54 protein-coding genes (2 of these 54 running past the window's edge) are annotated in these 57,671 nt (G+C 34.1%); 21 read left to right on the top strand and 33 right to left on the bottom strand.

Annotated elements, in window-relative coordinates:
* Positions 1-2,194, bottom strand: partial view of an excinuclease ABC subunit UvrA gene (gene uvrA / locus KAOT1_RS07395; protein ID WP_007094138.1) — the 5' portion only. Its footprint begins 587 nt before the window's first position; 2,194 of the gene's 2,781 nt are visible here — the first part of the coding sequence; it begins with the start codon at positions 2,192-2,194; the stop codon falls past the left edge of the window.
* 305 nt (positions 2,195-2,499) lie between these two features.
* On the opposite strand from uvrA, the gene KAOT1_RS07390 reads away from it, so the two are divergent.
* Positions 2,500-3,081 carry an RNA polymerase sigma factor gene (locus KAOT1_RS07390; protein ID WP_007094137.1) on the top strand — a complete coding sequence of 194 codons (582 nt, stop codon included), beginning with the start codon at positions 2,500-2,502 and terminating at the stop codon, positions 3,079-3,081.
* Positions 3,082-3,413: 332 nt separating this feature from the next.
* On the opposite strand, the gene KAOT1_RS07385 is transcribed toward KAOT1_RS07390, so the two are convergent.
* The gene (locus tag KAOT1_RS07385; protein ID WP_007094135.1) at positions 3,414-4,082 is read right to left on the bottom strand and encodes an endonuclease III domain-containing protein; all 669 of its coding nucleotides are present in this window, start codon (positions 4,080-4,082) and stop codon (positions 3,414-3,416) included.
* A gap of 46 nt (positions 4,083-4,128) precedes the next feature.
* On the opposite strand from KAOT1_RS07385, the gene bcp reads away from it, so the two are divergent.
* Entirely contained in the window at positions 4,129-4,590 is a 462-nt protein-coding gene (bcp, locus tag KAOT1_RS07380; RefSeq protein ID WP_007094134.1) for a thioredoxin-dependent thiol peroxidase, read from the top strand.
* Between the two features lie 200 nt (positions 4,591-4,790).
* On the opposite strand, the gene KAOT1_RS07375 is transcribed toward bcp, so the two are convergent.
* Positions 4,791-5,273 carry a CIA30 family protein gene (locus KAOT1_RS07375; RefSeq protein WP_007094133.1) on the bottom strand — a complete coding sequence of 161 codons (483 nt, stop codon included), beginning with the start codon at positions 5,271-5,273 and terminating at the stop codon, positions 4,791-4,793.
* A gap of 210 nt (positions 5,274-5,483) precedes the next feature.
* Between KAOT1_RS07375 and KAOT1_RS07370 the strand changes: the two genes are divergently transcribed.
* On the top strand, positions 5,484-6,992 hold the full coding sequence (locus KAOT1_RS07370) for a T9SS type A sorting domain-containing protein (RefSeq protein ID WP_040559411.1): 1,509 nt from the start codon (positions 5,484-5,486) through the stop codon (positions 6,990-6,992).
* A gap of 69 nt (positions 6,993-7,061) precedes the next feature.
* Here the strand turns inward: KAOT1_RS07370 and KAOT1_RS07365 are convergent, their stop codons facing one another.
* Entirely contained in the window at positions 7,062-8,519 is a 1,458-nt protein-coding gene (locus KAOT1_RS07365; RefSeq protein ID WP_040559941.1) for a nicotinate-nucleotide adenylyltransferase, read from the bottom strand.
* Positions 8,520-8,686: 167 nt separating this feature from the next.
* On the opposite strand from KAOT1_RS07365, the gene KAOT1_RS07360 reads away from it, so the two are divergent.
* From KAOT1_RS07360 to KAOT1_RS07350, 3 genes are all read left to right on the top strand, one after another.
* Positions 8,687-9,451 (top strand): MBL fold metallo-hydrolase, encoded by a 765-nt coding sequence (locus KAOT1_RS07360; RefSeq protein WP_007094130.1) that lies wholly within the window; start codon positions 8,687-8,689, stop codon positions 9,449-9,451.
* A 15-nt stretch (positions 9,452-9,466) separates the two neighbouring features.
* Complete coding sequence (locus KAOT1_RS07355; protein WP_007094129.1) at positions 9,467-9,988, top strand: hypothetical protein; 522 nt, start codon at positions 9,467-9,469, stop codon at positions 9,986-9,988.
* 89 nt (positions 9,989-10,077) lie between these two features.
* Entirely contained in the window at positions 10,078-10,695 is a 618-nt protein-coding gene (locus KAOT1_RS07350; protein WP_007094128.1) for a hypothetical protein, read from the top strand.
* On the opposite strand, the gene KAOT1_RS07345 is transcribed toward KAOT1_RS07350, so the two are convergent.
* The 6 genes from KAOT1_RS07345 to KAOT1_RS07320 all read right to left on the bottom strand — a co-directional run bounded on the left by KAOT1_RS07345 (position 10,696) and on the right by KAOT1_RS07320 (position 16,276).
* Complete coding sequence (locus KAOT1_RS07345) at positions 10,696-11,178, bottom strand: hypothetical protein (protein WP_007094127.1); 483 nt, start codon at positions 11,176-11,178, stop codon at positions 10,696-10,698.
* Between the two features lie 91 nt (positions 11,179-11,269).
* Positions 11,270-11,923: an alpha/beta hydrolase gene (locus KAOT1_RS07340; RefSeq protein ID WP_007094126.1), complete on the bottom strand. Its 654-nt coding sequence runs from the start codon at positions 11,921-11,923 to the stop codon at positions 11,270-11,272.
* A gap of 12 nt (positions 11,924-11,935) precedes the next feature.
* Positions 11,936-12,262, bottom strand: coding sequence for a hypothetical protein (locus KAOT1_RS07335; RefSeq protein ID WP_007094125.1), 327 nt, complete (start codon positions 12,260-12,262; stop codon positions 11,936-11,938).
* A 2-nt stretch (positions 12,263-12,264) separates the two neighbouring features.
* Positions 12,265-13,515, bottom strand: coding sequence for a dihydroorotase (locus tag KAOT1_RS07330; RefSeq protein WP_007094124.1), 1,251 nt, complete (start codon positions 13,513-13,515; stop codon positions 12,265-12,267).
* Positions 13,512-15,437, bottom strand: coding sequence for a BatA domain-containing protein (locus KAOT1_RS07325; RefSeq protein ID WP_007094123.1), 1,926 nt, complete (start codon positions 15,435-15,437; stop codon positions 13,512-13,514). Before KAOT1_RS07325 ends, KAOT1_RS07330 begins: the two co-directional genes overlap by 4 nt.
* Positions 15,438-15,637: 200 nt before the next feature.
* Positions 15,638-16,276 carry a ribonuclease H1 domain-containing protein gene (locus KAOT1_RS07320; protein ID WP_007094122.1) on the bottom strand — a complete coding sequence of 213 codons (639 nt, stop codon included), beginning with the start codon at positions 16,274-16,276 and terminating at the stop codon, positions 15,638-15,640.
* A gap of 362 nt (positions 16,277-16,638) precedes the next feature.
* On the opposite strand from KAOT1_RS07320, the gene KAOT1_RS07315 reads away from it, so the two are divergent.
* On the top strand, positions 16,639-18,753 hold the full coding sequence (locus KAOT1_RS07315; protein ID WP_007094121.1) for a LodA/GoxA family CTQ-dependent oxidase: 2,115 nt from the start codon (positions 16,639-16,641) through the stop codon (positions 18,751-18,753).
* A gap of 280 nt (positions 18,754-19,033) precedes the next feature.
* Positions 19,034-20,110 carry an NAD(P)/FAD-dependent oxidoreductase gene (locus KAOT1_RS07310; RefSeq protein ID WP_007094120.1) on the top strand — a complete coding sequence of 359 codons (1,077 nt, stop codon included), beginning with the start codon at positions 19,034-19,036 and terminating at the stop codon, positions 20,108-20,110.
* Between the two features lie 87 nt (positions 20,111-20,197).
* Here KAOT1_RS07310 and KAOT1_RS07305 read toward each other — a convergent pair whose 3' ends face one another.
* The 4 genes from KAOT1_RS07305 to KAOT1_RS07290 form a co-directional block, all read right to left on the bottom strand.
* The gene (locus KAOT1_RS07305) at positions 20,198-21,115 is read right to left on the bottom strand and encodes a GTP-binding protein (protein ID WP_007094119.1); all 918 of its coding nucleotides are present in this window, start codon (positions 21,113-21,115) and stop codon (positions 20,198-20,200) included.
* Between the two features lie 131 nt (positions 21,116-21,246).
* Entirely contained in the window at positions 21,247-21,651 is a 405-nt protein-coding gene (locus KAOT1_RS07300; RefSeq protein WP_007094118.1) for a hypothetical protein, read from the bottom strand.
* Between the two features lie 152 nt (positions 21,652-21,803).
* Positions 21,804-22,130, bottom strand: a complete 327-nt coding sequence (locus KAOT1_RS07295) for a hypothetical protein (protein WP_007094117.1) — start codon at positions 22,128-22,130, stop codon at positions 21,804-21,806.
* A gap of 15 nt (positions 22,131-22,145) precedes the next feature.
* Positions 22,146-22,418, bottom strand: coding sequence for a hypothetical protein (locus KAOT1_RS07290; RefSeq protein WP_007094116.1), 273 nt, complete (start codon positions 22,416-22,418; stop codon positions 22,146-22,148).
* A gap of 236 nt (positions 22,419-22,654) precedes the next feature.
* Between KAOT1_RS07290 and KAOT1_RS07285 the strand changes: the two genes are divergently transcribed.
* Positions 22,655-24,211: an NAD(P)/FAD-dependent oxidoreductase gene (locus tag KAOT1_RS07285; protein WP_007094115.1), complete on the top strand. Its 1,557-nt coding sequence runs from the start codon at positions 22,655-22,657 to the stop codon at positions 24,209-24,211.
* Positions 24,212-24,316: 105 nt separating this feature from the next.
* Positions 24,317-24,742: a hypothetical protein gene (locus KAOT1_RS07280; RefSeq protein ID WP_007094114.1), complete on the top strand. Its 426-nt coding sequence runs from the start codon at positions 24,317-24,319 to the stop codon at positions 24,740-24,742.
* Between the two features lie 105 nt (positions 24,743-24,847).
* Here the strand turns inward: KAOT1_RS07280 and KAOT1_RS07275 are convergent, their stop codons facing one another.
* On the bottom strand, positions 24,848-25,609 hold the full coding sequence (locus KAOT1_RS07275; protein ID WP_007094113.1) for a TIGR02757 family protein: 762 nt from the start codon (positions 25,607-25,609) through the stop codon (positions 24,848-24,850).
* A gap of 64 nt (positions 25,610-25,673) precedes the next feature.
* On the opposite strand from KAOT1_RS07275, the gene KAOT1_RS07270 reads away from it, so the two are divergent.
* Entirely contained in the window at positions 25,674-26,684 is a 1,011-nt protein-coding gene (locus KAOT1_RS07270) for a carboxypeptidase-like regulatory domain-containing protein (RefSeq protein ID WP_007094112.1), read from the top strand.
* Here the strand turns inward: KAOT1_RS07270 and KAOT1_RS07265 are convergent.
* The 4 genes from KAOT1_RS07265 to KAOT1_RS07250 form a co-directional block, all read right to left on the bottom strand.
* On the bottom strand, positions 26,679-28,430 hold the full coding sequence (locus KAOT1_RS07265) for a cytochrome-c peroxidase (protein WP_007094111.1): 1,752 nt from the start codon (positions 28,428-28,430) through the stop codon (positions 26,679-26,681). The two genes, KAOT1_RS07270 and KAOT1_RS07265, sit on opposite strands and share 6 nt — an antisense overlap.
* A gap of 93 nt (positions 28,431-28,523) precedes the next feature.
* A complete protein-coding gene (locus KAOT1_RS07260; RefSeq protein ID WP_007094110.1) occupies positions 28,524-29,990 on the bottom strand; it encodes a PhoX family protein in 1,467 nt (488 codons plus the stop codon).
* 363 nt (positions 29,991-30,353) lie between these two features.
* Positions 30,354-31,019 carry an ABC transporter ATP-binding protein gene (locus tag KAOT1_RS07255; protein ID WP_007094109.1) on the bottom strand — a complete coding sequence of 222 codons (666 nt, stop codon included), beginning with the start codon at positions 31,017-31,019 and terminating at the stop codon, positions 30,354-30,356.
* A 50-nt stretch (positions 31,020-31,069) separates the two neighbouring features.
* The gene (locus KAOT1_RS07250) at positions 31,070-33,550 is read right to left on the bottom strand and encodes a DUF5916 domain-containing protein (protein WP_007094108.1); all 2,481 of its coding nucleotides are present in this window, start codon (positions 33,548-33,550) and stop codon (positions 31,070-31,072) included.
* Between the two features lie 217 nt (positions 33,551-33,767).
* Between KAOT1_RS07250 and folE the strand changes: the two genes are divergently transcribed.
* The 4 genes from folE (at position 33,768) to KAOT1_RS07230 (ending at position 38,844) form a co-directional block, all read left to right on the top strand.
* Entirely contained in the window at positions 33,768-34,364 is a 597-nt protein-coding gene (gene folE, locus KAOT1_RS07245; RefSeq protein WP_007094107.1) for a GTP cyclohydrolase I FolE, read from the top strand.
* A gap of 10 nt (positions 34,365-34,374) precedes the next feature.
* Positions 34,375-35,691: a DUF885 family protein gene (locus tag KAOT1_RS07240; protein ID WP_007094106.1), complete on the top strand. Its 1,317-nt coding sequence runs from the start codon at positions 34,375-34,377 to the stop codon at positions 35,689-35,691.
* 725 nt (positions 35,692-36,416) lie between these two features.
* Positions 36,417-38,423, top strand: coding sequence for a BNR-4 repeat-containing protein (locus KAOT1_RS07235; protein ID WP_162014339.1), 2,007 nt, complete (start codon positions 36,417-36,419; stop codon positions 38,421-38,423).
* Positions 38,424-38,517: 94 nt separating this feature from the next.
* The gene (locus tag KAOT1_RS07230; protein WP_007094104.1) at positions 38,518-38,844 is read left to right on the top strand and encodes a hypothetical protein; all 327 of its coding nucleotides are present in this window, start codon (positions 38,518-38,520) and stop codon (positions 38,842-38,844) included.
* 78 nt (positions 38,845-38,922) lie between these two features.
* Here the strand turns inward: KAOT1_RS07230 and KAOT1_RS07225 are convergent, their stop codons facing one another.
* From KAOT1_RS07225 to KAOT1_RS07205, 5 genes are all read right to left on the bottom strand, one after another.
* Positions 38,923-39,483 (bottom strand): hypothetical protein, encoded by a 561-nt coding sequence (locus KAOT1_RS07225; RefSeq protein WP_007094103.1) that lies wholly within the window; start codon positions 39,481-39,483, stop codon positions 38,923-38,925.
* Positions 39,484-39,493: 10 nt separating this feature from the next.
* Complete coding sequence (locus KAOT1_RS07220; RefSeq protein WP_050765225.1) at positions 39,494-41,896, bottom strand: TonB-dependent receptor; 2,403 nt, start codon at positions 41,894-41,896, stop codon at positions 39,494-39,496.
* 40 nt (positions 41,897-41,936) lie between these two features.
* A complete protein-coding gene (locus KAOT1_RS07215) occupies positions 41,937-42,269 on the bottom strand; it encodes a hypothetical protein (RefSeq protein WP_007094101.1) in 333 nt (110 codons plus the stop codon).
* A gap of 150 nt (positions 42,270-42,419) precedes the next feature.
* Positions 42,420-42,947: a DUF6787 family protein gene (locus KAOT1_RS07210; RefSeq protein WP_007094100.1), complete on the bottom strand. Its 528-nt coding sequence runs from the start codon at positions 42,945-42,947 to the stop codon at positions 42,420-42,422.
* A 39-nt stretch (positions 42,948-42,986) separates the two neighbouring features.
* Positions 42,987-43,421, bottom strand: coding sequence for a DUF6146 family protein (locus tag KAOT1_RS07205; protein ID WP_040559403.1), 435 nt, complete (start codon positions 43,419-43,421; stop codon positions 42,987-42,989).
* A gap of 218 nt (positions 43,422-43,639) precedes the next feature.
* Here KAOT1_RS07205 and KAOT1_RS07200 point away from each other — a divergent pair, with 218 nt between their 5' ends.
* Positions 43,640-44,533 (top strand): IS982 family transposase, encoded by an 894-nt coding sequence (locus tag KAOT1_RS07200; protein ID WP_007093529.1) that lies wholly within the window; start codon positions 43,640-43,642, stop codon positions 44,531-44,533.
* 90 nt (positions 44,534-44,623) lie between these two features.
* On the opposite strand, the gene KAOT1_RS07195 is transcribed toward KAOT1_RS07200, so the two are convergent.
* The 4 genes from KAOT1_RS07195 to KAOT1_RS07180 form a co-directional block, all read right to left on the bottom strand.
* Positions 44,624-45,289, bottom strand: coding sequence for a DUF937 domain-containing protein (locus KAOT1_RS07195; RefSeq protein ID WP_007094098.1), 666 nt, complete (start codon positions 45,287-45,289; stop codon positions 44,624-44,626).
* 196 nt (positions 45,290-45,485) lie between these two features.
* Positions 45,486-46,439 carry a D-2-hydroxyacid dehydrogenase gene (locus tag KAOT1_RS07190; RefSeq protein WP_007094097.1) on the bottom strand — a complete coding sequence of 318 codons (954 nt, stop codon included), beginning with the start codon at positions 46,437-46,439 and terminating at the stop codon, positions 45,486-45,488.
* A gap of 57 nt (positions 46,440-46,496) precedes the next feature.
* Entirely contained in the window at positions 46,497-47,561 is a 1,065-nt protein-coding gene (gene serC / locus KAOT1_RS07185) for a 3-phosphoserine/phosphohydroxythreonine transaminase (protein ID WP_007094096.1), read from the bottom strand.
* 85 nt (positions 47,562-47,646) lie between these two features.
* Positions 47,647-48,708, bottom strand: a complete 1,062-nt coding sequence (locus KAOT1_RS07180) for an acyl-CoA reductase (RefSeq protein WP_007094095.1) — start codon at positions 48,706-48,708, stop codon at positions 47,647-47,649.
* A gap of 146 nt (positions 48,709-48,854) precedes the next feature.
* Between KAOT1_RS07180 and KAOT1_RS07175 the strand changes: the two genes are divergently transcribed.
* Complete coding sequence (locus KAOT1_RS07175; RefSeq protein ID WP_040559937.1) at positions 48,855-49,208, top strand: 4Fe-4S dicluster domain-containing protein; 354 nt, start codon at positions 48,855-48,857, stop codon at positions 49,206-49,208.
* Between the two features lie 132 nt (positions 49,209-49,340).
* Here KAOT1_RS07175 and KAOT1_RS07170 read toward each other — a convergent pair whose 3' ends face one another.
* Together KAOT1_RS07170 and KAOT1_RS07165 are read right to left on the bottom strand one after the other, a co-directional pair.
* Entirely contained in the window at positions 49,341-49,715 is a 375-nt protein-coding gene (locus tag KAOT1_RS07170; RefSeq protein ID WP_007094093.1) for a PUR family DNA/RNA-binding protein, read from the bottom strand.
* Positions 49,716-49,795: 80 nt separating this feature from the next.
* Positions 49,796-51,550 carry an ABC transporter ATP-binding protein gene (locus KAOT1_RS07165; protein ID WP_007094092.1) on the bottom strand — a complete coding sequence of 585 codons (1,755 nt, stop codon included), beginning with the start codon at positions 51,548-51,550 and terminating at the stop codon, positions 49,796-49,798.
* Between the two features lie 141 nt (positions 51,551-51,691).
* Here KAOT1_RS07165 and KAOT1_RS07160 point away from each other — a divergent pair, with 141 nt between their 5' ends.
* From KAOT1_RS07160 to yajC, 4 genes are all read left to right on the top strand, one after another.
* Positions 51,692-52,795, top strand: coding sequence for a Glu/Leu/Phe/Val family dehydrogenase (locus tag KAOT1_RS07160; protein WP_007094091.1), 1,104 nt, complete (start codon positions 51,692-51,694; stop codon positions 52,793-52,795).
* 338 nt (positions 52,796-53,133) lie between these two features.
* Entirely contained in the window at positions 53,134-53,973 is an 840-nt protein-coding gene (gene nusB / locus KAOT1_RS07155; protein ID WP_316927978.1) for a transcription antitermination factor NusB, read from the top strand.
* A gap of 43 nt (positions 53,974-54,016) precedes the next feature.
* A complete protein-coding gene (locus tag KAOT1_RS07150) occupies positions 54,017-54,586 on the top strand; it encodes a DUF1573 domain-containing protein (protein WP_007094089.1) in 570 nt (189 codons plus the stop codon).
* Positions 54,587-54,604: 18 nt separating this feature from the next.
* Positions 54,605-54,886, top strand: a complete 282-nt coding sequence (gene yajC, locus KAOT1_RS07145; RefSeq protein WP_040559399.1) for a preprotein translocase subunit YajC — start codon at positions 54,605-54,607, stop codon at positions 54,884-54,886.
* Between the two features lie 115 nt (positions 54,887-55,001).
* Here the strand turns inward: yajC and KAOT1_RS07140 are convergent, their stop codons facing one another.
* The 3 genes from KAOT1_RS07140 to pepT form a co-directional block, all read right to left on the bottom strand.
* Positions 55,002-55,595 (bottom strand): YdeI/OmpD-associated family protein, encoded by a 594-nt coding sequence (locus tag KAOT1_RS07140; RefSeq protein ID WP_007094087.1) that lies wholly within the window; start codon positions 55,593-55,595, stop codon positions 55,002-55,004.
* 77 nt (positions 55,596-55,672) lie between these two features.
* Positions 55,673-56,503 (bottom strand): mechanosensitive ion channel family protein, encoded by an 831-nt coding sequence (locus KAOT1_RS07135; RefSeq protein WP_007094086.1) that lies wholly within the window; start codon positions 56,501-56,503, stop codon positions 55,673-55,675.
* Between the two features lie 127 nt (positions 56,504-56,630).
* A protein-coding gene (gene pepT / locus KAOT1_RS07130) for a peptidase T (protein ID WP_007094085.1) crosses the window boundary here: on the bottom strand, positions 56,631-57,671 show its 3' portion. Its footprint extends 195 nt past the window's final position; 1,041 of the gene's 1,236 nt are visible here — the last part of the coding sequence; its start codon lies beyond the right edge, outside the window — the gene reads right to left on this strand; the stop codon is at positions 56,631-56,633.

Genomic DNA, 57,671 nt, shown 5'->3' with positions numbered 1-57,671 from the left:
CTTGTCCTTCACCTTTACAGGTTTCGCAACGTCCGCCATCAACATTAAAAGAAAAATGCTTGGTTTTGTAGTTTCTTATTTTAGATAACTTCTGACTTGCATATAAGGCTCTGATATCATCATATGCTTTGATATATGTTACAGGATTGGAGCGCGAAGAACGTCCAATAGGATTCTGATCTACAAATTCAATATGTTTGACATTGCTGTATTTTCCTTCTAGTTTGGTAAACTGACCTGGTTTTTCGCCATAACCGCCTGTTTCTTTCAGCATAGAAGGATATACTATTTTTTTGACTAATGAACTTTTTCCACTTCCAGAAACGCCCGTAACAACGGTAAGCATGTTCAGCGGAAACGTCACGTCAATATTTTTAAGATTGTTCTCGCGTGCACCCACAACTTTGATAAATTGATTGGAAGTTCTCCGTTTTTTCGGAACTTCAATTTCCATCGTTTTGTTGAGGTATTTTGCGGTAAGCGAATCAGCTTTTAAAATATTTTCATAATTACCAAAAGCGACAACATTTCCACCATGTGTTCCTGCTTCCGGACCAATATCGATGATTTCATCGGCAGCATGCATAATATCTTCATCGTGTTCTACGACAATTACCGTATTTCCTAAATCGCGCAAGGATAGTAATACTTTTATCAGGCGTTCGCTGTCTTTTGGATGCAGTCCAATACTTGGTTCATCTAAAATATACATAGAACCGACCAAGCTACTTCCCAACGAAGTTGCTAGATTGATACGTTGCGATTCTCCACCAGATAACGAATTGGATTTACGATTTAAGGTTAAATAATCCAGACCGACATTGGTTAAGAATAACAAACGATTTTTAATTTCTTTTAACAAACGTTTTGCGATTTGCGCGTCGTGCTCGCTAAGTTGTAATTCATCAAAAAATACAATCAGTTCGTTTAAAGGCATGACGACTAAATCTGTAATGGTTTTTCCACCAATTTTTACATAATTAGCTTCTGGACGCAATCGTTTCCCTTCACAAACGGAACATTTGGTTTTTCCGCGGTAACGCGAAAGCATCACACGATTCTGAATTTTATAGCTTTTTTCTTCAAGAAACGCAAAAAACTGATGCAATCCTTCAAAATATTTATTTCCATCCCAAACGAGTTTCTTTTGCGCTTCAGTAAGTTCAAACCATGGTTTGTGAATTGGAAAATCGAATTTATATGCATTGTTTACCAATTCATTTCTGTAATAACTCATGCTTTCGCCACGCCAAGGAAAAATTGCGTTTTCATAAACAGAAAGTCCTGTGTTTGGAATCACTAAATCGGCGTCAATTCCAATAACATCGCCATAACCTTCACATTTTGGACAAGCGCCATAAGGATTGTTGAAACTGAATAAGTGAATATTTGGTTCGAGGAATTTCATGCCGTCCAACTCAAATTTATTGCTAAAATGCTGTATGTTTTGATCGTTGATCGTTTCAATATAACATTCGCCTTTTCCTTCAAAAAACGCTGTTTGTACAGCATCAGCTAAACGATTGTAGAAATCTTCATCATGTGAAACCACAATACGATCAATGACCAAAGAAAAATCTTCTGTAAAATCTTCGTTTATTTCATCAATACGTAATACTTCGTTGTTCTTCTTGATTCGCGCATAGCCTTGTTGTGCCAATACTTTGATGGTATGAAACGCACTGCGATCTTCAGGAATGGTAATTGGAGCTAATAACAATAATTTACTTCGCTCGTCAAATGCTTTTACATAATTAATGACATCAGAAACGGTATGTTTTTTTACTTCTTTACCAGAAATTGGCGAAATTGTTTTTCCAATGCGTGCATACAACAATTTTAAATAATCGTAAATCTCAGTAGTAGTTCCAACCGAAGAACGCGGGTTGGTAGAGTTTACCTTTTGTTCAATGGCAATCGCAGGTGCAATTCCTTTAATATAATCTACTTTAGGTTTGTGCAAACGTCCTAAAAACTGTCGCGCATACGAAGACAAACTCTCTACATAGCGTCGTTGTCCTTCTGCATACAAGGTGTCAAAAGCCAAACTTGATTTTCCAGAACCCGAAAGTCCTGTAATCACAACCAATTTATTTCGCGGAATTACCACGTCAATATTTTTTAGGTTGTGCAATTTTGCACCTTTAATAATGATGTTTTCTTTTGGATTTACAGTTGCGAGATCTTGTGTCATTGGAAAAAAAATAATTGCAAAGATACTGCTTTTCAGTGTCGAAATAAAATGTATTTATAGTAAAGAATGATGAGAGAATTATAAGATTTATCTTATATTGACAATTCTAAAATAGCGTTTGAACGCAGTAAATTCAACGAAAATGTTAAAATATTGAATTTTATTTGCATTTTTTTAACGAATGTCACTATATTTGGTTTCTCACAAAAACTACAAAAACATCTGCGTATAGCATAAAAATACTTTTTTTAAAAACATCGGAAATATTATCAGCCTCGATAATAATCAAGTAAAAAAGTAATGCTATGAAACAGATTCTGCAAGATTCAGTGTTGGTATCTAATTACATTAAAGGTGACGAGTGCGCTTTAGGCGTATTGATTGAACGTCATAAGCAGCGAATATACAGCTTTATATACTCTAAAGTGTTAGATAGAGATATCACAGAAGACATTTTTCAAGATACTTTTATTAAGGTTATTCGAACTTTAAAAAAAGGAAATTATAATGAGGAAGGAAAATTTTTACCTTGGGTAATGCGTATTTCTCATAACTTGGTCATTGACCATTTTAGAAAGAATAATAGAATGCCAAAGTATGATAATAATGGTGATTTTAATATTTTTTCAGTATTGAGTGATACGGATTTAAATGTCGAAAAGAAAATCATTAAAAATCAAGTAGAACGTGATGTTCGTCGCTTAGTTGACGAATTGCCAGCCGATCAAAAAGAAGTACTATTGATGCGTATGTACCAAGATTTGAGCTTTAAAGAAATCTCAGAAAAAACAGGTGTTAGTATCAATACTGCTTTGGGAAGAATGCGCTATGCATTAATCAATTTGAGAAAGGTAATTGACAAACATAATATAGTTTTAACGAACTAATGCAATAAAACAGAATTCCATGCGTTGTTATTTTAAATAAAAAACGACCGTATGGCAAAAAATTACACTAAGAGTTCATCTGAAATGAAAAAAATGTTACCTAAAAAGGAAACGATAAGTTTCTTATTGAACTATTCGAAAGCTTTAAGTGTTATTAATTACAAAAGGATGAAGTTTGAAACGCTTCTCAACTAAACTTTGGAAAAAAGACTCGTTAGCTGCGGGTCTTTTTCGTTTTTTGCTTTCGCTTCGCTCAATTTATAGATTTAAGAATTAAAATATTAAATGATTGCTTGATTTTATGATTTTTAATTGAATAGTCACACAACAAATTACTTCATTTTCTTCGCCTGAAGCTTCATATAATCATTAATCACAGATTTTCGTCCAATCGTTTTGGTGATGATATCGTTGTCTAAATCCCAACCTCTTGCAGGACAATATTCTCTACCATACCATATAATTTGTAAGTGTAAATCATTCCATTTTTCTTTTGGAAACAAGCGTTTGGCATCTTTTTCTGTCTGAACCACATTTTTCCCGTTTGATAAATTCCAACGATACATGAGTCTGTGAATATGCGTATCTACGGGAAATGCAGGAATTCCAAAGGCTTGACTAATCACAACACTTGCTGTTTTATGTCCAACCGCAGGCAATTCTTCCAATTCTTCTAGCGTTCTTGGAACTTCTCCGTTGTGTTTGTCAATCAAAATATGTGACAATCCGTGAATTCCTTTCGATTTCATAGGAGACAAGCCTACAGGACGAATGATATCTCTTATTTCTTCTACTGAAAGCTTAATCATATCATACGGATTATCTGCGCGTTCAAACAATAAAGGCGTAATCTGATTCACGCGTACATCGGTACTTTGTGCAGACATTAACACCGCAATTAATAACGTATACGGATCTTTATGGTCAAGCGGAATAGGTATTTCAGGGTAAATTTTCTCAAGTGTATCAATTACAAACTGAACCTTTTCTTGTTTAGTCATTTTTCAGTATTTTTGAACAAAAATAAACAATATTAAACGATACGCTATGAATACATTAAAAATAGGAGACAAAGTGCCAGATTTTACCGTAAACGATCAAGATGGAAATGCAGTTTCCTTATCAGATTACGCAGGAAAAAAACTGATTGTTTTCTTTTATCCTAAAGCAAGTACGCCAGGTTGTACGGCGGAAGCTTGTAATTTAAGAGACAATTATGCGGAATTACAAAACAAAGGTTTTGAGTTGTTAGGTGTGAGTGCCGATTCAGAAAGAAGACAAACAAATTTTAAGAATAAATACGAATTTCCTTTTCCACTATTAGCAGACGAAAACAAAGAAGTGATTGAAGCTTTTGGAGTTTGGGGCGAAAAGAAATTCATGGGAAAAATCTATGATGGAATTCACCGTAAAACCTTCTTAGTCAATGAAAATGGTGTGGTAGATCATGTAATTGATAAAGTGAAAACGAAAGATCATGCAGCGCAGATTTTGGCGTTGGTTGAATAATTTGAAGATTTGAAAACCTCAATCGTCTGTTCGAGTGACGAATCTGTGATTCGTTGTATCGAGAACTTCTTTGAAACGACGAGTTTTAGAAATACTTTTAAAAATATACTTACAGACTTTGCATTTTAGTGGAGTCTGTTTTTTATTTTAAAAGTTCTAGATTCTAAAAGTGAAGCAATCTTACTTCTTGACTTTAATCGCTACTTCAACCTAATATAATCCAATTCCAATAGAAAACGTTCTTTCGTCTTATTCCCAATCAAAAAACCAAGCATCTCCATGTAATTTGCAGAAAAATTTCCTATATCTAACTTTTTACCGCGAAAAGTAGGATATAAAGTATTTAACGGAATTTCAATCGTTTCCCAATCACCTGAAGTTTGAAAAATAGAAATGTATGAATGTCGATCATCTTTGTTTTGCTTCAAGCGAAATTGATATTTTTTTCCATCACCTTTCAGGCGAATACAAACCGTTTCTTTTCCTGAAATATCGGTGTTGCCAATTTCATAACGAATAGAGGAGAAGCCACCATTATTTTCTAGCGAAACGTTTCCTTCAAAAACACCATTTCCAGCTTCATTTAGGCTAAATTTTCCTTCTGATAATCCGCCCATAACGCTATCATTCACAACATACCAATTGGAAATATCTTTGGTTTTAGTAAAATCGAATAGTGTCATCTCTTATTTTTTACAAAAATAAACATAAAAAAACAGAACAAGTTTTCCTGCAAAGCATTACTTCGAGTAATTACAAGAATATCTTTTTAGATTTTTTTGAAGAGCAGAAATTATTGATTACTTTTCAGAAATATAAAACCTATTTTCAATTCCCTCATAAAACTTTATAAATCAATCACAGCATTGTTTGTTGTGATAGGAATAATTGATATGAAAAAAAAGATATTTCTCTTACCGTTGCTTCTAGTAACTACCTTTTTTACAGGCTACTCTCAAGACTTCGACTTTCAACAAATAGGTGATGATATTGATGGTGAAGCCGCCGATGATAAATCGGGTTGGTCTATGGCGTTAAGTGCTGATGGAAATACTGTTGTAATTGGAGCTACACGAAATGATGGAAACGGAAATGAATCTGGACATGTACGTGTATATGGAAAAAATGCAAATGTTTGGACGCAGATTGGAAGTGATATTGATGGTGATGCTACAGAGAATTTTATGGGAAAAGCTGTTGCCATAAGTGATGACGGAAGTGTCATTGCTGTTGGTGCTAGTGGAAATGACGCTAATTTTTTTAATGCAGGACAAGTAAAAATCTTTGAAAACATAAACGGTACTTGGTCACAAATAGGAAATGATATTCTAGGAGAAGCTTTTGGAAATCAATTTGGAGAAGCGATTGATTTAAGTAGTGATGGAAATATTGTGGCTATCGGAGCGAGCTATCACGATAACAATGGAAATGATTCTGCAGGTCATGTACGCGTATTTGAAAATGTAAATGGAACTTGGACGCAACTTGGAAATAGCATTTATGGTGATGCAGAATTTGATTATTTTGGAAGAAGATTGAGTATAAGTTCTGATGGAAGTATCATCGCCATTGCGGCACCATTTAATGATGCAAATGGTTCCAATACAGGTCAAGTAAAAATATATCGATATGATAATAATGCTTGGACACAAGTGGGAAGTGATATTCTAGGAAGATCCGATCTAGATAATTTTGGTTGGTCTGTAAGTTTAAATGATGATGGAACTACGGTAGCCATTGGAGCACCATTTAACGACGATAATGGAAGCAATTCCGGATATATAAGCATTTATAGATATATAAATAACACTTGGACACAACTAGGAAGTGATATTTACGGAGAAGCTGCAGGCGATCTCTTTGGTTATTCTTCAAGTTTAAATGATAATGGTACTGTGCTAGCTGTTTCTGGAATAAATAACGATGGAAGTGGAAACAATGCCGGATATGTAGAAGTATATAAATACGAGAATACTATTTGGGAACAAATAGGAACTGATATTGAAGGAGAAGCCGAAGGTGACAAATCAGGTTACAGAGTGAGTTTGAGCAATGATGGAACATTTCTAGCTGTTTCTGCAATAAATAATGATGCAAATGGCTCAAATTCAGGTCATGTGCGTACGTATGAATTCAAGCCTGTACTTAGTGTAGAAGATACTTTATTGCATAAAAATGCGGTTGTTTTCTATCCAAATCCTTCAGGCGGAACCATTATTTTTAATGAAAATGTACGATTAGACGAAATCAGTCTTTTTAATTTAGAAGGGAAAAAAATATTCACGAAAGACATGGAAAATAAAGCAACTTTAGATATTTCTAATTTACCTAGTGGCGTTTACATTCTAAAAATTAAAACAGTTGAAGAAACTCTTGTTACCAGAAGATTGGTACGACAATAAGCAAGATTAAAAAATTTAGTTTTAAAGACAAGACATAAAAAAAGCTCCTGAAAAGGAGCTTTTTTTATACTATTTATTTTCAATCAATTCGTTTTGTTGTAAATACCCAAACAAGTTTTTCTCTTTAATGATTTTTGCGACTCCATCAGGTAACATTTCTTCCCAACCTTCTTCGTTATCTGCAATCATTTTTAGTACTTTTCTAGAGAAAATATCTAAAATGCTATTATCAAAGTCAAAAATATCAACCACTTTTCCGTTGTATTTAAAGAATTTATACAATTCTTTCATTCGTGGATGTACTTTTAAGTTATTGCTATTTACCAATTCGCCCGTTTCCTTACGACGCATTGGATATAAGTATACTTTTAAATCTTTATAGAATAGTTTTCCAAACGCTTCCAAAATTCCACCACTTACGTGACGATAATATTTCTCATCAAAAATGTCAACCAAATTATTAACGCCCATAGTCAACGCCATACGTTCTTTTGTATAGTTGGAGAAATATTCTACCAAACGATAATATTCTTTAAAATTGGAAATCATCACAGTTTGTCCAAGCGAACCGAGCAATTGTGCTCTGTCCATAAAATCTTGTTCGTCAATTTCTCCTTCTGCACGAAGGTTAGACAGTGTAATTTCAAACAATACTACCGTTTTATCGACATCAACCTTATTCTCACGAATAAAAATATCATACGATTTTTGAAACATGTCCATATTAACCTTCGTTACAGGACGAAAACTTCCGCGAAGTGCCAATACATTCTTTTTGTAAAGCAAACGCGCAGGAAGGATATTATTTCCATCAGGTCCAAAAATTACGGCTTCTGTCATGCCGTTTTTCAAGAGTTGCAAACTCATTAAGCGGTTATCGACTTCTTCAAATTGTGGTCCAGAAAAATTTATCGTATCAATCTCAATCTTATCTTTATCAATATGATCGTACAAATATTTTAGTAAATGTTTCGGATTGTTGTATTTATAAAAAGCACCATGAATCAGGTTTACACCCATAATTCCTAGTGTTTCTTGCTGTAGTTTTGCATCATTTTCATGGAAACGAACATGCAGAATAATTTCGTTATATTCTTGCGATGGATCAATTTGATATTTAATTCCCATCCAACCATGACCTTTGTATTTTTTAGCGAAATCAATCGTTGCCACCGTATTGGCAAAGCAAAAGAACATTTTATCAGGATGTTTTTCACGATGAATTCGATCTTCCAATAATTTCATTTCATGCGAAAGCATCTTTTTCAAACGTGCTTCCGTCACATAACGACGATCACTTTCAACGCCATAAATGGCATCACTAAAGTCTTTATCATACGCACTCATTGCCTTTGCAATGGTACCTGAAGCGCCACCAGACCTAAAAAAATGACGAACCGTTTCTTGCCCAGCACCAATTTCTGCAAATGTTCCGTAGATTTGACTGTTTAAATTAATTCGTAATGCTTTCGCTTTGATAGAAGGTACATTTTCTATATTCGTGTCACCTTTGTAGACAATAGCCATGCGTAGTTTGAATTTGTTTACTACAAAAATAAACATTCAGATTTTTTTTTGAACTAAATATTTGAGGTTTTTTGTTAAATAATCAGTTAAATTTGAAGAATAGTCGGTAAAATGCATGCAAAATAATGCAAAACGGTCTAATTCTTAACAAACTATCAAGCAAAACGATGCAAGTAACTTTTTTAGGAACCGGAACTTCTCAAGGAATTCCAATTATTGGAAGTAATCATCCTGTGTGTTTGAGTGATGATTTTCGCGATAAACGTTTGCGCGTATCTATCTTAATTTCTTGGGATGACGCAGTATATGTAATAGATTGCGGACCCGATTTTCGTCAGCAAATGTTACGTGCAAATTGTAATAAAATTGATGGAATTCTTTTTACGCACGAACACGCCGATCATACTGCTGGTTTAGACGACATCAGACCGTTTTATTTTCGTCAAGGCGATATTCCGATGTATGCACACAAACGTGTATTTGGAGAATTTAAAAAGCGGTTTGATTATATTTTTCGCACAGAAAACAAATATCCTGGCGCGCCTGGCGTTATACAATATGAAGTAAAGAACAACGAACCGTTTCAATTGCAAGGAGTCACGGTAATGCCAATCAATGCTTGGCATTACAAATTGCAGGTTTTTGGCTATCGATTTGACAATTTTGCGTATTTAACCGATGTCAAAACAATGGAAGCGGAAGAACGTGACAAACTAAAAGGTTTAAAAGTGCTTGTTGTGAATGCGTTGCGAATAGAAGAACATATTTCACATTTTTCACTTGAAGAAGCTTTGGAGTTTATTGCAGAAATTCAACCAGAAAAAGCATATTTGACGCACATAAGTCATTTGCTAGGTTTTCATGCAGAAGTTTCCGAAAAACTGCCAGAAAACGTATTTTTGGCGTACGATACATTAACGATTACGATTTAAAAAAAATAGCACAGAATGAGAAAGAGAATTCTATTGTTTACGATTATATTTCTTGCCTTATTGGCAATATATCAATATGTGAGTATGAATAAAATGTACAAGCAGCAAAATGAAAAAATAGAAAAGTTGCGCGAGAAAACTGAAAGCCTAAAAAATGACGTGACTGCTTATAAAGACACGATGGAAATCTTAATCAATGAAAACTTAGATTTAAGCTATTTTTCTCTAAAAAATAATGGGGAAGCGTTGGCGTATTTTGATGAATATAATTTTGAAACGGACAAGCTTTCACAAGAAATTACAGATGCTATATACGATTTAAATTCAGCTTCAGCCAACAATCCTTTAGTGCCTTTTGATGGAACAGGCGGAAAGTTTATGGCAGTTGATAAAGTAAAAGTCATCAACCACAAATGGGTTTTATGTAGTTTTTCTGATGGAACTTATTGGGGAGAAATGCTACTTGAATACGAAATCGATAAAGATAAAAAACTGAAGTTTGAATTGGTACGTGAAGTATTGTATCAACGCTATTAAGGGAAGTTTTAATGTGCTAATGTATCAATGTATCAATGTATTAATGTGTGAGTTTGATGATTTTTTGATGTATGAATAGAAGTTTTAGCATGTCTGAAAAAACAAAAGCAGGACTTTTTATTGCCGTAATTATTTTGTTGATTTTTTATTTTTATAAGAATCGACAAGAAGAAAACGATCAATTGGATAAAAACGGAATTATTACGGTTGGAAAAGTCTCTAGAATCGTAACAAGACGCAATAGCGATCATAAAACAATTCATTATACATATTATCACAAAGGAAATTGGATAAAAGCTACTGGTCCTTCTGAAAGTTCTCCGGGAAATAGTGAAGTCCGAAATGGAAAACCAATTATTGGTGCGTATTATGCCGTAAAATATGATCCGAATAACTTAGAATCCTCTAAAATTCTCATCACAAGTCGTCCCATAACTCGTAATGTTGCTTTTAAAAGTTACACTAAAATGTTTGGCGAAATTGAAAGCATCAATCCCACATATCCAAACTATATTCGCATTCATGCAAATTATACTTTTAAAGGAGAAAATTACAAAGTTGAAACTATTTTACACAAAGATAGTTTGCCTTGCGGAACACTCGAAGAATGCAAAAAAAGCAAACGTATCAAATTATTTGTTTCAGACAATTTCCCATACTTCACAGACTTGTTTTATAAAAGTAGCAATCGGCAACATTTGCAGTAGTCACTTTTTATATTTTACATCAAAATTGACGCGTGATTTTATAACAAGTGGTTGACTATCAATTTTGAATACGGTTTCAAGTTCTAATAAATCTTCTTGTATTGTATTTGGGTGAAAATCAATTTCATAATAAAAACCTGTCTGATCTTTTAAAATCAAATCTTTCTTGACTTCTTTGCCATTTTTAGTGACTTGATATACATCATATGGAGGTAATTTCCAATTTTCATAAAATTGGACTATTATGGTATTAGATTTGCCTACAAAAACATCTTTTTCAACGGGAAAACAAGACACCAAAGTATTCTTTAGTTTTTCGTAGGTTCTATAATTTAGAGAATCTTTTAGTATTTTATTTTGCTGTTTTAAGCTTGCAATATCCTTTTTATAAACTTCAATTTGATCTTCCATTTCACGAATTTTTTCATTGTTACAAGAAGCTAAAACTAGAAGTAGCAGCAATGTTTTTACAATTTGTCTCATAAACGAAGTTACGTTTATTGATAACTGTTTTACAAAAGGAATAAAAATCATTCTCAAATCTTCAAATTAATGCATCAACTAATAAAGATTTTTAAAGCAACTTCTCCAACCAAGATTTAAAAGAATAGAAGTTTTGTGGCGCAACGCCATGTCCTACAGGATATTCTTCGTACACATGCTTCAAATTATGCGATTCCATAAACGGCGTAATCAAACGTGCTGCATCTACGGGAATGACTTGATCGACACTTCCGTGCGAACAGTAAAAATTTAAATGACTGTAATCTTTGCTATCGCTGACCTCAAAGATGTTATGATTCAAATATCCGCTAAGCGCAATTACATTTTTTACTTTTTCAGGATAGGTAAACGCAACTGCGTAACTCAAAATTGTTCCTTGACTAAATCCTAAAAGCGTTACATTAGAAGCATCTACAGGATAATTTTGCACAACTTCATCAATAAAAGTCGCAACAATATCTCTCGATTCAATCGCTTGTTCGTCGTTGCTTATTTTTTCAGTTGCTGTGTAATGAATGTCATACCAAGAATATCCGTACGGTTGCAAATCTCTTGGTGCACGCGCAGAAACCACAAAAATATCTTCTGGTAATTCGGCAGCAAACGAAAATAAATCTTCCTCATTACTTCCATAACCGTGAAATAAAATAATGACAGGTGATTGCTCCGTTGCTGTTTTTGGAACTCTAATAATATGATGAAGTGATAATTTTTTAGTTTGCATGAAAATAAGGTTTTAAACAGATTTGAACCAATCTTGAAAATAATCGCCCAAAAGCGGAATTGGCTTGTATTCGCGTTGAATTGCGTTGGTAAGTCCGAAAACCCAAAGTACGATAAAAAACACGTAAAATGATCCGGAAATCATCAGACTATTGAAATAGCCGATAAAAAATGAAATGATGTAAAATAAAATATTTAATCCTAAAGATTGGCGAATATGCATGCGTGCAAATTCGTTTTTAGTTTCTACATTCATCGAAATAGCAATGACCAATCCGATAATAGTAATGTATGAAATAATAGCAGTTTGTCTGCCTTCGTCGATTGTTTTTTGCTCCATAATTACACTATTTTTTGATGCTTATGAATGATTCCGTACACAGTTCCTTTTAACTTTTTTCCTAAAAACGCTGAATTTTGAGACGTACTGTGAATGTGATCTTGGGTAAATGTGTAGTTTCCTTCTGGATTGAAAAGTGTCAAATTTGCCAATTGTCCTTCTGTAATTTGGGAAGTTTCTACACCAAAACGTTCTTTTCCAGCAGTTAACAATTCAACGGTTTTGTCGGTATCAAAAATAGTTTGCAACGCGCCAAAAGCACTTTCCAAACCAATGGTTCCGTACATTGCGTTGTCAAATTCTACTTTTTTATGTTCTACATCAATTGGATTGTGATCGGAAGTAATCATGTCAATTGTTCCGTCTTGCAAACCTTCAATCAACGCTTTACGGTCACTTTCGGTACGCAACGGTGGCAATACTTTGTAATTAGTTTCAAATTCTTCCAATTCATCATCTGTCATGACCAAATTATGAATGGCAACCGAACAACTTACGTTCAATCCTTTTTGTTTTGCTTCGCGAATTAGTGCTACTGATTTTGCGGTTGAAATCGTCGGAATGTGTAGTTTTCCGTTGGTATATTCCAACAAAAATAAATCACGCGCTACGTGTAATTCTTCAGCCAAAGCGGGAATTCCTTTTAAACCAAGACGTGTGCTATTGTGTCCTTCATTGACAATTCCTTTACCAACAATTTTATCTTCTTGTGGAAACGACATGACCAAACCATCAAAATTTGCGGCATATAATAAGGCGATTTTTAGCAAATTCGGATTCGAAATCGCTTTTTGATAATCGCCAAAAGCAATCGCTCCAGCATTTTTCATATCAAACAATTCGGCAAGATCAACACTTTCGCTGTTCGTTGTCAGCGCGCCAATCGGGTAGAGGCTGACTGCATTTCCATGCGCATTACTTTTTAAAAAAGCAATATCAGCTTTTGTGTCTGCAATCGGATTTGCATTCGGATTCACCGCAATTGCCGTAAAACCACTTTTTGCAGCTGTTTTTAAACCGTTTTCGATTGTTTCACGTTCTTCAAATCCTGGTTCGCCCAAACTTACACTGCTGTCAAACCAACCTTGTGAAACATGGAGGTTTTCAAGCGAAATGGTTTCATAATCGTTTGAGTTTTCTATGGAATTGGCAATTTGTGTAATAACTCCGTTTTCTATCAAAATATCTTTTGTAGCACGATGATGTTCGCTCGCTGAATCAATGATAGTGGCGGATTTTATGAGGAGGTTCATTTGACGAATTTTAAAATCAAAATTTCAATACATAAAAATAGTAGTGCAAAAATAACAAACCATTTCCAAAGCGACGCAACCGACTGTTCATTTTTTAAATCTTCAAAGAATTGCGCTACGGTTGTGTGCGTTTGATTTGGATAACTTTGCGCCATATTATGATATTGTAATGTACTTTCTTTTCGGTCAAAATTGTAACTAATTTGTTGCAATTCAGTATCTTGATTTTTAATGCTGTAAATTCCAGCTTCTGAAGGAAATTCGTCCGTTGTCAAGCGAACTTTGTTATTATTTGTCTGTTGCAACGGAATAAATTCTTCATCTGCTTTCGCGATAGACAACACAGCATCTTGCCCGAGCGACGTTTGCACATCAAACGTATTTTCTTTTCCTAATGTGTAATATAAATTCGTTAATTGCAAGCTGTTTTTCCCAATATTATATAGAATCGGAACGATTAATGGCGAATTTTTAAAGTTTGAATTTTCATTATTGATTGGCGCCGTAAACACATAGGTTTCGTTGTTTGCGAGTAAAAACGGTAAATTATTTTCAAGGCGTAAAACTGCGGCAGTTGAACCAATACTATAATAATCGTTGACTTTCGGATATTGAAAATTCGTTACTTGTTTTTCAAATACATTGGTAAACAACGGATGCGAAAAGTTAATTTTGGTAATTTTCTTTTCGGTTGCGTTTGGTACTTGTTGAAAAGAACTGAAATTATTTGTTTTTAAAAGATCATTATAACTTTGCAGATTGCTTTCCTTTGCGGGAATAATCACGAGTGAGCCGCCGTTTTGTTTGAAACTTTTCAGGGCTGTTAACAACGGATTCGGAATGGTTTTTAGTTCGTTGAGAACGATCAATTGTTGTGTCGCGATTTCGTTGTAATTCAGTTGATTCAATGGTGAAGAAATCAGCTTAAATTCGTCATCAGTATATAATTTCTTTAAAAATGCATCATCAGCTTCGTTAATCGCTAACACATTTATTTTTTGTGGCGCATTGATGTTGAAAAACAGTTTATTGTCGAATTGCAATGAATTGTCATCGATCCGAATTTCACCTTGAATCACTTTATTAGAAGGAATTGAAAAGCTAACTTCTGACGTATTTTGTGTATCTAAATCTACTGATGATTTTGCAATCAAACTTCCGCCATCGTATAACGAAACAGGAACATCTTGCACGGGAATGCCCGAATTTTTTAAAATTACTGCAATTTTTACTGCATTAGCGTCTTGTTCGGCAATGTACAGACTGTCTAGCGCAATATTATTGGCGTTTGCAGGTTTTAGCTGAATATAATTTGTAGTGAATGTACTATCGTTTCGAACAGAGAGTTGTTCGTTTTGTTGAAAATCTGAAATGAGAATCAGGTTTTTTACAGAATTCTTTTGTTTAGAAAATAATTTTCTTCCTTTTAAAATTACGCTTGGAATTGCTTCTTGTTGGTGCGAATACTCGAGTTGTAACAATTCATTTCGAATACTTTTGATTGTGGTATTTTTGAAGGTTTCCGTATTCGTAAAAATAGAGATTTCTTCATTTTCAGGAACTGTATTGAGTAATTCTTGCACGGCACGTTTGAGCAAAGCGCCTTTTTCGCCTTTCGTTTCCATACTAAACGAATTATCGAGATAAATGACCGTTTCTTTCTCTGTTTTTACAATATCACGATTGGCAAAATACGGTTGTGCAAAGGCAAAAACTAAGGCGGCAAGCGCGAGCAATCGCGTACAAAGAATCAGCCATTTCTTTAATTGTGAACTCTTTCGAGTTTGCAGAATCACATTTTGAAGAAACTTTACGTTTGTAAACGCTGTTTTTTCAAATCGGCGTAATTGAAATAAGTGAACGAGAATAGGAATAAGGAGTAAAAATAGCGCGTAAAGTACTTCTGGGTATTTGAATTGCATTCCTAAATAAACATTTGTTCAAATATAAACGTTTAATTTTATTTTATGGTGATTTTGGGTTGCGAATGATTTGTTAATTTTAGTTTAATAGTCTATAAAGTTCATGTATTTTGTATTCGTTATTTTAAATTTTCACATTCTCAGTTAATCAAAATATAATGCAGAATTTATTTATTTTGAGAATCAACTATTTTTATAATTTATTTTCGACCAAAGTCTGCAGGAATCTCTCCCCAAGCTTTGGTTTCCCATTTTAAAATTTTGTTTTCAATTTTATTTGTTTTCAGCCATTTAATAGCTCTTTCTATAAGCTCAAATGATTTCCTGTTTTTGTCGTTCTTTTCAAGATCAGTTCTACATGTTTTATTTTTTACCCAATTCATAGCTATTCTACTATCTGTATATATTGGTCTTTTGTCATTAACTTTTTTCATGTGTGCAAGAGTGTGAACTAATCCTAAGAATTCACCAATATTATTAGTTGATTCATACAACGGACCAAAATAAAAAATTTCATCTTTTGTCTTAGTTTCAACACATTTATATTCTACTATACCAGGATTACCGCTACAAGCAGCATCAACGGAAACGGATTCTAAATTTGGTTCTCCAATTAATTTAATTTGTCCCTCTGTTAGCGTGCTTTCGAATATCGTTTTGCCCTTATACTCGTTATAATTTCCAGAATATGCTTTTTTGGCAAGTTCAATAGTCTTGAATGATTTGTATTCTGCACCTTTAAAACCATGAATTGATTTTTTGCATTCTTCCCAAGATTCTAAAATTCCTGTTTTGGCACCTTTCCAAACAACATAATATTTCTTTTTTTTCTTGCTCATGTTATTAGTAAAATTTAATAAAGAAGTGTATAATATAAACCTATATATCAACTTTTTTTTATTCTAACAAAAATAAAACAAGATCAAAATAGAACTATGTGGTTTTCCGTAATTCTCCTAAATAAAAAAAGATTCTACATTTCGGCAAGCTTTGTTCAGACAACAAACAAACTCATAAACAACGAAAAACAAAAGAGAACCTTTTTTTGCGGTTCTCCTTCCAAAATTAGGACATGAAAAAAATGGTCAATTAGGAAAATAGGAGACAGGTGATTACTTCAATAGCTAAAAAACAGGTAAAAATACGCTAGTATAAAAGTGTCACTAAATTTATCTTTAGGCAACTTAAAAACCACCATATTATGGCAAATACAACTCCAAAATTTAGAATTTATCCTTCTATCGGAATTGCACGACTCGGAAACGGTCCTGCAACGAAAGAAGAAGTTATTTTTAGTCCCGAAATTCCTTGGGCAAATTTATACGAAACCGATCAAAATTATTTGACGCGTGATGGACGTTTAAAGAAACAAGCACAACGTTTCTATATTTATGAATGTGACGATCATGGAAATCCGACGCGACAAATTAATACAGACGATTTTGACATTGAATGGTCTGTAGAAGTCGCCAACAAGAAACCATTTTGGTACGATTTCAACAATAGTTTAGATTTATCTGTAGTACTAGAAGATCACCAGAACTTATCGCCAAATTTTGCAAAAGACAAACTTGCACCAGGCATTAGTGCTTCTTACAGAAATCCGAATGTCTTAAATCAAGAATTGCGTACCGAAGGCGGATATGATTATCGTAAAGATTTGGTCAACCATCCAAAAATGGTAAGTGTTGGCGAAAATGCAAAACGCAAAGAAATTAAAGGACAATTTCCTTCTTCTAGAATGTCGGAAAGCGAATTTAGCATGTTGGCAAAACGCATGAATGTTGATGAAAAAGAAGTAAATTTAGGAACGGTTGAATACGACGATGACGGAACGCTAATTTTTTACGGAGCTGATGGAATTTCTGCGGCGTTAAATCCTTCTGATCTAAATACAGATTTCGCTGATAATTCCAATTGGTATGATGATATTTGTGATGGACGTGTTACGGCAACCATTCGTAAAAGAGACTCAGGAGAAGAATACAAACTTGATGATGCACAATCTTCTGCGTGGGTTGCATCTGCTCCGCCAGATTATGCTCCACAAATTCAACCACTTTCTACAATGTTTGACTTAATTACTGGAGCTGCGAATGAATCTCACATACCAGAATTGGCAACAGTTTTCCCAATGATGTACCGTTTATACAGAATGCAATGGGTAAATTTGGGAGACTTTTTAGCACCTTCTTTTAAAGAAACTATTGATGAATTGATTGCAAAAGATGAATTTAAATACATCTACAAAAAAGAGCCAAAAGCAGAAGCAGATGCGGTGCGTGAAAAGATTTTTAACATGTTCCGAAATCCTGCGTACAACATGTCGAACGAACCAATTATCCCAAGTAAAAATAAAACAGATTTGGTCAATCGCGGAAGCGGAACAGCCGAATTAAAACTACCATATTATCCTGGTGATGCCATCGATTATCCAGGAAGTCCAGCACAATGGTTTGCCATTCCACCGATGATTTATGAACAACTCAGACAATGGCGTGATGGAAATTTCTATTCGCCACCAAGTTTTGATTTTAAAGATATGGACGAAATGGGCGCATTTTATCGAGATATGTTTTTGAAATCTGCTACAGATGAAAAACGCAAACCTTTGTTGATGACAAGAGCCGTTTTAGAAACCTTATATGGTGGCGGATTTCATCCTGGAGTAGAATTGACATGGCCAATGCGTCATAAGCAATTATATTCTGAAAATAACGAAACCTATCAATTTATTGTTGATGATGGCAATCTAAAAATTGGAGCATACGGTTTACGTGAAGTACGCTTGAATGCAGCTTCTAAAGAAGAACAAAAAGAAATTTTTTATAATGACTTTGGTTTCTCGATGACTTCCGATGATGTACGCAACTCTATGAAGCCAGACAGTGAAACCGCTTGGTTTTGGAAAGTTACACCAGGTGATATGACAAAATGGATGGGAATTCCGTGGCAATCGGATGCAGGAAGTTGTCAGGCAGTATATGTTGAAGAACAATATCCAGTTCCTTCGTGGTGGGCAGCAAATTTACCAGTATTTGTTTTACCATCAGATAGTTATGAAAAACTAAAAGATCCGAATATTTTACCGAGTACCAAACGTAATATTTATGCAAATCGTTTAGCGTGGTTGCATACGGCAGATACAGGATTTATTGGATATCATGCAGAAGGTGGATACATGAACGGACTCATCAATATGGTGTATCAATGGAAAGACATCGGAGTCGTTACGGGAAGAAGATTGGAAGAAGATATTGATGGAATTCCAAACTTAGTCTATGTAGCGTATGATTCAAAAAGTATGAAAAAATAAGGTTTTAGAATCGCTTTGTTGTTAGATTTTAGATCGCTTACGCTGTTAGACTTCGCTTTTAGCTGTTAGTTAGTTTTAAAAAGTATTTTGTTTTTCGTTAGAAACTTCATTGATACATTTTTCAAATTGACAAATTAAAATAGATTGCTTCGCGAATGTTTTTACAATGCTTTATAATTTTAAATTTGACAGTTAGTATTTCCAATCTTCATTTCGAGTGCCAAATCTGTGATTTGGTGTATCGAGAAGTGCTTTGACACGAATATCATCATTTTATAAAATGACAAAAGAAGTAATTATTATAGGCAATGGCATTGCAGGCATTACGCTTGCAGTGCTTTTGCAACGTAAAGGAATTTCGTTTACGCTGTTGCACAGAAAAGTAGAGAAACCACCTTTTGCCTTGGGAGAAACGTTACCGCCATCGGCAATGCCTTTATTGCAACAATTGAAACTACTTTCGGTATTTGAAGAAAATGCGTATCGAAAAACCTACGGATATCATTCTATGTGGGGAAGTTCGCGTGTAACGGATATTAATTTTTACCATCAGAATCCATTTAAAAATGGTTTGAAAATTAACAAACATCAAACTTTAGAAACGCTTCGTACGGAAATAAAACAACACATGATTTCGTACAGTAAAGGATTTGAAATCATTCATGAAGCACACGGAAACACGGTTGTTTTGGCAAAAAATGATGGAATTAAAATGGTTCAGGGAAAAATTTTGGTAGATGCGACAGGAAGAAATCGTGCGGTATTACAAAAACTGAATATTCAAAGTACCATTCATGACGAATTGGTTGCAGTAAGTTGTCACATTCCAAAAATAAAACATCCAAAACTCACACACGAAGTCTATGTGGAAAGTTTCAAAGAAGGTTGGGGAATTGTCTCTGCGCTGAACGAAACAGAAAATATCTGCACCATTTACACGCACAAAGGACACGAAATCCTATCCAAACTCAAAGAAGTTTCGCAATGGAAAACTGCATTGGCGGAAACAACATATTTAAAAGATTTTTTAATAGAAACAGACAATATAAAGTTCAAAGGTGGAAATGCAAATTCGTCCGTAGCCAATGAAACGGCAGGAAGTAACTGGCTCGCTCTCGGCGATGCCGCAATGTCTTTTGATCCGTTGTCTTCTCACGGAATTACCAATGCATTGTTTATATCTGCAAAAGCAGCAACAACGATTGAAAAAAAACTTTTGGAAGCAGATCCAGATACTTTTTTTGAATATGATAAAACGATGCAAGCCATCTTTCAGCAGTATTTACAATCTAAAAATGAGTTGTATCGTCAGGAAACGCGTTGGAAAGATGAAGTTTTTTGGGAGCGGTTTTTTTAGATAATAATCTGAATGTAATTTTTAGATTCTTTATGAAATGTCAAATCTAGCGCAGTCCAAATTCATTTCTTTGTAAGATTTTTATTTTTAGTTACTAACTTCATTATGTTTAAGTAAACTAATATTAATGGCATTTTCAAGTAATTCTGGTTCACTCCCAGGTCCTATAGTTAGGAGTTTAGCACCTGTTATTGGTATTCCATTAAAAGGTCTAACAGTTACTTTACCATTTGGCGTACGTTCAAAGTATGTAAACTTAGTGTTTTTGCCAATTTGGGTGCAGCCTTTTACGCGTAAAATGGTTTTTGGCAGCGCATTGCAAATATCATAAATACAGTCTAAATTTGGTAAGTTTGGTAAATCTGAGGAACATGAAGACCAATGTGCTTTTAAATGATCTAACTTTTTGGCATTGTTTTTAGACGGAGAGAGTTTTGGAATAAGCGAAATATCAATTTTATCGGTATTTATAATTTCTGCCAATGGATTGAATTTTTGAATGTTACGAATCACAAAATTTAATCTTTCCTTGGGTATATTTTCAGTATGCGTCAGCACAATCAAAGAAGATACTTGAATTTGATTTGATTCAAGTTCATTGTATTCACCTCTTTTTTGCCAATTTTTAACATCGACTACAGAAATTTGAATCGGTGGAAGAAATCTATCGTTAAGTCCAACACCAAGAAAACTCATAAGCGAACAGGCATCTGAAGTACCATTGGCTTCAATAAGTGTAATTCCTTTCGTTCGCACAGGAATTCTATTGACAAAATCTCTTAATTCATTGATGCCACTACAACAAATACAGCTTCCGCTAAGCGCTTTTACTTGTTTTGGTGCAATTTGTTCAGTAAACTGTTGTGCATCAAGATGTGCATTTTCGTAATCATTAAGAATAACAAAGGGTTTCCAACCTTTATTAATATAATTAGTTGTCAAATTTTTTAACAATGTAGTTTTTCCTGTTCCCAAAAAGCCTACAACGGTAATAATAGCTTCCATTTTAATTGGCAAAAATTTTTAAATGCAAGATAAAGACTTCTTTTGTATAATTTTAATGAATTGTGATGGTTTTGTGTAGGTTTAGTTGTATTGGTCTCCACGGGTTTCATTCCAATTTCGTTTAAAGTATTTCATTCGGTTATTTCCACCAGATTTAAGTCCAATTCTTTGATGACTTGGTCAATGTCAAATTCGAAATCCTTTGGAATATTTACAGTCGCAATGCTACCAAGGTCAACTTGCCAAAATCCGCCTCTTTTTGTCAATTCTTCTCCTATCATTAGATAGTCAGATTCTTTATGGTTTGGTGTTAATATAAATCTACGAGTAATGAACTCCGATTCTTTTGTGATTTTTATTATTTCGTGTTTTTGTTCCACATTTATTTTTGTTTCAAATTCCGTCCCTAAAGTCAATTTAGGATTGCAGAAGTCATTGTCAATCATCCGAAATTTATTTTTAGATAATTGATTAACATAAAGAGTAGTGGTTACTTTCTCTTTTTTGTTATAAACTTTAATTTTGACTTTGTTCATTTTTCAGCTTGCGTATAACGGGTTTGTATATAGTTTGTTGCGTGGTTTAAGCACCCAATTTAGTAAATAAAAACCGAATTGAAAATCTGCGAGGATTTTCGCAAGTAGGCTAGAAGCAAGTAATAAAATATATACGGTGTTGGCAGTAGTTTTTATTCGGATAAAATTTCAAGAACTTCAGCTTCTCCAATTTTTCTTGTCCCTTCGTGAATCCACCAAATTCGTCCTTTTTTCAATAATTCCTCAATATTCTGATGTCTTAAAAACATAATTTTCACGTTTTCAGTTTCTCCTGGATAAATTCTATCTTTTTCAAAATCAATTTGTCCAATATAGGTCGTTGGAAAATCAGTTGAGTTTGGTAAATATTCCATCACGTGATTTGGTCTATAGCCAGTTCCAATTCCAGTTTCTCTTCCACCATTTTCCTTTGTGTAGAGTGTAAGTTTAGCATTTATATTTATTATATCCGAACTCATAAGTTAAATCAACTTTTATTTACATAAAACCCTTTTTTTTTGTGTTTCTAAATCTTCAATTATTAATTTAAGGCCGAGTGAGAAAACGATTTTCGCTTTTCCGCTATTTGAGTATATTATTCCATCTTTAATTTCAAAACTATTCTTTCCTAACCAATCTCCAATATGAGTTCCTTCTGCAAATTTCCAATCTTGATTTTCGATATATGATTCCGAATTAATGTAAATAGTTAATATTATAATAAGTCCGATTATTAAACTTAATATTTTTAAAATCCATTTTTTCATAGTTCAGAATGTTCTTTCGAAACGCTGTGTGCTCAAATTACTGCCAACATACATATATACGGAATTCCAGTTTTTTATACTAAAATTGGTTAATAACAGGAACTTATTTTACACTTACTTTCTTTTATTTTCTATAAATGTAAAACAAAGATTATATATACACAATGTGGTTTCCCGTAATCAATCTCAGAAGCTAAAAAATCAATCATCTCAATAAATTTGAATAACTTCGCAGCATGGTAAAAGAAATTCAATTACGTGTGACGCTTGAAGAAGAAACGCAAGACGATATTGTACTGCAAAAAGCAATCAAAAAGTTACGCGTAAGTAAAAATGAAATCAACGGAATTAAAATACTGCGAAAATCAATTGATGCACGAAAACCATTGATTATTTTTAACTATAAAGTTGCCGTTTACATCAATGAATCTGTTCCTGAAAAAAGTGAGTATCAATTTGATTATAAAGATGTTTCTTCTGCAAAAGAAATTCATATTGTCGGTTTTGGTCCTGCAGGAATGTATGCCGCGTTGCGCTGTATTGAATTAGGCTTTAAGCCAATTGTACTCGAACGTGGAAAAAATGTACAAGAACGTCGTCGCGATTTGCGAGCGATCAACCAAGAACATTTTGTGAATGAAGATTCTAACTATTGCTTTGGCGAAGGTGGCGCAGGAACCTATTCTGATGGAAAACTCTATACGAGAAGTCTAAAACGTGGTGATGTACGTAGAATCTTTGAAAACTTAGTGTATCACGGTGCAACCGATCAAATTTTGGTAGATGCACATCCACATATCGGAACGAATAAACTACCCAGCGTAGTCAAAAATATCCGCGAAACCATCTTAAAATATGGTGGCGAAATTCATTTTGAAACCCGTGTGACCGATTTCATCATCAAAGAAAACAAAATACAAGCCATTCAATTGCAAGATGGACGCGAAATGACTGTAAATCGCGTGATTCTAGCAACAGGTCATTCGGCTAGAGATATTTACGAATTGCTTCACAAAAAAGAAGTTTCACTCAAAGCAAAATCGTTTGCCATGGGCGTTCGTGTAGAACATCCACAGGAAATTATTGACAATATTCAATACCATTGCACAGGCGAACGCAATGAATTGTTACCAGCCGCAGCGTATAGTTTGGTACATCAAGTGCGCGATCGAGGTGTTTATTCGTTTTGTATGTGTCCAGGCGGGTTTATCGTACCAGCGGCAACTGCCAACGGAGAAGTTGTCGTCAACGGAATGTCACCATCACGAAGAAATAATAAGTTTGCCAACTCAGGAATTGTCGTGGAAATCAACGCAGAAAAAGATTTATTCAAATACGAAAAATACGGCGTGTTAAAAGGTTTGGAATTTCAAAAAGATTTGGAACGTTTGGCATTTACCGCAGGAGGAAGAAGTCAGGTAGCGCCAGCACAACGTTTAACAGATTTTGTAGAAGGAAAATTATCAACCGATTTAAATCCGACATCTTATCAACCTGGTTTACTATCATCACCATTACATTCACTATTACCCAAAAGTATTGGTGGACGTTTGCGTAAAGGTTTTGCTGCTTTCGGACAAAAAATGAACGGATATTACACCGAGCAAGCAAATATTGTAGGTGTGGAATCGCGTACGTCTTCACCAGTAAACATTCCGAGGAAAGAAAATTTAGAACATCCAGAAGTGGAAGGTTTATTTCCATGTGGAGAAGGTGGCGGTTATGCAGGCGGAATCGTTTCAGCAGCCATGGATGGCGAACGTTGTGCGGAAGCTGCAATTGTTGGCATGTAATTTGTGAATAATCAAATCAATATAAAATTAAACACAAAAAAATAATTAGTCAATTAAAAAATATTCATTTATCTTGTTGACATAAAACTTATTTAAATCCCGATTATGAAAATTTTAAAAAAACTATCGTTTGCCCTTGTTACTTTAATGCTTCTATTTTCCTTTACAGCTCCAGAAGGCGATCATGTTGGAAAATGGAAAGGACAAGATAAAGGTGATATTGGCTTTTTGACACTTTCAAGCGATGGATATGCTACGTTTGAATTTAACGGTCAAACCATGGGTGGAAAATCATACAATCACCAAGGTACAAATGCAGCAATGAAATACACTGTAAACACAGGAACATCGCCAACTTCTATTGATTTTATTATTGTGAACAACAAAAGCAAATCCGAAATGGGTCGCTTAAAAGGAATTATCAATATGAAATCTAGAAATAAAATGCAAATGGCGTTAACTTTTGGTGGCGGTACAGGAAGACCAAAAGATTTTTCGACAGATGCAATCGTTTTTAATCGCGTCAAATAAAAAGCTCACAAAAACATACAAGCCTCATCAAACCGATGAGGTTTTTTTTATACAACATTCCAAATCTAAGTAAGTCTAAGTAAGTCTAACCAAGTCTAAAAAAATCTAAAACTTCTCAAAAACGCCCAAACCAAACAGCGCAAAATCATACTTTACCGGATCATTTGGATCTAGTTTTCGCAATGCTGTGTCTAATTCTAACAGAGCTTTTGCATCGTTTTGTTTGCGTTTGAGCAATCCTAATTTGCGTGCTACATTTCCTGAATGTACATCTAACGGACATGATAATTGTGAAGGAGACAGCGATTTCCAAATGCCAAAATCTACACCTGTATTGTCGTTGCGAACCATCCAACGGAGAAACATATTAATGCGTTTTGCAGCACTTCCTTTCTTCGGATCAGAAACGTGTTTTCGAGTTCTTTCAGGATGCGGAATACTAAAAAAAACTTCCTTAAATTTTGAAATAGCATTTTGCATGCGCTTTTCTTTGGTATGTGCAAAAACAGCTTCTAACCCGCCGTGATGTAAGTAGATATTTTTTAACGATTTTATAAAAAACACAAAATCAGTTCCGTTAAAGGTTCTGTGTACAAATGATTCCAACGTTTCTAGGTCTTCTTCCGTATGATTCATCACAAAATCAAACGGTGAATTTCCTAGCAATTCCATCATTTTTTTTGCATTGTTATTAATCATTTTCCGATTTCCCCAAGCGATGGTTGCCGTTAAAAAAGCAGCAATTTCTATATCTTCTTTTTGTTGAAATTGGTACGGAATTTGGATAGGATCACTTTCTACGAATTTAGGCTGATTGTATTCAATTACCTTTTCGTCTAAAAATGATTTTAGTTCAGTTTTGTTCATAAGATGTTTTCATCTTTCACAAAAATAATTATTATTTTTAGATTCAATTAAAACCGCTACCGCTATGAAGAAAAATTACACAGTATTTATTTTTTGTGTCTGTTTTTTTATCACTACGATTTCCTTTGCCCAAACCTTAGAAGGGTTTATTTTGGATGAAAAAACAAAAGAACCGCTATTTGGTGTTTCAATTTATTTTGACGGAACTACCAATGGAACAGCTACTAACGATTCAGGGAAATTTTCAATTCGTTACAAACCTTCTACAAAATCAGCATTGGTTATCAGTTATTTGGGTTATGAAACACGCTTGTTTGACGTGCGAAAACTTGAAAATGGCGTGAAAATTTATCTCACAGAAAAACCACAAGCTTTAGGAACTGTGTATTTGGACAACGATCCTTGGTCGCGCCAGAAAAAAATGCGCATTTTTAAACGTGAATTTCTCGGATCTTCCGTAGACCATTATATGTGTAGAATTATGAATTTGGATGATATTGATTTGACATATAATCCAAGAACTCAAAAACTCAATGCGTATGCTAAGAAGCCTATCATTATCAAAAACAAATATCTTGGTTATACCGTAGAATATACGATGGAAGAATTTGAAGCAGATTTGCGACTGACAACCAAAAGCGATGTTTTGACACGAAGCGTATACGTTGAAGGCTCAAGCTTTTATAAGGAACTTAATAAAAAAGTTCGCAGAAGACATCGTAAAACTAGGGAAATAGAGTATGGGCAATCGGTATTGTATTTTATGCGTTCATTATCAAAAAAACAACTACGACAAAACGGTTTTCAGATTTTCCGAAAAGGATTTATAGTTCCGCCGTATAAGTATTTTGAAATCACAAAACTAGGCGAGGATACTAAAGTGAAATTGACTGCAGAACGCTTGACAATTGTCTACAATCATGAATACAAATCGTTTATGACAATTTTAGAGGATAATAAAGAATTTACGATTAACAAGTTTGGAAATTATTCGCCTCCGAGAAAAATTTCTTTTGGAGGCGTTTTGGGAGACAAGCGTATTGCGAATACATTACCGTTAGATTATAAATTATAAATTTTCTTCCAACTGATCTTCGAGTGAATTCATAAAGGCAATGATTGCTTTAATTTCTTTATCAGATAGTTGCAACGGATCAGGAGGAAGTGTTTGATTTTCTAATTCAATACCAATTCCTGAGCCACCACCAAGATTGTAGAATTTTAAAACTTCTTCTAAGGTTTCATATACGCCATTGTGCATGTATGGTGCTGTTTTAGAAATATTACGTACCGTTGGTGTTTTAAAAGCATATGTTTTCAATTTGGCTTTGGCAACAGTATAACGACCTACATCAGAATCTACAGTAGCGTTTTCCCATGTTTTTGTTGCAGGAATACCTAAAACTTCCAATTCACTTTCTGTAAAGTATGGTGGAACTGTTCCGTTAAAAACAGGTGCAAAATGGCAAGTAGCACATTTTCCTTTTCCCATAAAAAGATTAAAACCCAATGTTTCTTCGGTGGTAAATGTATCTTCTTTTCCAGAAATATTCCGATCAAATTTTGAGTTAAAAGGAGTTAAAGTTCTAATGTAAGTTGCTATTGCATTGCGAACTGTTTTGTGGTTGATTCCTCTTTTGTATAAGGTTTCAAAGCGTTTTTTATATATTGGATTTTGTTCAAGTTTTGTAATAATGATGTCGGTATTTGTATGAAATTCGTTTTTATTAGTAATCACATCTAAAATCTGATTTTCTAAATTTTCCACACGAGCATCATAAAATTGTGATTGCTGTAAACTAGCATATAATAGTGTAGGAGCATTGCGCTGTACAAAGTTGCCATTATTATCTTTAGAGAAGCGTAAACCATCTGCAAATGCTTTTTCAGGCTGATGACAACTTGCACAATTCATCGTTTCTGAACTTGAAAGTGAAGTGTCAAAAAATAAATCTTTTCCCAATTGTGCAATTTCAGGAGAAACTTTTGGACTATAACTTGGTTTAAATGCATTTGAATTGAACGTATTTGCATCATAAAACGAATTTACGTTATAATTCAACTTTTGCTGTAAAGGAAATTCTACTTGCCAGTCGGTTACAGTTTGATTCCACAAAGAAAGCATTGGCTGTAGCTTATTTTTGATAAAATCATAGCGGTCAAACGTATCGAAGTTTTCTGCGGTTTCAAAAGACTTTTGTGCTTCCTGTAACGCCGAAATCCAGTTTTTATATAATTGTTTATTATTAAAATGAGATTCGTAGAGTTTAAAATACGATTCCAAACTTAAAAAAACTTCTTTATTTTCAGGAATGGATTGTAATAATACAGGCGAATCAAATCCTGAGATTCCTAACGACATTACACGAACCAACGCTTGGCGGGTAAGCCATAAAAATTTGTAATCGGTATGTTTTAAAATAGAATTGTGTTTTTGTTCTAATTTTAGTTTGCTATATATGTCATTTGCGTATGCATGAATCGTATTGATATCAAATTCTGCTGCTGCAATCGCTTCTTCTAAGGCTTGAAATCCAGAAGCTTCAATTGTTTTTTCAGCGTTGTCTCCTTCATCAACTTTTGGCAAATTGGCTTTGTTTAATCCGTAATAGTTTGCACTGTTGTAAAATGATAAAATTGGTTCCATACGTTTAAAATCGAGACGAGAAGCTTTAAAATAGTACAGAATACTATCTTTAGTTGTGGCTTTACGTAAAGCATCTATGTTATGAATACAATTGCTCAAATCGGTTGCAAATTGCGCTTTGATTGCTGCGGTAATTGTTTCGCTTGTATTTGTAGAAATTGGAGTCGTTTCCACAGTGTTTTTACATGAAAACAAGCAACTGATACACAAAACAAAGAGGCTTAATGAATAAGCCTCTTTTAGTAAATTAATTTTCTTGTACATAGTTTATCTAGCTAATCCTTTTACAACTAATAAGATACTTCCTTCATTATTACTATTGGCATCTGTTCCTGCACCATCAGGGTTCAAGAAGTTGTCACTTTTCCAAGAATGTGCTTGTTGAATCAATAAAAAAGTATTTGGCTCGTTGATGATATCAGAGATATCTATCATTCCTGTAAGTTCCCATTTTCCCCAACGATCGTCAAAACTTGCATATCCGTTATCTACAGCTTCTACAGTTCGGTGTGCTGATTCTAAAACAACTTTTAACGCTCCTGTATTTAAGTCATATTGGTACAAATATGCGTCGTGTTGTTTTACCATATCATCTACATATCCGTTTGGATCTTCTTGAATGTATGCATAGTTTTCAGTTACTAAGATATTGTCTGGACTGTGAAATGTTTTGGCTTTTCCGGCTAAATCATCTCCGTTAAGTACTAAAGTAAGTTTTCCTACTAATGGATTATTTTCATCTAAAACTAACTTGTAAGTACGTCCATATTTTGTGCGAGTATCAGCGTTAGAGCTGTGTCCTGTTGCGTTAAAATAGATTTCTCGGTATGCTGCTTCTGAGCCTTTTCTGTAGTCAATATCTTCTACACGGTTAAAAGCCATTACACCTTTTGAAATACTTTCTGCGTTTAATTCGTTGTAGGTTGTTTGTTCTAATTGAACGAATTCAACATTGTATTCTGTTCCAGTTATTAAGTCATTATCAGTAATAGTGCCATCACCAACTTTCATTCCGTATAAATTTCCTCCGTGTAAATCACCTACAGTATTTGAAACGTACATTGCCAATTGTCCTCCAGCGTCTCCGCGGCTGTCATCGCCAATCATAACAATTGTTTTTCCCGAAAATGCGTCTTTGTGTAATGGAACTGCATTTTCAATGGTCCATTGTCCCATAGCAGGCAAAACTTCTGCAACGCTTGCATCAGCTGCAGATTTGTAAGGATCTACCATAAAAACGTTGTTTGTTGGCATTGCTCCCCATTCGCCACCACTTAGATAAACAGGTCCAAAACCGTGTTCTTCGGGAGTAACTAAACTTCCTGAACATTGTGCAGTGTTTCCTGTTGCTTCTGAGTTTACAATGTATTCTCCTTTTATTGGCTTAAATGTAGCATCTAGCGTAATACGCGCAATAGAATAATCTGCTTCTATATTGTTGATAAGTGTAAATGTACCGTCGTTGTTTCTTAAGAGTCCACAACCATCAGCCATACTTCCATAAACAAAGTTTGGCGATTCTGATAAAGTATCTTCAGAACTTAGAATGCTGTATATTTTAAGGTCACTAAACTCTGATTGCTTTGTCACAAAAGCAGGAGTTGTGGAATGATTTTTAAGTTCAATTACAGAATTGTTGTCTCCAGAAATGTTTACGGCATTATTGTCATCACTGTCACACGATATGAAGGAAAGGAATCCTGTTAATGCTAAGATTTTAGAAATAGTTTTCATCGATTTGTTAGTTTGCGATTTTTTAGTTGCACAAAACTATCGATGTCGTGTTAGGCAATATTTAGCAGAATATTTTTTTATGTTTACCTGTATATTAAGTTAACGTTTCGAGTTTAAGTTTATATAAAATCGAAATATGAGTATTTGAAAAGTCATAGAATATTTTACTTTATAGTCAAAAAAATGTCAATCAAAGTATGCGCAGTACTATTGATAATATTTTTATGAAGTTAGTACAACAAAAACAGAACCAATATGAACATAGTTGTTTAGCAGTTTTCTACTTCAATTCCAGACAAGAAATAACAGTAAAGAACGGTATTTGAGAAAGCAATTCAATATTCAGTATTCATAAGTTGAATATTAATCAGCTACAATATGTCCGTCGCGCATTTCAATAGTTCTATCTGCCATGTCTGCGAGTTCTTTGTTGTGTGTTACGATGACAAAGGTTTGTCCGAATTCGTCGCGAAGTTTAAAAAATAGGTTGTGTAGATTTTCTGCGGATTCAGAATCTAAATTTCCACTCGGTTCATCGGCAAAAATAATCGCAGGTTTGTTCATCAATGCTCTTGCAACGGCGACACGTTGTTGTTCTCCACCAGAAAGTTCATTTGGTTTATGATGGTAGCGATGTGATAAGCCTAAGAAATCGAGTAATTCTTTTGCTCTTTTTTCGGCTTCAGCTTTGTTTTTATGTTGAATAAACGCAGGAATGCAAACATTTTCCATGGCTGTAAATTCAGGAAGTAATTGATGAAACTGGAAAATAAATCCGATGTGATCGTTACGAAACTTTGCGAGTTGTTTTTCAGAAAGTCGTTCTACTTTGGTATCATTAATACTTAACGAACTACTTTCATAAGGAGTCATTTTGTCTAACGTACCCAATATTTGTAGCAAGGTTGTTTTTCCTGCACCAGAAGCTCCAATAATAGAAACAATCTCTCCTTTATTGATGGTCAAATTAATGCCTTTCAAGACTTCTAAATCTCCGTAATGTTTGCGTATATTTTTAGCTGTAATCATTCAATTTCTATAAAAAACACCAAGGTACTACATAAAGATGTGATGCACAATTATGAATTGATATTCCTGTTTCTTTTTTTGCTTCTAAAAATATTTTTCACATTGTTATAGTCGATAAAATATACCATTCGAACAGAAAGTGTATGATTGATTGGTTCTTCAAAAAGTCGGTTTAAACTATTAAAATAAGTTGCTGTAGAAGCTGCTGTTTGGTTAAAAATTTGATTTCGATATAATGCTGTCAAAAAGCTACCAGGTCCAAATTGCCATGTGTAACTAAAATCTAAATTCCATGTGCTAAAATTGACATTAGAATCACCCAATCCTAAATTTTCAAAGGTATTTAAAGATTGTTCCAAACGACCATTTTCCTGCAAAAAATATGGTGTATCATCATAATCTACTGTTGTCCAATAATGTCTAAATGTTAAGTTTAAAGTATTGAACGCATTAAAACTATAATTGGCAGAAAGACGATTAACAAATTCGATCTGATCGCGTTGTCCAAAAACAATTTCATTCGCCAAGCCATTGGAATTATTAGCATAACCACGACGGTTATTTTCTACATTTAGTGATGAATTAAATACAACAATACACTTCTCGTTTACACGTACTCTAGGCTCAAAGCGAATTCGATATCTTGTATATCCTTGATTGTCTTCAAAGAATGTAGAAAAATTTGCATTCAAATCTAAAGCAAAAGTTTTGTTATAATCTGTAGAAATAAATCCGCCTACATTAAATTGATTTTCAATGGTAAAAAAGCGTTTATTATCAAAATCGCGTGGTTCAAAATAATCAAACTGTTTTCCAGGAGCTAAGAACGCATCGACACCAAATGCCATCAAACTTTCTTTTAGGACTCCAAAAACATTTACACCAAAATTTACTTCTGTAAAAACACTCGGATCGTACAAACGGCGGTAATTGACAAAAGTATTTACTCTAAATTGATTCAATTTCTTTGTCGGTTCAAAAATTTGATAAGAAGCATCTGCTCCGAAGTTGTTAAAATTATTTCTAAAGTTCAATCCCAAATCGTTAATATCAAATTTTGTATTGGAAAAACTGTGGTCAAAACTATACCTAAATTTTCCACTGATCTTACGAATGGCAAAGAAAGAATTCAAACCAGTTTCCGTTCCTGTGGTTAAATTTCGATTGCTCATTTTAAACTGCGCATCAATATTCATCGTGTTCTTTTTGTTAACGATATCTGCCACTAACGCAGTCACATTGGCGTCTCTAAAACCGCTTCCATCTCTTGTAACATTCGTATTTATCAAACTGATGGATGAATTTTGATTGAATTGCTGATCGACCACCATAATATTATAATTGGTCAATGGTTCTACGACTTCTTTGCGAAATTCGCCAGTATCATTGTTACGAATTGTTGCTTTTGTTTTTTCTGTAATTGCATTAAAAAAACCAATTCCCAAACCGTTTTTAGTTCTTCCAGAAACTTTTACGGCGTTGATTAACTTTACTTCATCAGGAAAATCAGTAACTTCTTCATTGTCGGCAACGTTTACGCTTCCTGACGGACTATTTCCAATACGACGCGAAAAGAATAAATTTCCTTTATTAAACAAATCGACACCTTCAGTAAAAAACTGCCGTTGCTCGGAAAATGTTTGTTCAAAAGGACCTAAATTTAACTGTAGATTGTCAAATCCAGCTTGACTGAAATCGGGCACTAAAGTCGCATCAAGCGTGAAATTTTCTGTAATTCCATACTTTACGTCCATTCCAAAATTATACTCATCCGTTGTTTCGCCATCGCGATTGCGAATTACGGTCGAAGCAAACGGATACAAAATCAATCGTGTTGGCGGGTGTATATTTTTTAAACCTTTCATTTCTCCGGCGTATAAACCGATATAGCCTTTTGTCGGATCGAATGCATTCCAAGTATATTGTTTTCTTGTTTTTCGAAATTGTCTGTGAAATTGAATTCCCCAAGTTGGCACTTCTTGATTGGTAAAACGAAGTGTTCTGTATGGAATTTTCACTTCAACAATCCAGCCATCATTCACAACTTTAGCAGCATTTTGCCAAACGGCATTCCAACTATAATCTTCTCCAACAGAAGGATTCGCAATAGCATCTGCTTGATTTCCATTAGGGAATACTACAAAATATGTGTCGTTCTGTCCATCATTGTTCGGATTGATGGCAATGATAAAAAAATCGTTAATTCCAAAATTATCGCGACTTGTAAACTGTCGCATAATATTTTCAGGTTTGTCTCGAAGATAAGCAGACACGTAAATGGCTTCATCATCATACACCATTTTTACTTCTGTTTTTTGATAATCGGGTAATGTATTTCCAATTGAAGGACGAAACTGTATAAAATTGGTGGCTATTTCGGCATCTTTCCAAACGTCATCATCTAAAATACCATCAATTTTTGGTGGAGTTTCTGTACGTTTTATATGATATGTTTTTTTGGGAATACTATCCTGCGCAAACGAATGTAGTGCAAAAGAAAAGAATAGTACGAATACTAGAAAGCGGCTCATTTAAGATACAGTTTTTTGGTTGATGGTGTCTTAAAGATCAGGGAAAATTCATTTTGTTACAGTAAGACTCCGCAAAACTAGGTGCATGACGGACTTATTTATCCTAAAAAAAAGTTAAATCTTACTTAAAATTTTTAACAAATACGGGATTTTAACACCGTTTCCATGAAGTTTTTTTGAGTATCTTTATCACCTTTTAAAATGTAATCAGAGAATCATGCCATACAGAAAATTAGAAGAATATAATATTGAAGTGACGAATGAAGTAAAAGATCGCTACAAAGCTATCATTGAGGAACTTGGCGAAGATACTACGCGTGAAGGTTTGTTAAAAACGCCAGAACGCGCCGCAAAAGCAATGCAATTTTTAACGCAAGGTTATGATATGGATCCTGCCGAAATTTTAAAAGGCGCCATGTTTGCCGAAGATTACAACGAAATGGTCATTGTAAAAGATATTGAATTGTATTCATTGTGTGAGCATCATATTTTACCGTTTTTTGGGAAAGCACATATTGCGTATATTCCCAACGGACATATTGTCGGATTGAGCAAATTACCGCGAATTGTAGATGTTTTTTCGAGAAGATTGCAAGTGCAAGAACGATTGACGCACGATATCCTAGAATGTATCAACAATACACTAAAACCCAAAGGTGTTGCCGTTGTGATTGAAGCTTCTCACATGTGTATGATGATGCGTGGTGTGCAAAAACAAAATTCTGTAACCACAACTTCTGGATTTAGAGGTGCGTTTGAAACGATAGAAACGAGAACGGAATTTTTAAAACTCATCAGTTCAAGTTTATCTTAAAAAACACTGCTTGAAAATATACAAATACATACTATTACTTCTTTTCTTTTGGAATACTGCCGTATTTGGACAAGAAACATTTGCTGACTGGACAGCTTTTGAAACTGCTTTTGTGAAAGATTTCAAGCGTTTGCACATTAATGAATTACAAATTTCTTATCGAGATAATCTAGAACTTATACAAAGTGAGCGTAATATTAAGAAGCAAGAAAAAATGTTTCTAACATATAAAAAAGCGTTGAAAACCTTTGATCGTGAGACGTTGACAAAAAATCAACAGTTAGATTATGCGTTGGTTTTATATGAAATAAACTTACACTTAGAACGTATTTCGCTTGAAAAAAAGTGGTTGACAGTAAAACCGAGAAGAATTCCTACCGAAGGTTTGCAACACGTTCCTATGGGGAAAGAATGGTATGTGTATTTCTTGAAAAAATGGGTTGATGCCTCTGTAACTCCAGATGCGTTATTTCAATTTGGATTATCGGAAATTAATCGTGCGAAAAAGGCGATGAACGCTATTGAAGAAGCTTCTGGTCTAGATAGTTTACAATATCAACACTATATAAATAGCAATCGTTTTTTCTACAATAATGTAACTACAATTCAGCAGAGTTTTGAAAACTTTAAAAAAGAAATTTTATCCAATCTAATCGATGCTTTTCCAAAAGTAGCTGAACTTCCCGATGTTCATATTAAACAAGGAAAAAATGAAGCGTACGCGCAAGTTCCTGCGTATTATGCAGAATTACGCAATACGTTTTATTATAATTTTTTTGATAAACCTTTTAATAAACGACAAGTGGCTTGGATTTATTTTCACGAAGCAGTTCCGGGACATCATTATCAAATAAAATTTGAAGAAACTTTAGAAAAATCTGAAATCAAGAAATTGTTCTCATACAACGGTTATCGCGAAGGTTGGGCAGCGTATGTAGAAGAACTTATTTACGAATTTGCGACAAATACGACCAAATATGATGAGCTTGGAAAGTGGGAATGGGATATTATTCGTTCGGTTCGAGTTGCTATGGATGTTGGTTTAAATTATTACGATTGGAGCGACGAAAAAGCGTTAGAATTCTGGCAAGAACACATTAAAGGTCAGGATGAAATTGCTTTGCGCGAAATCAATCGTATGAAAAATTGGCCAGCGCAAGTCATTACTTATAAGTATGGCGCAAATCAGATTTTACAATGGAAAGCGGATATTGATGCTATTTTGCCCAAAGACAAGCCATTTCCTTGGTTGTCGTTTCACACAAAAATTTTAGAAAATGGAGCATTGCCGTTTTCAGTGATGGATGCTGAGGTTTTTGGGAATTAGGTTTTGGATTTGCTTTGCTCTTAGATACTAGATCGGCTTCGCCTTTTAGATCGCTATCGCTTTTAGATGTTAGATCTTTGCTATTATATTATAAACTTATTTGCATATGTTTTTGCGAGAAGCATAGCGACGTGGCAATCTGTTGGTGAAAAAACCAAATTTTTATTCGCTTTTCTCAATTCAAGAATTTAAAATTTAATGCTAAATGTTAAGTTTTGAATGTTAAATACGTTGTCTAAGACAAATTTGAAACTAATTGATATATTTTCAAATTACCACATTAAAATTTAAGTATCTCTGTCGCTCAAAGTATATTCGTATTTTAGTTTGAATTTCCAATTACTCTTAGAACTTGGCTAATACCTAATTCCCAAAAGCTAATGCCTATTTTTTCGCTTCGCTCAATTAAAACATTCAAAAAATCAAGGTTGTTTCGATTTTAAGTTGTGATATATAAAGAAGAATGTTTTTTTGTAAATAAACTTATTGCTTTCAAATCTTCATTTATAAAGTACGACTTTGGAAACTTTACTTTTTGATATTTATCTCGCTGACTTGATAACCATAACGTGTTTGCGAGTAGTTTTTCTCTTGAAATAACAACTGCAAATCATACCGTTAAATTTATTAGGTTTGTAGCAATGAAGTTTCTCAATTGCATATTTATACTTTTTTTAGGTTTCGGAGTGTTTTCTTTTGCGCAAAACGATGCAAAAAGCACATTTGTGACTTCAGATGGAGTTTCTTCTGAAAATTACCGATCCATAACATTTAACGGTGTTTGGAGTTGGTTTTCCGATCCGAGAGCTGTATATTTTGAAGGAAAACATAGACGTACTTACGCAGGTTGGATCGACAATTACGGCGATGTTCATGTCGGTTTTTACGATCATAAAACCCAAAAAGTTGCCTCCACAGTAATCTATGACAATTTAGAAATTGACGATCACGATAATCCTTCTATCATTTTTGATGCAGATGGAAGATTGCTCGTGTTTTTCAATACACATTTGCAAGACGATCGTCCTTTATTTATGCGAACTTCCACAAATCCTGAAGATATCAGCGATTGGTCTCCCATGAAAGAATTGTATTTGAATGATACAGAGAAGTATAGTGATTCAGAGATAAATCGGCATACCTATACCAATCCTGTTCGCTTGTCAAAAGAAAACGGAAAACTGTATATTTTTTGGCGTGGAATCGATTTGAAACCTTCCTATTCCGTTTCTACAGATAACGGAAAAACATGGTCAAAAGGTGAAATTTTATTCATTCCGAAAGAAGAAAACGAACTTAAAGCGCCGTATACAAAAGTATATTCTGATGGAAATTCTAAAATACATTTTACATTTACAGACGGTCATCCAACCAAAGAAAAAAAGAACGGATTGTATTATATGTATTATGAAAATGGTGCATTTTATAAAGCAAACGGACAAAAGATCAAAGAAGTTTCGAAATTGCCAATTTTACAAGAAGAATTGGACGTCATTTTTGAATCTGAAACCATTAAGTCGTGGAATTGGGATATTGCTGAAGATGAAAACGGAAATCCGATAGTAACGTATGTAAAATTTCCTAAGAACGATCAACATGTGTATTCGTATGCGATTTTTAGAAATGATGTTTGGCAGAGTTTTGATTTGATTACCGTAAACGGATGGTTTCCTGAAACACGAGCCAAAACCCAAGAACCAGAACCGCATTATGCTGGAGGAATAACGATCGATCATGAATCTCCAAATACAGTTTATTTGTCTGTAAAGCGCGATACTATTTTCGAGATAGAGCAGTGGACGACGAATGATTTTGGGGAATCGTGGAAGGTGAAATCCATCACTAAAAATTCAACTAAAAATAACGTACGACCTGTTTCAGTTCGTGGTGCAGAAAAGGGAAATCCGTTGCAAGTTTTGTGGTTACAGAATACAAAGTATATTTATTATGCGCATGATACACACGGAAAAACGGAAGCTATCGATTTTAAAGATCGCTATCATACTGCTGTAAAGATGAATTTGTTGAAACCTCAAGTTGATGCGACTGTGACGATTAAAAATTGCACAAAATTTTTACGAGAAATAGCAGAATCACTTTTAGAAAATCCTGATGATGTTATGTCAAAAAACGAATGGTATGCATGTCTAGCATATCAGGGACTGAATGCTTTTTGTGATGTTACCAATGAAACACGTTACAAAAATGAATTGCGCAACATGGAACAATATCAATTGGATGAAACGGAAGATCTTGACGAAGAAGTGATCGATATTTATTATATGATTTGGTCACATACGACACCTAAGAATAGAAAATATCTTCAACGAATTGAAACAGTTAATTCTAAAGATTTTGAGAATAGAGGTATGATTTTACCTATTGCCACTTGGATGTACGCTATTCGAAATTACAAAACACATATTGCTGAGATTGATACGCTTAGAAAAGACTTCCCAAAAGTGGTTAACTTATTGTTAAATGAAATCAAAGATGATTCATTTTTAGAGGTTCATCCAAGAGAAGCATCATTAATTACTTATATTCTTGCTGCGGGAATTAATGATAACTTGATTGATACAAAACACTCCGAAACCGTTTTGAAAATTTGGCAACAGTTACAAGAAAATTGGTTGTCTAGAGATTTTAAGTTAGATTGGACAGAATCTACCAAAGGTGCTGTTCTATTAGCAGGAAAAGAAGTATTGGAAATCATCAACACAAAGAATTGACTTTTATGACTGCATCATGTATACTGCATGAATGTCATGAAAAAATCTTGGCATTTTTATTGCTTAATGTACTGTAGAATAATTAATACAATACATGACAAGAAAGAAAAAAGATAATAAATTTTTAAAATTAGCATTAGGTGTTGTTTTTGACCTCATTGGTTATGCATCATACGTAATTCCAGGATTTGCAGAATTATCAGATATAATTTGGGCGCCAATTTCCGCTTGGTTAATGACCAAAATGTATAAAGGAAAAGCGGGGAAAATAGGAGCCGTAATTACCTTTGTAGAGGAAGCATTGCCATTTACAGATATTGTTCCATCATTTACGCTGATGTGGTTATATACGTATGTTTTTGCAAAGAAAAAGGACAACGATAAAGAAGATAAAATTATTGATATTACCGATATGCAATAATTAAAAAATCCCTTAACAGCGTTTTGTTAAGGGATTTTTTATAAAATTTAGTTTTTTAAAACTAATGATTAGCAAAAACTATTGTACTGTTACTTGGAAAGTAGCTTCAATATCTGTTTCTCCACCAGCATCAGCCAAACCTGTATTTGGTTTTGTTGGCTCGTGACGTAATGTTACGGTGTACGAACCTGAACTAGCAGCTCCAGTAGTAACATTAAAAGTTGTTCCTAAAATGTTACCATTTCCGTCTAAGTTAAAGTTGTCTGTAGTTACATTTAAACCTCCACCTGTAGTAAAGAAAAGTTGGTGTTCATCATCTTCTTCTTCAACTTCAGTAGTAATATTTTCCGCAGGTGTTTCTGTTTCGTTTAAGAAAACAACAGTTCCAGTGTACGTAGTGTTTGCAGCCAATGTTCCATTAGTAATTACTGGAGCATCTGGACCATCACCATCTAAATCACGTGATTGTAAAGTAACTACGCTTCCTCCACCTGTTGTAGGTGTTAAAGTAACCGTTAACGTTGTGATTACTTCTTCTTCATTTACTGGTGCAGGTGCGTCATCATCATTTGAACATCCTGTGAATACAAGTCCTGTAATTGCGATTGCTGTTAAAATTGAAATTTTAAATTTTTTCATTTTTGAATTTTTAATAAGTAATTTTTAAATTAATTGAAAGGTTTCTACCCAAATCATCTGCATAATAGCGCAAACGGTTTAAGTAATTTCGATAGTTTGTATTGAAAATATTTGTGACTGAAATACCAACATTCAACATGGAATTTTCACCAAGTTTAAAGTCAGCATTCGAGTGTAAATGCAATAAGTGATACGCATCAGGTGGTGTACTTACGTCTACCAGCTCAAACGTATTCGTTTCAGGAATAAAGGCTTCAAAATTGTTATTTGGGAATTCATTTTGTCTAAATGTGTATTCGCTTTGCAATTCAACTCGCAAGTTTTTTAATTCCTTGTTTTGATACACCAAACCATTAGTTGTATTTACGGGTGGCATATCGATTAATGATATATCACGTGTGTTGTCATATCCTTTTACCATTGAAAATTGATGATAAAAATTTAAGTAATCCGTAAAAGTTACTGACGCATCAATGTCAATTCCTGCTAAGGTAGCATTGGTTTGTCGGTATTCCCATACTTGGAAATTTCCACGAATTGTTTGACGTATTTCTGTTGGCTCAATAATCATAAAATCATTGATAAAATTGATATAAGGATTTATTGAAAAGCCAAAGGTAGTTCCTTGTTTTTGTAAGGTGATCGACACCTTGTGTGCAACTTCTGAGTTGAAACGTAAATCTCCTAATTCGATTCGTGAGGCAGAATGGTGCAGACCTTCACTGAACAATTCTGATGGATTCGGAGCGCGCGAAGCCAATGAATAATTCATGAATAATTTATACTTATCATTAAATGTGTATCGTGTCCCCAACGTAGCAGACAGGTTTGAATAGTCTAATTTCGGGTTGGTCAATAGCTGATTATTAAATACTTCCACTACAATTTCAGGAAATAATATATCGTAGTTTCGATCTTCCCAGAAAGAACTTTTATAAAACTTTTGGGCGTCTATATTAAAATAATCGAATCGACCTCCAACTTCGACCAAAAAGTGGTCCGATATTGAATAATCAGCAACACCGTAAATCCCCAAATTGAATCGCTCATAATCGGGAATCAACCTTCTTACACCAGTAGCAGGATCAGCAATATTTTTTTGATATTGTGCCATGATACCAGTTTTCAGGTTAAAAAGGTCGGTATTGTCTGTATCTAAATCCAAACGAATGGTATGTGAGTTTAAGACTAAATCTAATGATGGTCTGTCATCGTCATTACTGCTTCTACGTACATCAAATTCGAGACGTTCGTTCTGCTGTAAATCATATTGGAGCGTAACTTTTCCTAAATTTTTAAAGTTTTTAAATCCACGTACTTTAAATAAATGGTGTGTGACATCCTGTTTTGGAGCGTTGATGTCATACGTAAAATCTCTAATAATTAAAGGAATACCACTATTGATGGCACGCACTTGATCGCTAGCACCACCAATGTGTGATGCACGCAAAATGCCGATCTCATTTTTAAAGAAAGAATAATAGGCTTCTACACCATAATCAAAACGATTGATTCCGATTCTTGCGGAAAGACTTCGTTCAAAGTTTCCTGTATTACTCAATACATAATCAGGAGCTTCATAATCGCCAAAGCGTTTTAAGCTTCCTTGAACAGAGCCATACCAACCGTTTACATAACTTTTGGTAAGCGTAGAAGTAATACTTCCGCCACGACCATTGGTTGCGGCAGTTACATGCGTTTTTCCATAAATGGTATCTTTTACAGGAATTTTAGAAGCTTCTGTAACGATAATTCCACCAACGGCATCACCACTGTATTTGAGTGCACCAGCACCTTTTATAAGAGTGATATTTCCGATTGTATTGACATCGATACTTGGAGCGTGTTCGGCTCCCCATTCTTGATCTTCCATTCGAACACCATTATTCATTACAACAATACGACTGCTGTGAACACCATTTATAATAGGCTTTACGACAGCATTTCCAGTATTGAGCGAAGAAACACCACTTAGTGTATTTAGCACATCTCCCAAAGAAGCATTGCTAAAACGATCTAATTGTTTTTCAGTTATTTTTTGTTCAAAATTGGTCTTCGTCTTGCTTCTATAAATAGAAGCTTGTAATGTGATGGTATTCAATTCTTCTAAGTGATGTTCTAGTTTGAAATTACGTTTCGTATTACTAGAAACTTTCACTTTAACGCCTTGTGTAGTACAATTTGGATGAGATATTTGTATGGAATAGACACCTTCACATAAGTTTGAAAATGTATATATTCCGTTAATATCCGATTCAACTGTCGTTTCTAATCCTGCAATTGTTAGTACAGCGCCAGGAAGGACAGAACCATCATGTAAATCAATAATTTTACCAGATAGTGTATAGTTGCAATCTTTGTTTTGAGCAACCATAGTACTACATAGCAATAACATATATAAATATGTACGCATGTAAATTCTTAAATTAAAAATAAATTTTGTTTGATATTACTCAAGAATACACTGGCGGTGCACGAAGTTGCTTATTTGTAAGCGGTAATGAATAACATAAAGGCGTTGTAGAGCCTAATGTTGTTTTTGAAATAATTGGAGATACTTGCAATTCTGGATAACTCGTAAAGACGAACAAGAAATTAGAATAATTAAAGTCACATAAGTCACAATGTACAATAGCTTCATGAACGTGTTCTGACTGTTCATTACATACAACGTGTTCGTGTTCTTCTAGGAGTTGATGAGAAAATTGTATACAAGAAGGAAGTATCAGTGTTATAAATAACACGGAAGTAATGATAATTTCTTTTATGTTGATTACAATTTTCATAGTTGTTGTCACATTTATACAGTGGCATAAATGATGTTCAATACAAACAAAAGTAATAAAAGGATTATTGTAAAAAAAATTAACTTCTACTTAAATGATAAATTCTAATATAGTAATCATCATTTGTCAGAATTTAAAAGGAAGATTCGCTTATTTAATAATGCGCATGCGTCTGAACATTTTCTTTTCAAATTCCCAAAAGAATTTAAATTGCCCAACAAGCGTTCCGAAGATAATTAACAGTACTTGATAAATTGGTAAGATAATGATGATTCTTAGTATCCAATACAAAGAACCACCCAAAAAACCATCTGGAAATACCGTTCTTGTAAAGCCAATCCATTCCAAAAGTGGTTTGGCAATGCGAACAGAGCTTGTCCCCGTTAGGGCAAACGCAATAAAAATGGCAATCATTTCCCAACGGTAGTCGGTAACCCATTTTCCCTCTAGTTTTTTAAAACACCAAAGAAAGAAACGAAGCATGATATAATAAAATACTGCTACAGCAACTACTACAAGTGCATAATACAGTATTTTATGTTCTTGTCGATCAATAAAAGAACGAATGATATTTTTTGAAAAAAGATACGCCGTGTATAGTAACGCAATGATTCCTAAAAAAGGAAAGATTAGTTGCCAGTTGTTTTTAATTTCCCAACGTTCTTTAAATGCGTTCATGTGTATAATTTTGCGTTGCAAAGATACACAACTTATGTATTATATCCGAACGGGAAAAGCTGCTAGTTGTTGTTTGTATTTTTGTTGAAAAAACACGAAATAATAGTACAATTGGTAATTTACCTCATATCCATAATTTACGTTTGGACGATAGTTAATTTCCTGCTCATACCATTGGCTGTTGTATCGTGAAGGTTGTAATACACGCTGATTCCATTCTGTAACGTACACACGATTTCGTGCTTCCAAGAAGTTTTGCGAGTAATAATTTCTCGGACGCGCATATCCTTGCATCCAAGCGTTAAAACCTGGTTCAAAGATGATGATTTCGTGTTCTAGTTTGTCACTAGCAATACGAATGGTATCAGACATTTTTGTGGTATCGTCTGCTTTTTTGGTCATTGTTTTCTCTTGCCCAGTGCAGGAACAGACGATGATTCCAGCGCAAGCAATTAATAAGAGTACTTTTTTCATAAAAAAATCATTTGATATAAAGATACGGATTTTTCAGAAGTTGGCATCTGTAAAGGAGTGAACTGCAATTATGAGTGCGTGAGGTATGCTTTTGAGTGATTGAAGTATTTTGAAACCTGAGTTCGATTAATATTCAGGATAGTTTTACTACCAAAAAAAGATAGATTTTTAGTAAATTAAAGTGTTGAAATTCAATTTATTAATCTAAAAATCTATCTATGGTTTCTTTTTCTAAAATTACGGAAATATTTTGTATTGTTGATGAATTCTGCAAAGAATATGATCAAATAGTTGATAAATCGCTACTTGGTAATGCTCCCAAACGACCTCCAATAATGTCAAAAAGTGAAATTATTACCATTACAATACTTTTTCATTTAAGTGGTTTTAGAACTTTTAAGCACTTCTATATATTTTATATTCAGAAGCACATGCAGGAAGAATTCCCTAAAACTATATCTTACAACAGATTTGTCGAACAAATGCAAAGTAATTTAATGGCTATGACTTTATTTTTGAAGACTTGTTGTCTTGGTGATTGTACTGGGATTTCTTTTGTGGATTCCACACCTATTAGAGTCTGTAAAAACAAGCGTATCAAACGCAATAAGGTATTTAAAGGAATAGCCAACACTGGAAAGTCTACTATGGGATGGTTTTATGGATTTAAACTTCACATCGTCATAAATGATAAAGGCGAAATCCTAACCTTTACAATTACACAAGCCAGTGAAGATGATAGAACACCACTAAAACAAGAACGATTTTTAGACAAAATATTTGGAAAACTATTTGCTGACAAAGGATATATAGGCAAAGAACTAGCCAAATTACTATTCATTGATGGCGTACAACTGATCACCAATATTAAAAATAATATGAAAAACGCGCTGTTGACAATATCAGATAAAATACTGCTTAGAAAAAGATCCGTAATAGAAACGGTCAACGATGAACTTAAAAATATTTGTCAAGTAGAGCATTCAAGACATAGAAGTTTTGAAAACTTTCTTAGCAATCTAATTGCAGGATTGATAGCTTACAGCTTTTTACCTAAAAAACCACAAATTAGATTTCAGTCAAATAATAGTAATCAAATTTACTTGTTTTAATAATCGAACTCAGGTTTGAAGTTTTTAGAAAAACAAAAAAAGCATCAACTTTCGTCAATGCTTTTAAATTATATATGTTTTGTGGTCAAATTATTTTCCTCCGAAAAGTCCGCCTAGCAATCCGCCAAGTCCGCCGCCACTATTGTTTCCGTTACTGTTATTATCGTTTCCTTTGAATAACATTCCAGCGATATCATCTAAAACGCTTCCGTCATTATCTCCATCTAAAATTGATTCGATAAAGCTTTGTTGTTGCGGTGCTTGTGCAGAACCTCCGCCAAGTAATCCACCAAGTAAATCTCCAAGTCCGTTAGAACTTTGTACATTTTGTTGACGTTTTTGCTTCCCTAACATTCCCATAAGAATTGGAGCTGCAACTTTTAAAATTTCTCCAATTGAAGAAGTATCCATTCCAGATTGCTTACTGATGGCGTTTTCAACATTTTGTCTACGATCACCTAAAACGTGACGTAAAATCCCATCTCCATCTTGCTTTACTTCTTGGTCAACTCCGCCACCAAAAAGGCTTCCTAAGTTATCTAAAATACTTCCGTCGTGTTTATTTTCTAAGGCTCTATTTAATCCTTCTGCACCTTGTGGTGAACTTGCATTTCTTTTCATTGCTCCCATAAGAACAGGCAATGCCATACTTAATACAGACGCAGTTTTGTTTTGATCTTCTCCAACTTCATTACTTACTCCGCCAATGATTTGTCTACCCAAATCACTATTTAATAAATCTAAAATTCCAGACATTTTAAAAATGATATTTATTGTTAATATGAAAACAAGATAGTGATATTCTGTAAGACTCACATGAAGCAGATGTTTTTTTTATGTGAATTGTATGAAATGCAAAAATATCGGATGAAAGGAATTTTTTTACGCTTAAAAACACAAAAAACGCTCGTATGAGCGCTTTTTGAAGTATAATGTGCTGTAAAAATAGTTGTTATTTTTTGAGAATATCACTAATTTGAGAAGCTAATTCGAGTCCAATTCTATCTTGAGCTTCGTCAGTTGCTGCACCAATATGTGGTGTGAGTGATACATAAGGATTCATTAATACTTTGATGGCTGGCGTTGGTTCATTTTCAAAAACATCTAAACCTGCAAAACTTAGTTTTTTAGAATCTAACGCATCAATTAAAGCAACTTCATCAATAATACCACCACGTGCTGCATTGACAATTCCTGCGCCTTTTTTCATAAGCTCAAATTCTTTCTTTCCGATGATGTATTCTTTCTGTGCAGGAACGTGTAACGTGATAAAATCAGCATTTTGTAATACACTTTCCATAGATTCCGTTTCAATTTCGATGTCAATTGCTTGTCCGTTAAAGAAGTCAACCGTAACTGTAGCTTTGTCAATAAATTTATCGGAAGCAATTACGTTCATTCCCAAACCGAGTGCAATTTTTGCAGTTTCACGTCCTATACGACCAAAACCAATGATTCCTAAGGTTTTTCCGCGTAACTCAGTTCCTTTTGCGTAGGCTTTTTTCAAGTCTTTAAAACGAGAATCGCCTTCTAGTGGCATATTTCTGTTCGAATCATGTAAAAAACGAACTCCGTTAAATAGATGACCAAAAACCAATTCTGCTACAGAACTTGATGAAGCTGCTGGCGTATTAATAACGTGAATTCCTTTGTCGCGCGCATATTCCACATCAATATTGTCCATACCAACACCACCGCGACCAATGATTTGTAGACTTTCACAAGCATCAATAATGTCTTTGCGAACTTTGGTGGCACTACGAACTAAAAGTGCTACAATTTTATGTTCATTTATATAATTGATTAATTGTTCTTGGGCAACTTTGGTAGTAATTACTTCAAATCCATCATTTGTTAATGCGTCAATTCCGCTTTGAGAGATTCCGTCGTTTGCTAATATTTTCATTTTTTTTGATTGAAATATTTAATAATTAAAATATTGAAAGATTCATCCAGGAAATATTTATGCTTTTCTTTCTAATTCCTGCAGTACATCTACTAACACTTGTACACTTTCTAATGACAATGCATTGTACATAGAAGCTCTGTAACCACCAACACTTCTGTGTCCGTTAAGTCCATTGATTCCTGCATCATTCCACATTGTATTGAATGTATCAGTCAAAGCTTCATTTGTTAGGGTAAATGTAGCGTTCATGTGACTTCTGTCTTCTGTTGCAACAATTCCGTTAAACAATGGATTTCGATCAATTTCATTATATAATAAAGCTGATTTTTGCTCGTTGATTTTTTCTATAGCCGCAATTCCGCCTAAATTCTTCAACCATTCTAATGTCAACATCGAAACATACACAGGGAAAACCGCTGGCGTATTAAACATACTGTCTTTCCCAATATGTACTTTATAGTCTAACATTGAAGGAATCGTTCTGTTTACTTTCCCTAAAATTTCTTCTTTTACAACTACTAGAGTTGTTCCTGCAGGTCCCATGTTTTTTTGCGCTCCAGCGTAGATTAAATCAAATTTTGAAAAGTCTAGTTGGCGAGAAAATATATCTGAACTCATGTCGCAAACTACAGGTACATTTGTTTCTGGAAAATGTTTTATTTGCGTTCCAAAGATGGTATTGTTACTTGTACAGTGAAAATAATCAGCATCAGAAGGAATGCTATATTCTTTTGGAATGTATGTAAAGTTTTTGTCTTTAGAAGAAGCGACTTCAACAATATCACCAAATAGTTTTGCTTCTTTGATGGCCTTTGTACTCCAAGTTCCTGTGTTTAAATAAGCAGCTTTTGTGTCTAATAAATTGTAAGCAGTTGCAAGAAATTGTGTGCTTGCGCCACCTTGTAAAAAAAGTGCTTTGTAGCCTTTTCCTTCCAAACCAAGTAATTCTAAAGCTAAACTGCGCGCATTTTCCATCACGTTTACAAATGGTTTGCTTCTATGCGATATTTCAATTAAAGAAAGATTGTCATTGTTGAAGTTAAGTACTGCTTCCGAAGCTTTTTGTAATACTTCTTGTGGTAAAATACAAGGTCCTGCGCTAAAATTATGTTTTTTCATCTGTAGGTATTTGTCGTGTGTTGTTTTAATGAATGCAAAGTTGCTAAATTATGAACGAATTGTTGTTATGATATTGCTAAATATTTTATAACAAATTGACTAAAAATTGTAAGGTATTTACGCCATCAGCGTAATCATGTAGCTCAGGATGTTGGGTTTGCCCGAATTTCACTTCGTTTTCCATATGAATGTCAGCCACAATACATTGAATGTTTTCCGCATCTGCTTTTAGTTTTTCTTGAAGTGAAGAAAGATCATCATAATATTCGTAAAAAACCGTTGCAATAGGAGAAGCATATTGTGTGTCTTCTTTTATCATCATAAAGCCATTTTCAAGAATGTCGAACAGACTCATTAGGTAAACAGCCTTGTTGTAATCGTAGTTATTGGCATATTTTGCACTATTCATAATGTCACTTTTGCCATACATTCCGCCAAAAAAGTCTTGAAAGTTATAGTTTTTGGGGACAAATAGTTTGGAAACACTTCTGCAACCCAATCCGAAATAAGTAAAAATATCATCGCTTAATTGTTCAAGTTGTTCTTTAGTTTCGTTTCCAGTAAGAATGGCAACCGAATTCCTGTTTTTTCGAATAATATTTGGTTTGTCTTTAAAATAATATTCAAAATAACGTGCAGTATTGTTGCTTCCTGTAGCAATTACGGCGTCGAAATCGGTAAGTTTTTCATCTGTAAAGGAGATTTTTCCTTTAAAACTTGGTTCTACATATTCCAGATATTTTGCCAAATAGGGCAGAAGGTGTTTGTCATTTGAGGATTGCTTTACTAATACGTCATGACCAGAAATTAATACAGATAAAAAATCGTGAAAACCTACTAACGGAATATTTCCTGCCATGATGATGGCTACTTTTTTAGGAGAAACAGCATCGAGATTGTAATTTTCTGTCCAACGTATCAATTTTTCTTCTTGCAATGCTTCTGCCCAATTACCAATGGCAAAGCGTAAATTTTCTTGCGTAAACCAGCCGTTATTTTCTTGTGCAAGCTTCAACTGATGCTTCATTCCTTCAAAAAAAAGATCATTGAGTGGTATTGCCGAATTTGGTTGCGGATTTTCTTTGGAGAATTGTGATAAAAACCTTCCTAATTTTACAAAAGCGTTAATTCTTTCTGCTAAAGCCATCTGAATTTGTTTATGAATAGTTTTGGCGTTATTTTTGTAATCTTAAAACTATAAATAAAGCCAAGTATTATTTTTGGCGAATTTATAAAACTTTTACCGCATAAGTGGTAGAACGTAAAAAGATTGTAAACGAATACAAAAAAATAATGGCAATAATTATTACTGATGAATGCATAAATTGTGGTGCTTGCGAACCAGAATGCCCAAATACTGCAATTTATGAAGGAGCTGACGATTGGCGCTATGCTGACGGAACTTCTTTAACAGGAAACGTAGTGCTTCCAAGTGGAAAGGAAGCAAACGCAGATGATGCACAAGAACCTATTTCGGACGAAATTTATTACATAGTTCCCGATAAATGTACGGAATGTAAAGGTTTCCATGAAGAACCGCAATGTGCGGCAGTTTGTCCAGTAGATTGTTGTGTGCCAGATGAAGATATTGTAGAGACAGAAGAAGAATTGTTAGGAAAACAAGCATTTATGCATCCTGACAGTTAGAAATTATGAATTTTAAATTTTGAATTATTAAAATCATTCAATAATTTAATCATTCAATTTCATACAAAAAGCAAAAAGCCACTTATTATAAAAATAAAGTGGCTTTTTTTGGTTTTGGGTTGGTTGTGATTTTTATATATCTTCGAAATTTACGTCTGTAAAACTTTCAATATCCGTTTTTGGTGTCGTTTCTTCCGTGTTGTATTCTCTTTTAAAATCTTTTTGGTGACGTTCAGAAATTACTTCTTCTCCTTTTTCATTAACGATATACTGTGTCATTTCGCTTAAAATTTCTGTAAATGCAGTAAAATCTTCTTTATACAAATAGATTTTGTGTTTTTTATAATGGAAAGATCCATCGTCATTTGTAAATTTTTTGCTTTCAGTAATGGTTAGGTAATAGTCGCCAGCTTTGGTAGCTCTGACATCAAAGAAATAAGTTCTCCTTCCTGCCCGCAATACTTTAGAGAAAATTTCTTCTTTCTCTAATAATTCTTTTTCACTCATAATCCCTTTTTTCTAAAATTTTAGTTGTTTGTTAATCTCCCTCAAAAATGTAAAAAAAAAATTAACTGAACAACAAAATCTTACAAATCTTTTTCGGAAAGCTGTTTTAAATAGAGCTCCTTAAAGTAGCCATCTTCTTCTATAAGATCGTCATAACTACCGTTTTGAATAATGTTACCATCGTCCAACACAATAATCTTATCGGCGTTTTTGGCTGATGAAATACGGTGACTTACAATTATTGTTGTTTTATTTTTTGTAATACGTTCAATATTACTGAGGATTTCTTCTTCTGTTTCAGTATCAACCGCAGATAAACAGTCGTCTAACAGTAAAATATTTGGGTCTTTGATGATGGCTCTCGCAATAGAAACACGCTGTTTTTGTCCACCACTTAAGGTAATTCCGCGTTCGCCCAAAATAGTGTCATAACCTTTCTTAAAACCAATTATGTTTTTGTGAACCGAAGCAAATTTCGCTGCAGCGATCACTTCTTCATCCGTAGCATCTTCTTTTCCAAATTTGATGTTTTCTTTGATACTTTCCGAAAATAAAAAAGCATCTTGTGGTACAATACTAATGGCGTTTCTCAAACTATCGAGATGCAACTTTTTGATAGGAGTTTTATCAATCTCAATCACACCGTTATCGGTATCATACATTCTACTGATTAAGTCTAAAATAGTTGTTTTTCCAGAACCTGTTTTTCCAACAATTGCCAACGTTTCACCTGAAGAAAGCGAAAAAGAAATATTTTTCAACGCCGTAATATTGGTGTCATCATAAGTAAAAGACACATTTTTAAATTCAATATCTCCTTTAATTGGAGTTTCTTCAGTAACGAGATTTTGAATTTCTGGTTCAACTTTCAAAAATTCATTAATGCGCTGTTGCGATACTTCTGCTTGTTGTATAATAGAAGTTACCCAGCCAATGGTAGCTACAGGCCATGTAAGCATATTGACATACATGATAAATTCTGCCAAGACACCAAATTCAATATCACCACGTATATATTGTTGTCCGCCAATGTAAATAACCAAAATATTGCTCGCGCCAATAAGTAAAATCATCATCGGAAAAAACCAAGCTTGCACTTTTACCAAGTCCATATTTTTCTGTTTTCCTTCTATCACCATGGCATCAAACGTAGTTTTAGTTTGTGGTTCTATTCCATACGCTTTAATGACGGAAACTCCAGAAAATGATTCTTGGGTAAATGTGGATAATTTTGATAAAAATTGCTGAACTATCGCGCTTCGTTTCTGTATGGCGCGACTTAATTTATAGATAAGAAATGATAATATTGGCAACGGAACTAGCGTGTAAATCGCAACTTTTGGCGCAGTAATAAACATCAGCGGCACCAAACATGCAAACAAAGTTATGGTACGAATACTGTACATAATTGCAGGTCCGGCGTACATACGTACTTTTCCAACATCTTCACTGATGCGATTCATCAAATCTCCTGTTCGGTTCTTTTTGTAAAAGTTGGTAGATAAGTTTTGATATTGTTGATATACTTCATTTTTCAAGTCATATTCCACATATCTAGAAATATTAATGATTGTTTGTCTCATAAGGAAAGTAAAGAAACTCGCCAAAGCTGCGGCACCAATCAAAATTAAAATATTAAATAACAGTTCATTCTTGACGATTGCGATATCTGTTACCTCTTTGTTAATGTACTTTTCAACAATAGTAAGTGAGTTTCCTATAAGTTTTGGGGCAAAAAGTGCAAAAATCTGAGCGATTATGGTAATTAAAACTCCCAAAAGTAGTTTTGCTTTGTATTTTAAGAAGTATTTGTTTAAGTGTTGTAATTCTTTCATCAGCTAAAATTCGCAACTGTTTTTAATAGATTTGTTTTGAAAAATATTCATTTTAACAACAAGTTTATTGTATAAATTTTAATTATCACTATTTTTGCACACACTTTTTTATATATATTATAAAATTAATTTAACAGAAGTATGGTCTCAGACGTCATCAATACAAGCGAATTACACAAGGTAGATCCTGTTTTTGGACAACTATCTTTTGATAATCATGAACAAGTTGTTTTTTGCAACGACAAAGATACAGGTTTAAAAGCAATAATAGGAATCCATAACACAGTTTTAGGACCTGCTCTTGGCGGAACACGAATGTGGCAATATAAGAATGAATGGGAAGCTTTAAATGATGTACTTCGTTTGTCTCGCGGAATGACATTTAAATCTGCCATTACAGGATTAAATCTTGGTGGTGGAAAAGCTGTGATTATTGGCGATGCTAAAACGCAGAAAACACCTGAGTTGATGAAGCGATTTGGTGAATTTGTACATTCTTTAAGCGGACGTTATATTACGGCAGAAGATATCGGAATGGAAACGAGCGATATGGATTTGGTTCGTGATGTAACACCTTACGTTACTGGAATCTCAGAATCGAGAGGTGGCGCAGGAAATCCTTCACCAATTACTGCATACGGAGTTTTTATGGGAATGAAAGCTGCGGCAAAATACAAGTTTGGTTCTGATGTTTTAGAAGATAAAACCGTGTATGTACAAGGAATTGGACACGTAGGAGAAGCTTTGGTAGAACATTTATCAAATGAAGGAGCAAAAATTATCATTGCTGATATTAATGAAGAACGTTTGCAACAAGTAAGCAAAGCCTACGGAGCAGAAATTTATAGAGGATCAGATATTTACTCAGAAGACATGGACATTTACGCGCCATGTGCCTTAGGAGCCACTGTAAATGATGAAAGTATTCACAAATTAAAAGCGCAAGTAATTGCTGGTGCAGCTAACAATCAGTTGGAAGATGAAATAAAGCATGGCGCTATGTTAAGAGATCGCGGTATTGCTTATGCACCAGATTTTTTAATCAATGCAGGCGGAATCATCAATGTATATGCGGAATTAGAAGGTTATGGAAAAGCTGAAATCATGCGTAAAACTGAAAATATCTATAATACTACGTTAGAAATTTTCAAGCATTCAGATACTCATAACTTAACAACACATTTTTCTGCATTAAACATTGCGGTTGATAGAATTGAAGCAAGAAAAAAAGAAGCTAAGAAATAGTAGCATTCTTTTAAAATAATTATATTTTTGCGGGGCGAAAGGATTTGATCTTTTCGCCTTTCATTTTAGTGAAACTTACTTTTGAAAAGTCTTGAAGACAAATTCAAAATTGAAAGCTGAACTAATGCTGCTGAAAAGCAGAATCTGAAATATTTATTATTTCGATACTTGTGTCAATTCCTAAAAGTTGGGATTAGTACAGGTTCGTGTTTTTTAAAATTAAAGTTCTTACTTAAATGCTAACAAGAAGACATATTCGAGTTAAAGTAATGCAATCTATTTATGCATTGTCACAATCACATAGTGATCAAGTTGATAAAGAGTTAAAATTTATCAATATGAGTATTGCGAATATGCATGACCTGCATATCCTAACGCTTGACTTATTTGTAAAATTAAGTCAGTATGCAGAAAACCAATTGGCGCTTTCTCAAAAAAAATATTTGGCAACTTCGGAAGAAAAAAATCCAAATAAAAAATTCATTCAAAATGCAATTATTCGTCATTTGGTTGAGAATGAAAACTTAAAAGATGCGGTGAAGAATCGGAACATCAATGATTGGGAACTGAATGATGAATATGTTCGTATTGTTTATGATGCAATGCTAAAAAGTGATGTATACAAAAAATACATGAACTCCACAGAAACAAGTTACGATGCCGATCGTGCTTTTGTGGCAAAGTTATTTTCAAATGTCATTGCACCCAACGAGAAACTGTATGAATACTTTGAAGACCAAAAGTTAACATGGTTAGATGATGTTCCTGTAGTCAACACATTAATCTTAAAATCAATCAAGCAAGCCAAGCCAGGAAAAGAGCGTATTTTTCTATCAGAACTATATAAAGATGATGAAGACAAGGTTTTTGTGCGCGATTTGTTTAGAAAAACAGTGTTGAATGATGAAATGTTGACTGCTGAAATTCAAGGGAAAACACCAAATTGGGACAAAGATCGAATTGCGAATTTAGACTTAATATTGTTGAAAATGGCGATTTGCGAATTGCTAAAATTCCCTTCAATCCCTGCAAAAGTTACCATAAATGAATATATTGAGCTCGCTAAAGAATATTCTACATCAAAAAGTAGTATGTTTGTAAACGGAATTTTAGATAAACTCATTAAAGAATATAAAAAAGAAAATAAGTTAAATAAAATCGGTCGCGGTTTGATGTAACAAAAACAATTATTAAATTTACAACTCAAAATTATTAAATACTATGATCAGAAAAGGATTTATTTTATTAGGAGCGATGTCGCTTGTCTTATTCACATCATGTAAAGACGATGCCTCAAAGAAAATTAAAAGCGAAAATGTTGCACAAGCAGCAGAAAGAGATGCACAGTCTAAAAACTTTGCAGCAATGACTTTTGATAAAACTGAACATGATTTCGGAACTATCAATGAAGGTGACCAAGTAGAAACTAAATTTACATTTACAAATACAGGAAGTTCACCATTATTAATTTCTAACATTAAAGGAAGCTGTGGATGTACTGTACCAAACGATTGGCCAAGAGAACCAATTGCTCCAGGAGAAAAAGGAGAATTTACAGTAAAGTACAACTCTACAAACAAGCCAAATCTTAAAACTAATACAGTAACTGTAACTGCAAATACTGAAAAAGGGAGAGAAATGGTTCGTATCAAAGCATTTGCTACGCCAAACCCTGAATTGGAAGCAAAGAGAGCAAAGGCAAAAGCTGATAGAGAAGCAAGAATGAAAGCTCAACAAGAAGCTCAAAAAGCTGCTGCTGCTAAATCAGGAAACGACGGACACAATCATTAATCATATACAACAAATAGATTGGATTTTATACCTTTAGCACTTATGGTAGTCGTAGTATACTTTTTTATACTTGCGCCTAGCATAAAACGTCAGAAAAAAGAGAAGAATTTTATGGCTTCCATTAAAAAAGGTGATCGTGTGATTACCAAAAGTGGAATTCATGGAAAAGTTGTTGAATTGAACGATAAAGATCATACATGCGTTATTGAAACTGGTGCTGGAAAAATCAAATTTGAGCGCGCAGCACTTTCCGCAGATGCAACTTTACGTTTAAACAAACCACCTTCTGAAAAAAAATAATCGTTTACACTTGTAAACTAACACCAATAGAAAAGCATCGTGAAAACGATGCTTTTGTTTTTTTATAATAAATGTAAAAATCTCACGCGTTGACATTGCTTGAGAAACGTCCAAACTATCGATACTTATCACTCAAACCAACTCCGTTTAAAATCATAGGAATGATCTTTTGCAATCTGCTTTCTTTGGTAGCAATTCTCTTTGCTGTTGCAATGTGTTCTGCGTATTCTTTCTGCTTATAATTAGCTAATTTTTGAAACGCTTCTTGTAAATCTGTATTGGTTTCCAAAGCTGTTTTCAATTCTTCAGGAAGTTGGAGAATTGTACTTTTTTTAATTTTAACAACCTTTTCTTCCTGTTGATTCTGAACAGCTTCGTCAATATACTTCTTGACTAATTCCTCAGGAATTTCATCAGCAGAAGAAAACTTCCAATGTCGCATGGCTTTAGTTTTTCCTTCTTGCGCGTTTACCAAAACGTTTGAAGCATCTTTTAGCAAAGCACCTTGAAAAAACCACAATCCTGCATACGATTTAAACGCGCCCAAACCCACCACATTCTTTCCACCAACGGTATACACAGGAATTCTCCACTTTAAAGTTTCTGTCACAGCTGGATTCTTAAGAACAATCTTTCGCAGCAAACGCAACGTATCTTCCCATTCGGGAAAATCAGACAAATATGCTTCTACAGATGTGTATTTTTTCATGGACTAAATTTTTACAAAAATAAACAAAGCTACCTTAAAAAAAGTAGCTTTACTATCTATTTGATATATATTGTAGTTTATGATTGTTTCATGGTTACAATGCGTTGAGCAAAAGGAGCATCATAATTGGCTGCGCCTAACGCTTCCACAATTTTTTGACGTGTATCCCAATATACATTCCAATAATTATTACAGTCTACATACGGCATTGCTAATAGTTCAATACCATTTGCGCCTAAATTATGAACCGCAACTCTCGGCGCAGGATTGGACAATACGTTACTGTCACTTTTCAAAACAGTAGCCACAATTTCTTTAGCCTTTTGAATATCTGTTCCATATTGAATTCCAAACGGCATGTCAATACGTAAGTTTCCTATTTTGGTAAGATTTGTAATTTTATTTGCAGTAATTGCACCATTAGGAACGATCACAGTTTCGTTTTGAAATGTTTCAATTATAGTTACAAATACCGAAATTTCTTTTACAAAACCGAATGCATCATTTGTTTTGATTAAATCACCAACTTTAAATGGTTTGAATACGAGAAGCATCACACCAGAAGCCAAATGACCTAACGAGCCGTTAAAAGCTGCACCAATGGCAATTCCAATTCCTGCAATTAAAGCAGCGAAAGAGGCAGTAGGAATTCCAACAATTCCCGCAATTGAGATCAGTAATACAATTTTAAGTGTAAATCCAATTAGGGTAAGTAAAAAAGGGCGTAATGTTTCATCTACATGACGAGTTTCAAATGCTTTTGAAACTGCTTTCATAATCATTCTAATAATCCAGAAACCAATAATTAAAGCAGCTAATGCTCCAATTAATTTCAATCCCCAATCTCCAATTCCAACAGCAATAGCTTCATAAAATGTACCCAACGAGTTTGTAAAAGTTTCTCCCATAATGTCTTTATTTTAAGGTTATTCATTCAAAAATAACAAAGACATCACGAGTCAAATTCTTACAAGGACATAAAATTCCAACGATCGATGTAGTAAGGGAAAAAACCGATAAATGTAAAAACTGATACTATTTTTTATACTTTTCAGCCGTTAATTCCGTGATTTTCACAATAACTTCAATGGCGCTTAAGATGCTTTCTACAGGAACATATTCATAACGTCCATGAAAATTATGTCCACCCGCAAAAATATTCGGACATGGCAAGCCCATAAATGATAACTGCGAACCATCTGTTCCGCCACGAATAGGTTTGATAAGTGGTTTTATTCCTAAAGACTTCATCGCTTCTTCAGCAATTTCTACAATATGAAATACAGGTTCCACCTTTTCTTTCATATTAAAATACTGATTTTTTATTGTCAACGTCACAGGATTATAGGTATAACGACTGTTGATGTCGTCTGCAATTTTGCCTAGCAATTCTTTTCGAGCGTCAAATTTATCCTTATCATGATCGCGAATAATATATTCTAAAGTAGATTCTTCTACACTTCCTTTGGTAGTATGCAAATGGTAAAAACCTTCACGACCCGAAGTTTCTTGCGGAATTTCATGCTGTGGCAACGAATTGATGATTTCATTCGCAATTAAAATCGAATTAATCATTTTTCCTTTGGCATATCCAGGATGCACAATTTTCCCTTTAATGTCAATTTTTGCGCTTGCGGCGTTAAAGTTTTCATATTCTAATTCTCCAATTTGGCTTCCATCCATCGTATATGCCCATTCTGCACCAAACTTTTCTACGTCAAACTTGTGTGCGCCACGACCAATTTCTTCATCAGGTGTAAAGCCAATACGAATTTTTCCATGTTTTATCTCAGGATGATTGATGAGGTATTCCATCGCAGAAACAATTTCGCAAATTCCTGCTTTATCATCTGCGCCAAGCAAGGTTGTTCCGTCAGTAGTAATCAAGGTTTGTCCTTTATACAATAATAAATCATCAAAATAATCTGGCGAAAGCACAATATTTTGTTCTTCATTAAGTACAATATCTTTTCCATCGTAATTTGGAACGATTTGCGGTTTTACATTCGCGCCAGTAAAATCTGGAGACGTATCAAAATGTGACACAAATCCAATGGTTGGCACTTCATGGTCTAC

This window comes from Kordia algicida OT-1, from assembly GCF_000154725.1.
GTDB lineage: Bacteria > Bacteroidota > Bacteroidia > Flavobacteriales > Flavobacteriaceae > Kordia > Kordia algicida.
The sequence above is the reverse complement of the archived record's forward strand: the minus strand, read 5'-3'. Positions and strand labels throughout refer to the sequence as shown.

Excerpts from the sequence above, each read along its gene's own strand:
- KAOT1_RS07390 (WP_007094137.1), top strand. The coding sequence starts at position 2,500 with ATGAAACAGATTCTGCAAGATTCAGTGTTGGTATCTAATTACATTAAA.
- KAOT1_RS07385 (WP_007094135.1), bottom strand. The coding sequence starts at position 4,082 with ATGACTAAACAAGAAAAGGTTCAGTTTGTAATTGATACACTTGAGAAA.
- bcp (WP_007094134.1), top strand. The coding sequence starts at position 4,129 with ATGAATACATTAAAAATAGGAGACAAAGTGCCAGATTTTACCGTAAAC.
- KAOT1_RS07375 (WP_007094133.1), bottom strand. The coding sequence starts at position 5,273 with ATGACACTATTCGATTTTACTAAAACCAAAGATATTTCCAATTGGTAT.
- KAOT1_RS07370 (WP_040559411.1), top strand. The coding sequence starts at position 5,484 with ATGAAAAAAAAGATATTTCTCTTACCGTTGCTTCTAGTAACTACCTTT.
- KAOT1_RS07365 (WP_040559941.1), bottom strand. The coding sequence starts at position 8,519 with ATGGCTATTGTCTACAAAGGTGACACGAATATAGAAAATGTACCTTCT.
- KAOT1_RS07360 (WP_007094130.1), top strand. The coding sequence starts at position 8,687 with ATGCAAGTAACTTTTTTAGGAACCGGAACTTCTCAAGGAATTCCAATT.
- KAOT1_RS07355 (WP_007094129.1), top strand. The coding sequence starts at position 9,467 with ATGAGAAAGAGAATTCTATTGTTTACGATTATATTTCTTGCCTTATTG.
- KAOT1_RS07350 (WP_007094128.1), top strand. The coding sequence starts at position 10,078 with ATGTCTGAAAAAACAAAAGCAGGACTTTTTATTGCCGTAATTATTTTG.
- KAOT1_RS07345 (WP_007094127.1), bottom strand. The coding sequence starts at position 11,178 with ATGAGACAAATTGTAAAAACATTGCTGCTACTTCTAGTTTTAGCTTCT.
- KAOT1_RS07340 (WP_007094126.1), bottom strand. The coding sequence starts at position 11,923 with ATGCAAACTAAAAAATTATCACTTCATCATATTATTAGAGTTCCAAAA.
- KAOT1_RS07335 (WP_007094125.1), bottom strand. The coding sequence starts at position 12,262 with ATGGAGCAAAAAACAATCGACGAAGGCAGACAAACTGCTATTATTTCA.
- KAOT1_RS07330 (WP_007094124.1), bottom strand. The coding sequence starts at position 13,515 with ATGAACCTCCTCATAAAATCCGCCACTATCATTGATTCAGCGAGCGAA.
- KAOT1_RS07325 (WP_007094123.1), bottom strand. The coding sequence starts at position 15,437 with ATGCAATTCAAATACCCAGAAGTACTTTACGCGCTATTTTTACTCCTT.
- KAOT1_RS07320 (WP_007094122.1), bottom strand. The coding sequence starts at position 16,276 with ATGAGCAAGAAAAAAAAGAAATATTATGTTGTTTGGAAAGGTGCCAAA.
- KAOT1_RS07315 (WP_007094121.1), top strand. The coding sequence starts at position 16,639 with ATGGCAAATACAACTCCAAAATTTAGAATTTATCCTTCTATCGGAATT.
- KAOT1_RS07310 (WP_007094120.1), top strand. The coding sequence starts at position 19,034 with ATGACAAAAGAAGTAATTATTATAGGCAATGGCATTGCAGGCATTACG.
- KAOT1_RS07305 (WP_007094119.1), bottom strand. The coding sequence starts at position 21,115 with ATGGAAGCTATTATTACCGTTGTAGGCTTTTTGGGAACAGGAAAAACT.
- KAOT1_RS07300 (WP_007094118.1), bottom strand. The coding sequence starts at position 21,651 with ATGAACAAAGTCAAAATTAAAGTTTATAACAAAAAAGAGAAAGTAACC.
- KAOT1_RS07295 (WP_007094117.1), bottom strand. The coding sequence starts at position 22,130 with ATGAGTTCGGATATAATAAATATAAATGCTAAACTTACACTCTACACA.
- KAOT1_RS07290 (WP_007094116.1), bottom strand. The coding sequence starts at position 22,418 with ATGAAAAAATGGATTTTAAAAATATTAAGTTTAATAATCGGACTTATT.
- KAOT1_RS07285 (WP_007094115.1), top strand. The coding sequence starts at position 22,655 with ATGGTAAAAGAAATTCAATTACGTGTGACGCTTGAAGAAGAAACGCAA.
- KAOT1_RS07280 (WP_007094114.1), top strand. The coding sequence starts at position 24,317 with ATGAAAATTTTAAAAAAACTATCGTTTGCCCTTGTTACTTTAATGCTT.
- KAOT1_RS07275 (WP_007094113.1), bottom strand. The coding sequence starts at position 25,609 with ATGAACAAAACTGAACTAAAATCATTTTTAGACGAAAAGGTAATTGAA.
- KAOT1_RS07270 (WP_007094112.1), top strand. The coding sequence starts at position 25,674 with ATGAAGAAAAATTACACAGTATTTATTTTTTGTGTCTGTTTTTTTATC.
- KAOT1_RS07260 (WP_007094110.1), bottom strand. The coding sequence starts at position 29,990 with ATGAAAACTATTTCTAAAATCTTAGCATTAACAGGATTCCTTTCCTTC.
- KAOT1_RS07255 (WP_007094109.1), bottom strand. The coding sequence starts at position 31,019 with ATGATTACAGCTAAAAATATACGCAAACATTACGGAGATTTAGAAGTC.
- KAOT1_RS07250 (WP_007094108.1), bottom strand. The coding sequence starts at position 33,550 with ATGAGCCGCTTTCTAGTATTCGTACTATTCTTTTCTTTTGCACTACAT.
- folE (WP_007094107.1), top strand. The coding sequence starts at position 33,768 with ATGCCATACAGAAAATTAGAAGAATATAATATTGAAGTGACGAATGAA.
- KAOT1_RS07230 (WP_007094104.1), top strand. The coding sequence starts at position 38,518 with ATGACAAGAAAGAAAAAAGATAATAAATTTTTAAAATTAGCATTAGGT.
- KAOT1_RS07225 (WP_007094103.1), bottom strand. The coding sequence starts at position 39,483 with ATGAAAAAATTTAAAATTTCAATTTTAACAGCAATCGCAATTACAGGA.
- KAOT1_RS07220 (WP_050765225.1), bottom strand. The coding sequence starts at position 41,896 with ATGCGTACATATTTATATATGTTATTGCTATGTAGTACTATGGTTGCT.
- KAOT1_RS07215 (WP_007094101.1), bottom strand. The coding sequence starts at position 42,269 with ATGAAAATTGTAATCAACATAAAAGAAATTATCATTACTTCCGTGTTA.
- KAOT1_RS07210 (WP_007094100.1), bottom strand. The coding sequence starts at position 42,947 with ATGAACGCATTTAAAGAACGTTGGGAAATTAAAAACAACTGGCAACTA.
- KAOT1_RS07205 (WP_040559403.1), bottom strand. The coding sequence starts at position 43,421 with ATGAAAAAAGTACTCTTATTAATTGCTTGCGCTGGAATCATCGTCTGT.
- KAOT1_RS07200 (WP_007093529.1), top strand. The coding sequence starts at position 43,640 with ATGGTTTCTTTTTCTAAAATTACGGAAATATTTTGTATTGTTGATGAA.
- KAOT1_RS07195 (WP_007094098.1), bottom strand. The coding sequence starts at position 45,289 with ATGTCTGGAATTTTAGATTTATTAAATAGTGATTTGGGTAGACAAATC.
- KAOT1_RS07190 (WP_007094097.1), bottom strand. The coding sequence starts at position 46,439 with ATGAAAATATTAGCAAACGACGGAATCTCTCAAAGCGGAATTGACGCA.
- serC (WP_007094096.1), bottom strand. The coding sequence starts at position 47,561 with ATGAAAAAACATAATTTTAGCGCAGGACCTTGTATTTTACCACAAGAA.
- KAOT1_RS07180 (WP_007094095.1), bottom strand. The coding sequence starts at position 48,708 with ATGGCTTTAGCAGAAAGAATTAACGCTTTTGTAAAATTAGGAAGGTTT.
- KAOT1_RS07175 (WP_040559937.1), top strand. The coding sequence starts at position 48,855 with ATGGCAATAATTATTACTGATGAATGCATAAATTGTGGTGCTTGCGAA.
- KAOT1_RS07170 (WP_007094093.1), bottom strand. The coding sequence starts at position 49,715 with ATGAGTGAAAAAGAATTATTAGAGAAAGAAGAAATTTTCTCTAAAGTA.
- KAOT1_RS07165 (WP_007094092.1), bottom strand. The coding sequence starts at position 51,550 with ATGAAAGAATTACAACACTTAAACAAATACTTCTTAAAATACAAAGCA.
- KAOT1_RS07160 (WP_007094091.1), top strand. The coding sequence starts at position 51,692 with ATGGTCTCAGACGTCATCAATACAAGCGAATTACACAAGGTAGATCCT.
- nusB (WP_316927978.1), top strand. The coding sequence starts at position 53,134 with ATGAGTATTGCGAATATGCATGACCTGCATATCCTAACGCTTGACTTA.
- KAOT1_RS07150 (WP_007094089.1), top strand. The coding sequence starts at position 54,017 with ATGATCAGAAAAGGATTTATTTTATTAGGAGCGATGTCGCTTGTCTTA.
- KAOT1_RS07140 (WP_007094087.1), bottom strand. The coding sequence starts at position 55,595 with ATGAAAAAATACACATCTGTAGAAGCATATTTGTCTGATTTTCCCGAA.
- KAOT1_RS07135 (WP_007094086.1), bottom strand. The coding sequence starts at position 56,503 with ATGGGAGAAACTTTTACAAACTCGTTGGGTACATTTTATGAAGCTATT.